Source organism: Pseudomonas sp. CP4, from assembly GCF_047758505.1.
GTDB classification, from domain to species: Bacteria; Pseudomonadota; Gammaproteobacteria; order Pseudomonadales; family Pseudomonadaceae; genus Aquipseudomonas; species Aquipseudomonas fluorescens_AO.
Genome location: NZ_CP180489.1, coordinates 3,286,726 through 3,344,396 on the forward strand (window position 1 = coordinate 3,286,726; position 57,671 = coordinate 3,344,396).

The window sequence follows — 57,671 nt, forward strand, 5'->3', positions numbered from 1 at the left end:
TGGTGCAGCCTGAGCTTTTTCATCGCGCCGTTTCTGTCATTCAAGGCGCGCTATCGTTTCATCAATGTCTACTGGTGCCGTTGCGCCCTGTGGCTGACCAAGGTGTTCCTTGGTATCCGCTACGAAATCAAAGGCGCGGAAAACGTGCCAGACCGGCCCTGCGTGATTCAGTCGAACCACCAGAGCACTTGGGAGACGTTCTTTCTCTCCGCTTATTTCTCGCCATTGAGCCAGGTGCTCAAGCGCGAATTGCTGTACGTGCCGTTCTTCGGCTGGGCCATGGCCATGCTGCGCCCGATCGCCATCGACCGCGACAACCCGAAAGCCGCGCTCAAACAAGTCGCAGCCAAAGGCGACGAACTGCTCAAGGACAACGTCTGGGTGCTGATCTTTCCCGAAGGCACACGAGTCCCCTACGGCACTGTCGGAAAATTCTCCCGCAGTGGCAGCGCGTTGGCTGTGAATGCGGCGCTTCCGGTGCTGCCGATTGCACACAATGCCGGCAAATTCTGGCCAAAAATCGGCTGGGGCAAACAGTCCGGAGTGATCACCGTGGTCATCGGCGAACCGATGTATGCCGAAGGCAGCGGGCCGCGCGCTATCGCTGATCTGAATGACCGTGTGCAGGCGTGGAACGAGAAAACCCAGCGCGAAATGGGTTCGCTACCGCAGGCGCCACAGGCACCGGCAGCCAGTGATCAACTGGCTGTCTGAATTTTGTGGATAACCTGTGTACGCTTTCGTTTAAAAAGTCCGCAACCGTTATCTAACGTATTGTTTTTAAAGTATATTTCTTTATCGACAAATTGAACGAAATCCGTGCATAAGTTTTATTCCGATGTAAAAAAACCGGTCCTTATAGCCGGTTTTTTTGTGCTTGTTCATTCGGCAATCAGCGGCAACTCGATGCGGAATGTGGTTCCCGCATCGACCACGCTGTGACACTCGATCGTACCGCCATGATGATCAATCACAGCTTTGACCATCGACAGACCCAGGCCCACGCCGTCGATGCCTTGGGCTGAGGAGAAACGCCGATACTGGCTGAACAGGTCAGGCAATTCATCAGCAGCAATCCCTTTGCCCTGATCGGTCAATTCGCAGCGCAGCCATGACCCACAACAGCTGACCTTCAGTTGCACGGTGCTGTTTGCCGGACTGTACTTGATGGCGTTTTCCAGCAGATTGAACAGGGCGCGCGTCAGCAATCCCTGATCGGCGAGAATCAGCCGCTCCTGGCATTCCTCATCAACTTCGTTGAGTAGCTCGATGCGTTTCTGCTGTGCGATGGGCAGCGCCTGATCAAGGACGTCCAATACCAGCATCGCGAACAACGTCGGGCGGAACTGGTAGGTCTCGGACTCAGCTCGCGCCAACAAGACGAAACCATCGGTCAGATCCAGCGCGCGGCGCACCTGACGCTCAATTTGCTCGAACAACGGCGCATCAGCGCCCGCTTGATGGCGATTCACATCGAGCAGGGCGAGGATCGCCGAATGCGGCGCGCGCAGGTCGTGGGAAAGAAAGCGCAGCAGGACGCCGCGTTGCTCCTCGGCGGCGCGCTCGGCGCTCAAATCCGTCAGGCTGAGCAGCCAACCGATCGGTGTATCGCCATCGACCGGTAGCAACGCCGCTCTTTCCAGGCGCAGGCTGCGTTCCTTGTGATCGCGGAACTCCAGTAGCGCCAGCGTGGCCAGCGCCGGTCGCGGCGCTGTGGATAAATCCGGATAGCCGAGCCGAGCCAGTTGCTCGAGTACGTCGTCCCCTACCAATGGATCTTCGAACAGCTCACGCGCTTTGCGATTGCCCAGCAGAATCTTGCCCTGCGGATCACTGATCAGCGTCGCCACTGGCAGGTATTCCAGGCCATCGGCAATGAAACGTCGGGTATCGCGGGTGCGGCTCATGGCTTGTTCGAGCGCCATGATCTGGCCTTGCAGTTGATCAGTTCCGGTAAAACGAGTCCGGCGTCGTTCCGGGAAGACTTTCGGTTCACTGTCCAGACGCGCCAGCTCCCAGCCGAAATAGGTCAGCACCACACTCAGGCGCCGCCAGTTCCAGATCAGGTAACCGAACAACATGCCCAGCGCCGCAGATGTCGGCGACCACCAGTGGCGGATCTCGGCGAGCAGGGCACTGCTGATCAGCGCACCGGCCATGCCGATCAAGGTTACCCACAGCGCCCAACGCGGTCGCCACAGCAACAATCCCAGCACACACGCGACCATCGTCACCGACAGCAGCGCGCCAAGCGCCGGCGACGGATTGTGCAGATTGACCTGAGCGCGATAAGACAACAGGCCAGTCAGCGGTAACAGCACTAGACTTATCCACAACCACTCGCGCACCAACCGCCGGAACAGACGCTGGACCTGGCTCGGCTCCCGACTTTCAAGTCGGCGTTGAGGTTTATTCATGGCGCAAACGGCAAAGCGATGTGGGATGTGCTCATAGGTCTCAGGTCTGAGGCGTAGACCCGAAGAATCATAGCGGACGTCGACTACCGACGGGCTGCTTCTTTCATCGCGGCCGGGGAGTCGCTATTGTCGACATCCCAGCCCCAGCGACAAGGAACACCGCCGATGCGCGTTGCCATTCTGGACGACGAACCCGCCGAACTGCGCCGGGTCGAGCAAACCCTGGAGCAAATGGCCGAAGTTGGGGAACAGCCGTGGTCACTGCACAGCTTCGAGCGTGGCGAAGACTTGTTGCGCCAGTTACGCCGGGAAACGTTCGACCTGCTGATCCTCGACTGGCAACTTCCCGACCTCACGGGTCTGGCACTGCTGCGCTGGACCCGTGAACACATGGACGCGCCACCGGCCGCGATCATGCTGACCAGTCGCGACGGCGAAAGCGATATCGTTCAAGCCCTGAATGCCGGGGCCGATGATTATGTCAGCAAGCCGTTTCGCCCCAACGAGTTGAAGGCGAGGGTAGCGGCGGTATTGCGCCGGCATAGCCAACCGCGCAGTGCGGCAGGTGAAGTACAAACGTTTCACGACCTGACTTTCGACGACGCCGAATTGACCGTAACCCGCGAAGGCAAACCGATCCTCATGACTGAGCGCGAATACCGACTGGCGCGGTGTCTGTTCAGCAACCTGGGGCGACCATTGTCGCGGGATTATCTGTACGAGCGCTTCTGGCCGAACGAGGAAACAACTTCCTCGCGGCCGCTGGATACGCATATCTACCGATTGCGCAACAAGCTCGGGCTGACGGCAGATCGGGGTTGGCAGTTACTGACGATCTATGGGTATGGCTATCGTCTCGAAAGTGTCGCAACTGCGGTCGAGTAGCCCATCCCAAGCAAAATGCCCGGACTGGCTTGGAAGGACAGACCCCGAAATAAAAAAGGCCAACGCGATGCGTTGGCCTTTTTCGTTGACGACAACCTGGATCAGAAATCCAGGTTCGAAACCGCCAGCGCGTTACTCTCGATGAAGTCCCGGCGAGGTTCGACCGCATCACCCATCAGGGTGTTGAAGATCTGGTCTGCGCCGATGGCGTCTTCGATGGTGACCTTCAGCATGCGTCGCACGCTTGGGTCCATGGTGGTTTCCCACAGCTGATCAGGGTTCATTTCGCCCAGACCTTTGTAGCGCTGGATGGTGTGGCGCTTGGTGCTTTCGGCCATCAGCCAGTCGAGGGCTTCCTTGAACTCGGTGACGGCTTTCTTGCGCTCGCCACGCTGGATGTACGCGCCTTCGTCGAGCAGGGTGCTCAGTTGCGCGCCCAGGGTGACCACGGTTTTGTAGTCGTTACTGCCGAAGAAGTCGCGGTTGAAGGTGACGTAGTTCGACAGGCCGTGGGAGATCAGTTCGACCTCCGGCAGCCAGACGCCACGTTCACGGTCTTCGCGCAGGCTGGCCTTGTAGACCAGGCCGGACTTCTCGTTGGTGCGCAGGCGAACTTCATACTGGGCCAGCCACTCTTGCATCGCTGCGTGGTCGCCCAGAGTTTCGAGGCTGACGGCCGGCAGATAGATGAAGTGCTCGGTCAGCTCCTGTGGGTACAGGCGCGACAGGCGCTTGAGCGTCTTCATGACCATGCGGAAGTCGTTGACCAGACGTTCCAGCGCTTCACCGGAAATGCCCGGGGCTTCTTCGTTCAGGTGCAGGCTTGCATCTTCCAGGGCCGACTGCGTCATGTACTCTTCCATGGCGTCGTCGTCTTTGATGTATTGCTCTTGCTTGCCTTTCTTGACCTTGTACAGCGGTGGCTGGGCGATGTAGATATAGCCACGCTCGATCAGCTCCGGCAGCTGACGGAAGAAGAAGGTCAGCAGCAGGGTGCGGATGTGCGAACCGTCGACGTCAGCATCGGTCATGATGATGATGTTGTGATAGCGCAACTTGTCGATGTTGTACTCTTCGCGACCGATGCCGCAGCCCAGCGCGGTGATCAGCGTGCCCACTTCCTGGGACGAGATCATCTTGTCGAAACGGGCTTTCTCGACGTTGAGGATCTTGCCCTTCAACGGCAGGATCGCCTGGGTCTTGCGGTTACGTCCCTGCTTGGCAGAGCCGCCCGCGGAGTCACCCTCCACCAGGTACAGTTCGGACAGCGCCGGGTCTTTTTCCTGGCAGTCAGCGAGTTTGCCCGGCAGGCCGGCGATGTCCAGCGCGCCTTTGCGGCGGGTCATCTCACGGGCCTTGCGCGCAGCTTCACGGGCACGGGCGGCGTCGATCATCTTGCCGACCACCAGCTTGGCTTCGTTCGGGTTCTCCAGCAGGAAGTCGGAGAAGTACTTGCCCATCTCCTGTTCGACCGCGGTTTTCACTTCGGAAGACACCAGCTTGTCTTTGGTCTGCGAGCTGAACTTCGGATCCGGCACCTTCACCGAGATGATGGCGGTCAGGCCTTCACGGGCATCGTCACCGGTGGTGGCGACTTTGTGCTTCTTCGCCAGACCTTCCTGCTCGATGTAGTTGTTCAGGTTGCGCGTCAGTGCCGAACGGAAGCCCACCAGGTGGGTGCCGCCGTCGCGCTGCGGAATGTTGTTGGTGAAGCACAACAGGTTCTCGTTGAAGCTGTCGTTCCACTGCAGGGCGATTTCCACGCCGATGCCGTCTTCGCGCTGGATGTTGAAGTGGAACACCTGGTTGACCGCAGTCTTGTTGGTGTTCAGGTATTCAACGAACGCACGCAGGCCGCCTTCATACTTGAACAGTTCTTCCTTGCCGCTGCGCTCGTCCTTGAGGACGATGCCGACACCGGAGTTGAGGAAGGACAGTTCACGAATGCGCTTGGCGAGGATGTCCCAGCTGAAGTGAATGTTCTTGAAGGTTTCGCTGGAAGCCTTGAAGTGGATCTGGGTGCCGGTGGTCTCGCTGTCGCCAACGATGGCCATCGGTGCCTGAGGCACGCCATGGACGTAGGTCTGTTCCCAGATCTTGCCACTGCGGCGGACGGTCAGGACCAGTTCTTCGGATAGTGCGTTCACTACCGAAACACCTACACCGTGCAGACCGCCGGAAACCTTGTAGGAGTTGTCGTCGAACTTACCGCCAGCGTGGAGGACGGTCATGATGACCTCAGCGGCAGAAACGCCTTCCTCTTTATGCACGTCTACCGGGATGCCACGACCGTTGTCTTTGACGGTAATGGATTCGTCCGGGTGAATAATGATGCTGATGTCGTCGCAATGGCCGGCAAGGGCTTCGTCGATCGAGTTGTCGACCACCTCGAACACCATGTGGTGCAGACCGCTGCCATCGTCGGTGTCACCAATGTACATACCGGGACGTTTGCGTACGGCATCCAGGCCTTTCAGCACTTTAATGCTCGTTGAGTCGTACGTATTTTCTTCGCTCAATGCCTTCACTCCCGATGGTCGTGGGTCTGGGTGATACGGCCCTGTTCCACGTGGAACAAAGCGACTGGCGTTTCCGTCTGCCAGCCTTCCCTCAGTAATTCGTGATCTACACAGGTGATGAACACCTGGCAGCGTAAGTCTTCCAGCAAGCGGCACAGCGCGCGACGGTGGCTCTCGTCCAGCTCGGACGGCAAGTCATCCACCAGATAAATACACTGTCCGCGACGGGCCTGGCTGACCAGATGCCCTTGGGCAATCCGTAGCGCACAGACCACCAATTTCTGCTGACCCCGGGACAGGATGTCTGCGGCATTGTGTGCGCCCAATCTGAGACGCAAATCAGCGCGTTGCGGTCCGGCCTGGGTGTGCCCCATCTGCTGGTCCCGTTGCACGGAACCGGCGAGTACGGCGCTCAATTCGCGGTCCTTGTCCCAGCCTCGGTAATAGCTGAGCGTCAAACCCTCAAGCTCAACCAGTTCGCTCAAGGTCTGTTCGAAGACCGGTTTCAAGGCTGTGATGTAAGCGCGGCGGTATTCATCGATTTCGGCGCTGGCCTGGCACAGTTCCCTGTCCCATACCGCTTGCGAAACGGCGTCAAGTGTACCATGCCGCAGCCAGGAGTTTCTCTGGCGCAGCGCCTTCTGCAAACGCTGCCAGGTGGCCATGAAACGCGGTTCAACGTGGAACACACCCCAGTCGAGAAACTGCCGGCGAATCTTCGGCGCGCCTTCCAGCAGACGGAAGCTGTCCGGGTTGATCAACTGCAACGGCAGGATCTCCGCCAGCTGCGCAGCGCTACGGGCGTTCTGGCCATCGATGCGAATCTGGAACTCGCCCTGACGGTCGCGAGAAATCCCCAGCGCACTGTGTCCGCCTTCAGCCAGCTCAACCTGACCAAATACAGTACAGGCGAGCTGTTCGTACTGAATGACGGGCAACAGCCGCGTGCTGCGAAACGAACGGGCAAGCCCCAGCAGATGAATGGCTTCCAGAACGCTGGTTTTGCCGCTGCCGTTGGCGCCGTAAAGAATGTTGATGCGGGGGGAGGGGGAGAAGGTCACCGGGTGCAGATTACGCACCGCGGTGACCGAAACACGACTTAACGACATTCAGGATCAGCTGATTACAGACGCATCGGCATGACAACGTAAGCCGAGTCGTCATTGTCGGACTCTTGCACCAGCGCACTGCTGTTGGAGTCGGACAGGATCAGGCGAACCTGCTCGGTGGTCATCACGCCCAGCACGTCGAGCAGATAGCTGACGTTGAAACCGATCTCCAGCGAGCCGCCGTTGTATTCCACGCCCACTTCTTCTTCCGCTTCTTCCTGCTCCGGGTTGTTGGCCTGGATCTTCAACTGACCGCTGGCCAGTTGCAGACGGATACCGCGGTATTTCTCGTTGGACAGAATCGCGGTACGACTGAACGCTTCACGCAACGCCTGACGATCGCCGAGTACCAGCTTGTCACCACCTTTGGGCAGTACGCGTTCGTAATCCGGGAATTTACCGTCAACCAGTTTCGAGGTGAAGGTGAACTCGCCCGTGGTGGCGCGGATGTGATGCTGACCGAGGACGATGCTGACATTGCCATCCGGCTCAGTGAGCAGACGCGCCAGTTCGAGGATACCTTTGCGCGGCACGATCACCTGATGGCGATCCGGCTGACCGATATCGGCCTGCATCGAGCACATCGCCAGACGGTGACCGTCGGTGGCCACGGCGCGGATCACACCAGCGGAAACTTCCAGCAGCATGCCGTTGAGGTAGTAACGCACGTCCTGCTGGGCCATGGCGAAGCTGGTGCGTTCGATCAGACGACGCAGTTTGCTCTGCTCCAGGCTGCAGGTCAGCGAGCCCGGGCCTTCTTCGACGGTCGGGAAATCGTTGGCCGGCAGGGTCGACAGGGTGAAGCGGCTACGACCGGCCTTCACTACCAGCTTCTGCTCGTCGACCTTGATGTCGATCAGCGCATCGTTGGGCAGGCTCTTGCAGATGTCCATCAGCTTGCGCGCCGGCACGGTGATGGAACCTGTTTCAGCCGGCTCCTCAAGTTGCACGCGACCGACCAGCTCGACCTCAAGGTCGGTACCGGTCAACGACAGTTGCTGGCCTTCGACGACCAACAGCACGTTGGACAGTACCGGCAAGGTCTGTCGGCGCTCGACGACGCCTGCGACCAGTTGCAGGGGTTTCAACAGGGCTTCGCGTTGAATGGTGAAATGCATGGTCTAGTCCCTTGCCTTAATAAGCTGCGCTGGTGTTCATCAAGTGGTCAGTGTACGCAGCAGGTTCTTGTAGTCCTCGCGGATGTCCGCGTCGGATTCCTTAAGTTCATTGATCTTGCGGCAAGCGTGCAGCACCGTAGTGTGGTCGCGGCCGCCAAACACATCGCCGATTTCCGGCAGGCTGTGGTTGGTAAGTTCCTTGGACAACGCCATGGCCACCTGACGCGGACGTGCTACCGAGCGCGAACGGCGCTTGGACAGCAGATCGGAGATCTTGATCTTGTAGTATTCGGCGACAGTTCGCTGAATGTTATCCACAGAGACCAGTTTGTCCTGCAACGCCAACAAGTCTTTCAGGGATTCGCGAATCAGCTCGATGGTGATGTCGCGGCCCATGAAGTGCGAGTGGGCGATCACGCGTTTCAGCGCGCCTTCCAGTTCGCGGACGTTCGAGCGGATGCGCTGGGCAATGAAGAACGCGGCGTCATGGGGCAGCTCGACTTTGGCCTGATCGGCCTTCTTCATCAGAATCGCCACACGGGTTTCCAGCTCAGGCGGCTCGACGGCAACGGTCAAGCCCCAGCCAAAGCGCGATTTGAGACGTTCTTCAAGGCCTTCGATTTCTTTCGGGTAGCGGTCACTGGTGAGAATGACCTGCTGGCCACCTTCAAGCAGAGCGTTGAAGGTGTGGAAAAACTCTTCCTGGGAGCGCTCCTTGCGGGCGAAGAACTGAATATCGTCGATCAGCAAGGCGTCCACCGAACGGTAGAAACGCTTGAATTCATTGATCGCGTTCAGTTGCAGCGCCTTGACCATGTCGGCCACGAAACGCTCGGAATGCAGGTACACGACCTTGGCATTCGGATTCTTCTTTAATAGATGGTTGCCCACTGCGTGCATCAAGTGGGTTTTACCCAAGCCGACGCCACCATAAAGGAAGAGCGGGTTGTAACCGTGCTTGGGATTGTCCGCCACCTGCCAGGCCGCCGCACGGGCGAGCTGGTTGGATTTACCTTCAACAAAATTCTCGAAGGTGAACGTGCGGTTGAGATAGCTGGTGTGCTTGAGCGCACCTTCTACCTGCACGGTGCGCTGTTCGGCGCGAACCGGCGCCTGCTGCGAGGCGGCACCGGCCATCGGGTCGAAGCTGTCGCGGGAAGGCTCTTCACTGACTTCAGCGGTTTTCTGCGTGGAACGCTTGGCCGGAGCAGGCGCGGGCGCTGGTGCCGGGTTGCTCGACGGCGCGTTGTTGGCCTGCGCCTGAGCAACCTGCGCGGCCGCCAGTGGTGCATTGGGTGCGGCACGAGGTGCCGAGCTGCGTTTGCTGCCTATTAACAAGGACAGCGACGGCGTCGAGCCATTGCCATGTTCATCGAGCAATTCGAGGACGCGGCCCAGGTACTTTTCGTTGACCCAGTCCAGCACGAAACGATTGGGTGCGTAGACGCGCAACTCGTCGCCTTCGGCTTCGACCTGTAGTGGACGGATCCAGGTGTTGAATTGTTGGGCAGGCAGCTCTTCGCGCAAAAGCTCTACGCACTGCTGCCAAAGTTCCACTGACACGGATATCCCCTAAGTTGAAAGCCGGTGAGGCAAAAACAAGCGGCCATTGTAGCGGCGAGCGGTTCACTTATCCACATGCAGGTAGGTCCCTCACCATCATTTATCAATGCGTTAAAGCATTAAAAGGCGACCAACGGCATGTGAATAAGCCCTGTGGATAAACACCTCTGAGGGCACTGGACAAGTAGGGGCCAAACTCGGTGGATAACCAGCCTGTGGATAACAGCCCATTCCACGCACAGCTTATCCGACAGCGCAGCACAGGCTGAACACGGTTTTCCACTGTAGTTGTCATTCTCTGTACACCGCACAGAATAAGGCCTGATAGCAGTTATCCACAGAAGATTGCGTGTCCAGCTTTTACAAGCTTTACAGAAAAGCTTTAAATAATTCCCTTCTTTATTTTTATATCTGGCTGACAGGCCTTCGAGCGCAAACCCTGCCTCGATCTATTTATAAGGAAACGCTGGTTGGAAATTGACCTGAGGGCTTGCTTTCTCTAGAATCCCCGGTCTCTTAAAACGGGGGCCATTCCGGCCCGTTGTGGACGAACCAGGTAACACGACATGAAACGTACTTTCCAACCAAGCACTATCAAACGCGCTCGTACCCACGGTTTCCGTGCTCGCATGGCTACCAAGAACGGCCGCGCAGTCCTGTCGCGTCGTCGCGCCAAAGGTCGTGCGCGTCTGGCAGTTTGATAATCCGGTACTGGAGGTGAGTCAGGACTTCAGTCGGGAAAAGCGTCTGCTTACCCCCCGGCATTTCAAGGCAGTCTTTGACTCCCCTACCGGCAAGGTTCCGGGGAAAAACCTCCTGCTCCTTGCACGCGACAACGATCTTGATCACCCCCGTCTAGGGCTGGTTATCGGGAAAAAGAGTGTAAAGCTCTCCGTTGAACGCAATCGCCTCAAACGTCTGATGCGCGAATCGTTCCGTCTGCACCAGGATTCACTGGTCGGCTGGGACATCGTTATCGTCGCGCGCAAAGGTTTGGGTGATGTAGAAAACCCCGAATTGATTCAGCATTTCGGCAAGCTCTGGAAGCGTCTGGCACGCAACAAGCCCGTTCCGGCAGTCAAAACCGAAACTGTAGGGGTAGACAGTACCGATGCGTAAACTGGCCCTCGTTCCGATCCAGTTTTATCGCTATGCCATTAGTCCTCTAATGGCCAGCCACTGTCGCTTCTACCCCAGTTGTTCCTGCTACGCGTATGAAGCCATTGAAAATCATGGCCTTCTGCGCGGTGGCTGGCTGACCTTTCGTCGTTTAGGTCGCTGTCATCCGTGGAATCCCGGTGGTTATGACCCGGTTCCACCTGTCCCTACCTCCCGTTCTTCTTCGATGGCCGAGTAATCATGGATATCAAACGCACGATCCTGATCGTCGCCCTGGCAATCGTGTCCTACGTCATGGTTCTTAAATGGAACCAGGATTATGGCCAGGCTGCCCTGCCGACTCAGAATGTTGCTTCCAGTACGACTACATCCGGTTTGCCGGACACCGCCACTGGCACAAATACTGCCGCCAGTGACGATATTCCGCGCGCCGCCAGCGATACCAGTGCACCAGCGGAAACGCCGGTTGCTGCCAGCAAGGACCTGATTCAGGTCAAGACCGATGTGCTCGATCTGGCGATCGATCCACAAGGTGGCGACGTTGCGCAACTGACTCTGCCTCTGTATCCACGCCGTCAGGACCGTCCTGACGTTCCGTTCCAGCTGTTCGATAACGGCGGCGAACGTGTGTATCTGGCGCAAAGCGGTCTGATCGGTACCAACGGTCCGGACGCAAACCCGGCCGGTCGTCCGGTTTATTCCTCGGAGAAGAAGGTTTACCAACTGGCTGACGGTCAGGATCAACTCGTCGTTGACCTGAAATTCAGCAAGGACGGCGTGAATTACATCAAGCGTTTCACCGTGAAACGTGGCCTGTATGACGTTGCCGTCTCCTACATTGTGGATAACCAGAGCGCTCAGCCCTGGAACGGCGCAATGTTTGCCCAGTTGAAGCGAGACGCCAGTGCTGATCCGTCGTCGACCACGGCTACTGGCACCGCGACTTACCTGGGCGCTGCCCTGTGGACAAGTTCCGAGCCGTACAAGAAAGTGTCGATGAAGGACATGGACAAGGCGCAGCTCAAGGAAACTGTCACCGGTGGCTGGGTAGCCTGGCTGCAGCACTACTTCGTGACCGCGTGGATCCCGGCCAAGGGCGAAAACAACATCGTCCAGACCCGTAAGGACAGCAAAGGCAACTACATCATCGGTTACACCGGTCCTACTCTGACCGCTGCTCCAGGTGGAAAAGTTGAAACCAGCGCTGTGCTGTACGCCGGTCCGAAAAGCCAGGCTGTACTGAAAGAGTTGTCCCCAGGTCTGGAACTGACCGTCGACTACGGCATTCTGTGGTTCATTGCCCAGCCGATCTTCTGGCTGCTGCAACATATCCACGCCATCGTCGGTAACTGGGGCTGGTCGATCATCTTCCTGACCATGCTGATCAAAGGGATCTTCTTCCCGCTGTCGGCAGCCAGCTACAAATCGATGGCGCGCATGCGTGCCGTGGCACCGAAACTGGCTGCGCTGAAAGAGCAACATGGCGATGACCGGCAGAAAATGTCGCAGGCCATGATGGAGCTGTACAAGAAAGAGAAGATCAATCCACTGGGCGGCTGCTTGCCGATCCTCGTGCAGATGCCGGTCTTCCTGTCGCTGTACTGGGTTCTGCTGGAAAGCGTGGAAATGCGTCAGGCGCCGTTCATGCTGTGGATCACTGACCTGTCGATCAAGGATCCGTTCTTCATTCTGCCGATCATCATGGGCGCAACCATGTTCATCCAGCAGCAGCTGAACCCGACGCCTCCGGATCCGATGCAGGCGAAGGTCATGAAAATGATGCCAATCATTTTCACGTTCTTCTTCCTGTGGTTCCCGGCGGGTCTGGTGCTGTACTGGGTTGTGAACAACTGCCTGTCGATTGCACAACAGTGGTACATCACGCGTAAGATCGAAGCGGCAACGAAAAAAGCCGAGGCGTAACTTGCACTGTGGATAACACCACTCAAAACGCCCCCTAGTGGGGCGTTTTGCTATCTGCCACTTTTGTCTGGATGCCGCTTTATGAGCACACCCCGTGAAACCATCGCCGCCGTCGCCACCGCCCAAGGGCGCGGCGGTGTGGGCATCGTCCGTATTTCGGGGCCGTTGGCCAGCGTGGCGGCAAAAGCCATCAGCGGCCGAGAACTGAAACCGCGTTACGCCCATTACGGGCCGTTTTTCAGTGACGACCGGCAGGTGCTGGATGAAGGTCTGGCTCTGTATTTTCCGGGGCCGAACTCTTTCACAGGCGAAGACGTGCTGGAACTCCAAGGCCACGGCGGCCCAATCGTGCTGGACATGTTGCTCAAACGCTGTCTGGAACTGGGCTGCCGTCTTGCCCGTCCGGGTGAATTCAGCGAGCGCGCCTTCCTCAATGACAAACTCGATCTGGCCCAGGCCGAGGCAATCGCCGACTTGATCGAAGCCAGTTCTGCCCAGGCTGCGCGCAATGCGCTGCGTTCATTGCAGGGTGCGTTTTCCCAGCGTGTGCATAACCTGACCGAGCAACTGATCGGCTTGCGTATCTACGTCGAAGCCGCCATCGACTTCCCGGAAGAGGAAATCGATTTTCTCGCCGACGGCCACGTATTAAGCATGCTCGACAAAGTACGCGATGAGTTATCCACAGTGCTCCGCGAAGCGGGACAGGGTGCGTTATTGCGTGATGGCATGACCGTCGTCATCGCTGGTCGGCCGAATGCCGGAAAATCCAGCCTGTTGAATGCTTTGGCCGGTCGTGAGGCCGCCATCGTTACCGAGATTGCTGGCACCACGCGGGATATCCTACGCGAACATATCCACATCGACGGCATGCCGTTGCACGTCGTCGATACTGCGGGACTGCGTGACACCGATGATCATGTGGAAAAGATCGGTGTGGAACGGGCCTTGAAAGCCATCGGTGAAGCGGATCGGGTTCTATTGGTAGTCGATGCGACCGCACCAGAGGCACTCGATCCTTTTGCCTTGTGGCCGGAATTCCTCGAGTCTCGGCCGGATCCGACGAAAGTCACCCTGATCCGCAACAAAGCCGATCTGTCCGGCGAAACGATTGCTCTGGAAACCAGTGACGACGGCCACGTGACCATCAGTCTCAGCGCCAAGTCTGCCGAAGGCCTCGACCTGCTGCGTGATCACCTCAAGGCGTGCATGGGTTACGAGCAGACGTCGGAGAGCAGTTTCAGCGCACGTCGCCGGCACCTGGAAGCACTGCGCCACGCCAGCGCGGCACTGGAACATGGCCGCGCGCAACTCACCCTGGCCGGGGCTGGCGAGTTGCTCGCCGAGGATTTGCGCCAGGCTCAGCATTCCCTGGGTGAAATTACCGGGGCGTTCAGCTCTGATGATTTGCTCGGAAGGATTTTCTCCAGCTTCTGCATCGGCAAATAAAAAAGGGCTGTGGATAATTCATCCACAGCCTTTTTTTTATTCACCAGTTATAGGACACCGTACCGAGCAAAGTACGATCCTCGCCCCAATAGCAGCGGCCTGCGTCGTTGCAGCCCGACACATATTCCTTGTCGAACAGGTTCTTCGCATTCAGATCGACACTCCAGTGTGTATCGATCTGATATCCAACAGCCGCGTCGATCAATGTGACGTCGCCAGCATCCAGCTTTCCGTACAGAGAAGGCGAGGTGTAGGCAAACGCACTGTCGAAATAGCGTATGCCACCGGCCACATACAAGCCTTTCAGATCACTGTCGAGGAAGCGATATTTCGCCCAGACCGAGGCCTGATTACGCGGCACGCCGGTCATTTGATGGCCTTTAACCAGCGATGTCGCTGCATCCTTGGTGATCTTCGCGTCGGTGTAGGTATAGGCCGCCGTGACATTGAGGTTCTGCGTCAGATTGCTGTTGAGTTCCAACTCCACGCCCTTGGCGCGGCTTTCACCCACTTGGCGATAGGTCGACGTGGTTGCGTCGAAATAGGTGTCGTCCTTCTTGCGCAGGTCATACACCGAAGCGGTGAACGCGGTGTCCCAGCCGATCGGTTCGTACTTCAAGCCCACTTCGTACTGGCTGCTGGTGATCGGATCAAGCGGTGCGCCGGCATTGGAAATCTGCTGCACCGGCACGAACGCAGTGGAGTAGCTGACATATGGCGTCATGCCGTTGTCGAACTGATACATCACGCCGCCCTGATAGGTGAACTTCCTGTCCTCGGAGCTGATGTTGCTGCCTCGCGCCACTTTGTCGCGGAAGTCGCTGTCGACCCAATCTTGACGTCCGCCGACCAGGAACAGCCAATGGTCGTATTTGCTCTGGATCTGTGCATAAACGCCTTTCATCTGCTGCTCAAGCAACGTGTTCTGCACAGCAATTGGCGTCGTCGGATCACGCAGGTAGACCGGGTTGTAGATGTCGATCGGCCCGACAATGCCGGCATTCCAGTCCTGGTTGAACGAGGTGCGATCGTAGCTGGCGCCAAACAGCACGGTGTTCTCCAGATCGCCAGCCTGGAATTTGCCTTCGAGCTGGTTATCCAGCGAATACACCATGGATTTGTTGAAGCGATCATAGGCGGTCATGTTCAACCGCGTGCCGAAGCCGGCGTTGTTCAGATTGCCCGGCCAGGTTTCGTGGCGGGTGATGCGCGACTGCATGTAGCGCGAGTTCTGGCGGAACTGCCAGTCATCGTTGAACGAGTGGCTGAACTCGTAACCGGTGCTCCAGGTTTCCCGTTCGAAAGTATTCCAGTCCGGGTCGCCGAGCATGGTGCCTTTGGACAATTTCCCGTTGGGATTGCTCAGCAACGTGCCGGCGGCCGGCAGACCGAGCTCCATGTTGGTGTGGTCTTTCTGGTAGTTGGCCAGCAGTGTCAGCGTATTGAAGTCGTCGAAATTCAGGGACAGCGAAGGGGCGATATAAATGCGGTCGTCAGGCACGTGATCGGTCTGGGTATCGGATTTGCGCCCCAGCATCACCACGCGTCCGAGAACGTTGCCGCTGTCATTGAGCGGGCCGGAGACGTCGACGCCGATTTGCCGGCGATTGTTCGAGCCATAGCCCAGCTGCACTTCGCCCTGAGGCGCGGCAGTCGGACGCTTACTGACCAGATTGACCAGACCGCCCGGCGCATTTTCACCATACAGCAGCGAAGAAGGGCCACGGAATACCTCGACCCGTTCAAGTCCGTACGGCTCGGTGCTGGTGTCATAGCGATTGCCCTGCACGCGCAGTCCATCTCGGAGCAGACCGTAGCCGTAATCGGTGGCGTTGAAGCCGCGGATATAGAACAAGTCCCCCGCCAGACTGTCGCCGGCGGCGAACGGTGGGGCGAAGATCCCCGGTACATAGCCGAGGACGTCGGTGAGTGTCTGGGATTTCTGATCCTTGATGCGTTGTCCGGTTACCACTGACACCGAACGCGGTGTTTCCGACAGCGGGGTACTGGTTTTCGTACCGATCCGGCTGTTTTGCGCCTTGTAACCGACGTCGGCGGCGTAATCCAGATCCATTGGATTGGCCAACTGCGCGGTGATGTTGGTCGGCGCCAGTTCGAGGGAATCTCCGTTGGGCAAGGCCTGCAGAATGTAACTGCCGGGGGCTTGCGGCACGGCCTGTAATCCGGAGCCTTGCAACAATTGAGCGAAACCCTGTTCGACGCTGAAGTCGCCGTTCAACCCGGCACTGCGCAAGCGGCTGGTCTGCTGCGGCGAGAACGACAGAATCACATTGGCGGCAGCGGCGAACTGGCTCAAGGCACTATCCAGCGGGCCGGCGGCGATGGCGAAGCGCTGGAAGGTCGACGCCGCGAAGGCGCTGTTGCTGATCACCAGACAAGACGCAGCGCTGGCCATCAATAAGCTGTATGCAATGCAGTGTGGAGAAAAGCGCTGACGGAACGTGGGAAGACGCATGTGTGGGTTAGCCCTGAAGGTGGCGAAGAGCCGCGTTGATCGCGATTACCTGTAGGGCCGGGTCAGGGCGAAAAAAGATAACCCTCTGTGCGATTATTTTTCCCCAGGCTTTTTTTGATCAAACGCTGTGGCTGATCGACACCCAGTAACGACTGAAATAGCGGACATTGATCGGCAACGAAGCCTTAAGGTTGGCCAGCACTGCGTCGGTCGAATCGAGCCGGAAAGTCCCGGAGACCCGCAGATCCCGAGCGCGGCGATCACAGTGCAATACACCGCTGCGATAGCGACCCAATTCTGCGATGACATCGCCCAAGCGCGCATTCAGGACGATCAATTGGCCGTTGATCCAGGCCACTTCTGATGACTGGAAGGGACGACTGAGGCCGATATGCTGATTGTCGAAATCCGCGCCTTCGCCTGCTTTCAGGATTTGCACAGCGGTGGATGAGTGCGCAGGTTGGACACTGACTCGATCCTCCAGCACGCCGACCCGGGTTGAGTTCGGCATCTGATGCACCGAGAACCGGGTGCCCAATGCTTGTATCCGCCCGTCACGGGTTTGCACATAGAACGGCCGCTGATCGCCAAGCTTGCCGGTTTGGACGAGGATTTCACCGGCACGCAGTTGGATCAGGCGTTGTGCTGCGTCGAAAGAGACATCAATGGCCGAGTTGGTGTTGAGCTGGATCTCACTGCCATCGGCCAGGCTGATGGTGCGACGCTGGCCCACACCGGTTTTATAGTCGGCCCAGACGTTGCCGAGGGATGTGTGTCGTTGAACGTTCCAGCCAACGAAACCTGTTCCCACTGCAAGCAGTAGCAGTTTGAGTACCTGGCGTCGTTGTTGGCCGCTATTGAGCGCACGTCGTTTCAGATCCTGCGGCAGCGTACCGAGGTGGCGCTGCAATTGTTCCATCTGGTTCCACGCCGCCAGATGCGCCGGATCGCTGTCTATCCACAGCTGCCAGGCCTTTTGTTCGGCAACGCTCGGTGGCTGGGATTGAAACTGCACGTACCAACTGGCGGCAGTCTCGAATACCTGACGGTCTGCAGCGGCGGCCATCATGGTTGCGCCATGATCAGGGCGCATTCAGTCAGGGCGCGGATCATGTGTTTTTTCACAGTGGTCAGCGAGACCCTCAATTGCATGGCGATCTGTTGATAAGTCAGTCCGTCGACTTGCGAAAGCATGAAGATCTGCCGTGTCCGCGTGCCCAGCCCGGTCAACGCTTTATCCACAGCAACCAGGGTTTCAATGATCAGCGCTCTGTCTTCTTCGCTGACGATTGTCGCTTGCGGCCGAGCTGCGAGGGCCTGCAGATAAGCGCTTTCAATCGCCCTCCGCCTATAACGATCGATGACCAAGCCGCGCGCAATGGTCGTCAGGTAATCCCTTGGCTCACGAATATGAGCTGCATTGCGCGCCGCCAGAACTCGCAAAAACGTGTCATGCGCCACATCGGCTGCATCGCAGGCGTTGTGCAGTTTGCCCTTGAGCCAGCCATATAGCCACGAATGATGTTGCTCGTAGATTTGCTCGATCGCAGCTATGTGGGCGGGTAGGGGCATGGGAGAAACTGGCGAGTTAATGATAATGGCTATTATTAGCCTCTGTAACGTCCTCTCACAATAGCCTTTTCATTTTCTGCCCTTGGCTTGCCAACCGTCACCGATCCCTTCGCTGGCGCTTTTCTTGTGTCCGGGAAAACCATGTAGGCGATTTTCTGTGGGTTAAGCCCTGTGAATAACTGCCAATGAGGTCAGTTGATAAACGGGCTTGAAAACTGGATATAAACCCCTCTGTGGATAACCTACCCTTTCATCCACAGGCTTACAGCGGTTATCCAAGGACCTCATTGCCACATGAGCACAGAGTTTTAAACCTCTGTACAGCTTGTGAAATAAGGCTTGTGGCGATCTATCCACAGAAACGGTGCTCACTAAGAATAAACATAAAAACAAAGGTTTTATAAATTTCTCTCTTTTTTATTCTTTTAACCTCGAGTTCTCCACAGCTGGTTAAATTTTGTGCAAAGGGTTCTTTAGAAAGGGCGAAGTCCCTATACTTGCCGACCAGGTCCAGAAACCTGAGCTCAACTATTTCCTGAATGACCTACTTAAGCAGGCACGAGGTGCGTGGTGGATTTCCCTTCCCGTTTTGAAGTGATCGTCATCGGCGGCGGTCATGCCGGTACCGAGGCAGCACTGGCGTCAGCACGCATGGGGGCAAAAACCCTGTTGCTGACGCATAACGTGGAAACCCTCGGCGCCATGAGTTGCAACCCAGCCATCGGTGGCATCGGCAAAAGCCATCTGGTCAAGGAAATCGACGCCCTCGGCGGCGCGATGGCCATGGCCACCGATAAGGGCGGCATCCAGTTTCGCGTGTTGAACAGCCGCAAAGGCCCGGCCGTACGGGCCACCCGTGCACAAGCCGACCGGATTCTCTACAAGGCAGCTGTCCGCGAAATTCTTGAAAACCAGCCGAACCTGTGGATCTTTCAACAGGCTGCTGACGACCTGATCGTCGAGCAGGAGCAAGTCCGTGGTGTGATTACACAGATGGGTCTGCGTTTCTTCGCCGATTCCGTGGTGTTGACCACCGGTACCTTCCTCGGCGGACTTATCCACATCGGTTTGCAGAATTTTTCCGGCGGTCGCGCCGGTGATCCACCGTCGATTGCTCTGGCCCACCGTCTGCGTGAGTTGCCATTGCGTGTCGGGCGTTTGAAAACCGGTACACCGCCGCGCATTGATGGCAAATCTGTGGATTTCTCGGTAATGACCGAGCAACCGGGCGATACGCCGATTCCGGTGATGTCGTTCATGGGCAACAAAGAACAGCATCCGCGTCAGGTCAGCTGCTGGATCACCCATACCAATGCCCGCACCCACGAAATCATCGCGGCGAACCTCGATCGTTCGCCGATGTATTCCGCTGCCGGTGAAATCGAAGGCATCGGCCCGCGTTATTGCCCATCGATCGAAGACAAGATCCACCGCTTTGCCGACAAGGAAAGCCATCAGGTGTTCATCGAACCGGAAGGTCTGACCACCCATGAGCTGTACCCGAACGGGATATCCACAAGCCTGCCGTTCGACGTGCAATTGCAGATCGTGCAATCGATCCGCGGCATGGAAAACGCACACATCGTGCGTCCGGGTTATGCGATCGAGTACGACTACTTCGATCCGCGCGACCTGAAGTACAGCCTGGAAACCAAAGTGATTGGCGGTCTGTTTTTCGCCGGTCAGATCAACGGCACCACCGGCTACGAAGAAGCGGGTGCGCAAGGTCTGCTCGCCGGGGCCAACGCCGCACTGCGCGCGAAGGGCAAAGAAGCCTGGTGTCCGCGCCGCGATGAAGCGTACATCGGCGTTCTGGTCGACGACCTGATCACCCTCGGTACCCAAGAGCCGTACCGCATGTTCACGTCGCGGGCCGAGTACCGCCTGATTCTGCGCGAGGACAACGCCGACCTGCGTCTGACCGAAAAAGGTCGCGAGCTTGGTCTGGTCGATGACGCGCGCTGGGCGGCCTTCTGCAAGAAACGCGAAAGCATTGAACTCGAAGAACAGCGCCTGAAAAGCACCTGGGTTCGCCCCAATACCCAGCAGGGCGATGCGATTGCCGAGAAATTCGGCACGCCGCTGACCCACGAATACAATTTGCTCAACCTGTTGAGCCGTCCGGAAATCGATTACGCCGGTCTGGTCGAAGTAACCGGGCAGGGCGCCGAAGATCCACAGGTCGCCGAGCAGGTTGAGATCAAGACCAAGTACGCCGGTTACATCGACCGTCAACAGGACGAAATCGCCCGTCTGCGCGCCAGCGAAGACACGAAACTGCCTGTGGATATCGATTACACCAACATTTCCGGTCTGTCCAAGGAGATCCAGAGCAAGCTCGGCGCCACACGTCCCGAGACCCTGGGCCAAGCCTCGCGCATTCCGGGCGTTACCCCGGCAGCGATTTCGCTGTTGATGATTCATTTGAAAAAACGCGGCGCGGGCCGTCAGTTGGAGCAAAGCGCTTGAGTGCCAAGGTCACTTCGCAACACGCCGAAGAGTTATCCACAGGAGCCCGCGAGCTCGGTGTCAATCTCACAGAAACTCAGCACGAATTGCTGCTGGGTTATCTGGCCCTGTTGATCAAATGGAATCAGGCTTACAACCTGACCGCCGTGCGCGATCCGGACGAAATGGTTTCGCGGCACTTGCTCGATAGTCTCAGCGTGATGTCGTTCATCGAAAACGGTCGCTGGCTCGACGTTGGCAGTGGTGGTGGCATGCCTGGTATCCCGCTGGCGATCCTGTACCCGGACTCGCAAGTGACCTGTCTGGACAGCAACGGCAAGAAAACCCGCTTCCTGACCCAGGTCAAGCTCGAACTGAAGCTGGATAACTTGCAGGTTATCCACAGTCGCGTCGAAGCGTTCCAGCCTGCGCAGCCATTCAACGGGATCATTTCCCGGGCCTTCAGCAGCATGGAAAACTTCACCAACTGGACTCGCCACTTGGGCGATGCCGATACACGCTGGCTGGCAATGAAGGGCGTTCATCCGGCCGATGAGCTGGTAGCATTGCCGGCAGATTTCAAACTCGATAGCGAACACGCCCTGGCCGTCCCCGGTTGCCAAGGCCAACGCCATCTGCTGATACTGCGCCGCACGGCATGATTGGGAACACAAGCAAGAATGGCTAAGGTATTCGCGATAGCGAACCAGAAGGGTGGTGTGGGCAAGACCACCACCTGCATCAACCTCGCAGCATCCCTGGTCGCGACCAAGCGCCGGGTGCTGTTGATCGATCTCGATCCACAGGGCAACGCCACCATGGGTAGCGGTGTGGATAAACATGGTCTGGAAAACTCGGTCTACGATCTGCTGATCGGTGAATGCGACCTGGGCCAGGCCATGCATTTCTCCGAGCACGGCGGTTATCAGCTGCTGCCGGCCAACCGCGATCTCACCGCAGCTGAAGTCGTGCTGCTGGAAATGCAGATGAAGGAAAGCCGTCTGCGCAGCGCGCTGGCGCCGATCCGTGACAACTACGATTACATTCTGATCGACTGCCCGCCGTCGCTGTCGATGCTTACGCTCAACGCATTGGTCGCCGCTGACGGGGTGATTATCCCCATGCAATGCGAATACTTCGCTCTGGAAGGTTTGAGCGACCTTGTGGATAACATCAAGCGCATCGCCGAGCTGCTCAATCCGAACCTGAAAGTCGAAGGCTTGCTGCGCACCATGTACGACCCGCGCCTGAGCCTGATGAACGATGTTTCGGCGCAGCTCAAGGAACACTTCGGCGATCAGTTGTACGACACGGTGATCCCGCGCAACATTCGCCTGGCCGAAGCACCGAGCTACGGCATGCCGGCGCTTGCTTACGACAAGCAATCGCGTGGTGCCCTGGCCTATCTGGCTCTGGCGGGCGAGATGGTTCGTCGTCAACGCAAAAATTCACGCATTGCTGCCGCTCAGCCAACTTAAGGAATCCCCATGGCCGTCAAGAAACGAGGTCTCGGACGTGGACTGGATGCACTGCTGAGTGGTCCGACGGTCAGCGCGCTGGAAGAACAAGCCGCGCAGGCTGACACACGCGAATTGCAGCACCTGCCGCTGGATCTGCTGCAGCGTGGCAAATATCAGCCGCGCCGCGACATGGACCCGCAGGCCCTGGAAGAGCTGGCGCAGTCGATCAAGGCTCAGGGCGTGATGCAGCCGATCGTGGTACGCCCGATTGGCGGCGGTCGCTTTGAGATCATTGCCGGTGAGCGCCGCTGGCGCGCCAGTCAGCAGGCCGGGCAGGAAACCATTCCGGCGATGGTCCGCGATGTGCCGGATGAAACCGCCATTGCGATTGCGCTGATCGAGAATATCCAGCGTGAAGACCTCAATCCGATCGAAGAAGCAGTGGCTTTGCAGCGCTTGCAGCAGGAATTCCAGCTGACCCAGCAGCAGGTTGCCGAGGCTGTGGGTAAGTCGCGTGTGACTGTGGCTAACCTGTTGCGACTTATTGCGCTTCCGGAAGTGATCAAGACCATGCTGTCGCACGGTGACCTGGAAATGGGTCACGCACGTGCCTTGCTCGGCCTGCCGGACAATCAGCAGGTCGAAGGGGCGCGACATGTTGTCGCACGAGGACTGACCGTGCGCCAAACCGAGGCACTGGTTCGTCAGTGGTTGAGTGGCAAACCGGAGCCGGTTGAAGCCGCAAAACCCGATCCGGACATCGCTCGCCTCGAGCAGCGTTTGGCCGAGCGCCTAGGCTCTGCGGTGCAGATTCGCCATGGCAAGAAGGGCAAAGGCCAATTGGTGATTGGGTATAACTCGCTCGATGAGCTTCAAGGTGTGCTCGCACACATCCGCTGAAACATTTCCTCATGTAGCGCGCAGTCGGAAATCACTACCTGACAGTTGAATAGGGGCAGAACCGCCCCTATACTCTGCGCGCATTTTGTCGGCACAAATTATGCCAAGTTATTGAATTTCGGCAGCCGACCATTGGAGAGCAACTGTGATGGAAACCCGCACGCCAAACCGCTTGCCTTTCCATCGCCTGGCGGTTTTTCCGGTGTTGATGGCTCAATTTGTCGTTTTGCTCATTGCCGCTTTGGCGCTCTGGCAATGGCATGGAGTCGTTGCCGGATACTCGGGACTTTGCGGAGGCCTGATAGCCTTGCTGCCCAATGTTTATTTCGCTCACAGGGCATTTCGGTTTTCCGGCGCCCGAGCAGCCCAGTCCATCGTCCGGTCTTTTTATGCCGGCGAGGCAGGCAAACTTATTTTGACGGCAGTGCTGTTTGCACTGGTGTTTGCAGGTGTGAAGCCACTGGCGCCGATCGCAGTATTCGGCGTGTTCGTGCTGACGCAGTCGGTCAGCTGGTTCGCTCCCCTGCTGATGAGAACAAGACTTTCGAGACCTTAGGGCGTTTGAGGCAACCATGGCAGAGACAACCGCTTCGGGCTATATCCAGCACCACTTGCAGAACCTGACTTTCGGTCAGCTACCCAACGGCGGCTGGGGCTTTGCCCACACCGCAGCAGAAGCCAAGGAAATGGGCTTCTGGGCTTTCCACGTCGATACCCTCGGCTGGTCGGTCGCACTGGGTCTGATCTTCGTTCTTCTTTTCCGCATGGCGGCAAAGAAAGCGACTTCGGGTCAGCCGGGTGCCTTGCAGAACTTCGTTGAAGTATTGGTCGAATTCGTCGATGGCAGCGTGAAAGACAGCTTCCATGGCCGTAGCCCGGTGATCGCACCGCTGGCACTGACCATCTTCGTCTGGGTGTTCCTGATGAACGCCGTCGACCTGGTACCGGTCGACTGGATTCCCCAGCTGGCCATCCTGATCTCTGGCGATGCACACATCCCGTTCCGCGCCGTGTCGACCACCGACCCGAACGCGACCCTGGGCATGGCGTTCTCGGTGTTCGCACTGATCATTTTCTACAGCATCAAGGTCAAGGGCATCGGCGGCTTCATCGGCGAACTGACCCTGCACCCGTTCGGCAGCAAGAACATCTTCGTTCAGGCCCTGCTGATCCCGGTGAACTTCCTGCTGGAATTCGTCACCCTCATCGCCAAGCCGATCTCTCTGGCTCTGCGTCTGTTCGGCAACATGTATGCCGGCGAGCTGGTGTTCATTCTGATCGCTGTGATGTTCGGCAGCGGCCTGCTCTGGCTCAGCGGCCTGGGCGTTGTTCTGCAGTGGGCGTGGGCAGTGTTCCACATCCTGATCATCACCCTGCAGGCGTTCATCTTCATGATGCTGACCATCGTCTACCTGTCGATGGCGCACGAAGAAAACCATTAAGACCAGTCTCGACTAGTCTGATGTCCTTCCCGGTAAAACGGGAAGGGGCTCCTTGCGGGGCATCTGAAACGATTTGTTTTACCGCTTTAATCTAAAAAACCTAAACCATACGACGTAAAAGTCGGGAGGAAAGATGGAAACTGTAGTTGGTCTAACCGCTATCGCTGTTGCACTGTTGATCGGCCTGGGCGCACTGGGTACCGCAATTGGTTTCGGCCTGCTGGGCGGCAAGTTCCTGGAAGGCGCAGCGCGTCAGCCAGAAATGGTTCCAATGCTGCAAGTAAAAATGTTCATCGTTGCCGGTCTGCTCGACGCCGTAACCATGATCGGTGTTGGTATCGCTCTGTTCTTCACCTTTGCGAACCCGTTCGTTGGTCAGATCGCTGGCTGATTACTCGGATCTTCCGGGTAATTTGGTGTGATGGACAACGTAACTGCGAGGTGTTGGCGTGAACATTAATGCGACCCTGATTGGCCAGTCCGTTGCGTTCCTGATTTTTGTACTGTTCTGCATGAAGTATGTATGGCCTCCGGTCATCGCTGCTCTGCACGAACGTCAAAAGAAGATCGCTGATGGTCTGGACGCTGCCAGCCGTGCAGCTCGCGACCTGGAGTTGGCCCAAGAGAAAGCGGGTCAGCAACTGCGCGAAGCGAAAGCTCAGGCAGCTGAAATCATCGAGCAAGCCAAGAAACGCGGTAACCAGATCGTCGAAGAGGCTGTTGAAAAAGCCCGTATCGACGCTGACCGTGTGAAGGTTCAGGCTCAAGCCGAGATCGAACAGGAACTGAACAGCGTCAAAGACAAGCTGCGTGCCCAAGTGGGCTTGCTGGCTGTTGGCGGCGCCGAGAAGATCCTGGGTGCCACAATCGATCAAAACGCGCACGCAGAGCTGGTTAACCAACTGGCTGCTGAAATCTAAGCGAGGGCGATCATGGCAGAACTGACCACGTTGGCCCGACCTTACGCTAAGGCGGCCTTCGAGCACGCTCAGGCCCACCAGCAACTGGCCAATTGGTCAGCCATGCTCGGCCTGGCAGCAGCGGTGTCGCAAGACGACACCCTGCAGCGCGTGCTCAAGGCCCCGCGACTGACGAGCGCAGAAAAGGCCGCCACGTTCATTGACGTGTGCGGCGACAAGTTTGATGAAAAGGCACGCAATTTCATCAACGTCGTTGCCGAGAACGACCGTCTCCTGCTTCTGCCGGAGATCGCCGCTCTGTTCGACCTGTACAAGGCCGAACAAGAGAAATCGGTAGACGTTGAAGTAACCAGTGCATTTGCATTGAACCAAGAACAGCAAGACAAACTCGCCAAGGTTCTCAGTGCACGACTCAACCGGGAAGTGCGCCTGCAAGTTGCGGAGGACGCTGCCTTGATTGGTGGTGTCGTGATCCGCGCCGGCGACCTGGTTATCGATGGCTCGATTCGCGGCAAAATCGCGAAACTTGCCGAAGCATTGAAATCTTGAGTTTGAAGGGGCAGCAGAGCAATGCAGCAACTCAATCCTTCCGAAATAAGTGAAATTATCAAGGGCCGCATCGACAAGCTCGATGTGACCTCCCAAGCCCGTAACGAAGGCACTGTCGTCAGCGTATCTGACGGCATCGTGCGGATTCACGGTCTGGCCGACGTCATGTACGGCGAGATGATCGAGTTTCCGGGCGGCGTCTACGGTATGGCCCTCAACCTGGAGCAGGACTCCGTAGGTGCCGTGGTATTGGGCTCCTACCAGTCGCTGGCTGAAGGCATGAGCGCCAAGTGCACCGGCCGCATCCTCGAAGTTCCTGTTGGTAAGGAATTGCTGGGCCGCGTAGTCGATGCTCTGGGTAACCCTGTTGACGGCAAAGGTCCACTGGGCAACACCGAGACCGACGCGGTCGAGAAAGTTGCTCCAGGCGTGATCTGGCGTAAGTCGGTAGACCAGCCTGTACAGACTGGCTACAAGGCTGTCGATGCCATGATCCCTGTCGGCCGTGGCCAGCGTGAGCTGATCATCGGTGACCGTCAGATCGGTAAAACCGCTCTGGCGATCGACGCGATCATCAACCAGAAAGACAGCGGCATTTTCTGCGTCTACGTTGCTATCGGTCAGAAGCAATCGACCATCGCCAACGTGGTTCGCAAGCTGGAAGAAAACGGCGCCCTGGCCAACACGATCATCGTGGCTGCCAGTGCTTCGGAATCTCCTGCGCTGCAATTCCTGGCACCGTACTCCGGTTGCACCATGGGTGAATTCTTCCGCGACCGCGGTGAAGACGCGCTGATCGTTTATGACGATCTGTCCAAGCAGGCAGTGGCTTACCGCCAGATTTCCCTGCTGCTGCGCCGTCCACCAGGCCGTGAAGCTTACCCAGGCGACGTGTTCTATCTCCACTCCCGTCTGCTGGAGCGCGCATCCCGCGTTTCGGAAGAATACGTAGAGAAGTTCACCAATGGCGCAGTGACCGGCAAAACCGGTTCCCTGACCGCACTGCCGATCATCGAAACCCAGGCTGGCGACGTTTCCGCGTTCGTTCCGACCAACGTGATTTCCATCACCGACGGTCAGATCTTCCTGGAATCGGCCATGTTCAACTCGGGCATCCGTCCTGCAGTGAACGCCGGTGTTTCGGTATCCCGTGTGGGTGGTGCCGCTCAGACCAAGATCATCAAGAAGCTCTCCGGTGGTATCCGTACCGCTCTGGCTCAGTACCGTGAACTGGCGGCATTCGCCCAGTTCGCTTCTGATCTGGACGAAGCGACCCGCAAGCAACTTGAGCATGGTCAGCGCGTTACCGAGCTGATGAAGCAGAAGCAATACGCACCAATGTCGATCGCTGACATGGCGCTGTCGCTGTATGCCGCTGAGCGTGGGTTCCTGACTGACATTGAAATCGCCAAGGTCGGCAGCTTCGAACAAGCGCTGATTGCTTTCTTCAACCGCGATCACGCCGATTTGATGGCCAAGATCAACGTTAAAGGTGACTTCAATGACGAAATCGACGCTGGCATGAAAGCCGGTATCGAGAAGTTCAAGGCCACCCAAACCTGGTAAGCCGCAGCGGGAGCCGCGAGGCTCCCGCTTGCTAACCTGATAGGTGTTACATGGCAGGCGCAAAAGAGATTCGCAGTAAGATTGCGAGCATCAAAAGCACGCAAAAGATTACCAGCGCCATGGAAAAAGTGGCGGTCAGCAAAATGCGCAAGGCACAAATGCGCATGGCTGCTAGCCGTCCTTATGCGGAGCGTATCCGCCAGGTAATTGGGCATCTGGCCAACGCCAACCCGGAATACCGCCACCCGTTCATGATCGACCGCGAAATCAAGCGCGTTGGTTATGTTGTGGTGAGCAGTGACCGTGGTCTGTGCGGCGGCTTGAACACCAACCTGTTCAAGGCCCTGGTCAAGGACATGGCGGTAAACCGCGAAAACGGCGTCGAGATTGATCTGTGTGTAGTCGGTAGCAAGGGTGCGGCCTTTTTCCGCAACTTCGGCGGTAACGTCGTTGCAGCTATCAGCCACCTGGGTGAAGAGCCGTCGATCAATGATCTGATCGGCAGCGTCAAGGTGATGCTGGATGCCTACCTGGACGGCCGTATCGACCGCCTGTCCGTGGTGTCCAACAAGTTCATCAACACCATGACGCAACAGCCTACCGTGGAGCAGTTGATTCCACTGGTGGCCACCCCGGATCAGGATCTCAAGCACCACTGGGACTATCTCTACGAACCGGACGCCAAAGAGCTGCTTGACGGCTTGATGGTCCGTTACGTCGAGTCGCAGGTCTACCAGGCGGTGGTCGAGAACAACGCGGCTGAACAGGCTGCGCGGATGATCGCGATGAAGAACGCTACCGACAACGCCGGTGATTTGATCAGCGATTTGCAGCTGATCTACAACAAGGCGCGTCAGGCTGCGATCACCCAAGAGATCTCGGAAATCGTCGGCGGCGCTGCCGCGGTTTAACGGTTCAAATATTCAGAGGATCCAGCTATGAGTAGCGGACGTATCGTTCAAATCATCGGCGCCGTTATCGACGTGGAATTTCCACGCGACAGCGTACCGAGCATCTACAACGCGCTGACTGTACAAAGCGCGGCCGCAACCACCCTGGAAGTTCAGCAGCAGCTGGGCGACGGCGTGGTGCGTACCATTGCGATGGGTTCCACCGAGGGCTTGAAGCGCGGTCTGGAAGTCAGCGACTCTGGCGCAGCCATCTCCGTACCGGTCGGTAAAGCGACCCTGGGCCGGATCATGGACGTCCTCGGTAACCCGATCGACGAAGCTGGCCCGATCGACACCGAAGAGCGCTGGGGCATTCACCGCGCAGCACCTTCGTTCGCCGAGCAAGCAGGCGGCAACGACCTGCTGGAAACCGGCATCAAGGTTATCGACCTGGTTTGCCCGTTCGCCAAGGGCGGTAAAGTCGGTCTGTTCGGTGGTGCCGGTGTAGGCAAAACCGTAAACATGATGGAACTGATCCGTAACATCGCCATCGAGCACAGCGGTTATTCCGTGTTCGCCGGTGTGGGTGAGCGTACTCGTGAGGGTAACGACTTCTACCACGAGATGAAGGATTCCAACGTTCTGGACAAAGTGGCACTGGTTTACGGTCAGATGAACGAGCCGCCGGGAAACCGTCTGCGCGTAGCTCTGACCGGCCTGACCATGGCCGAGAAGTTCCGTGACGAAGGTAACGACGTTCTGCTGTTCGTCGACAACATCTATCGTTACACCCTGGCCGGTACCGAAGTATCCGCACTGCTGGGCCGTATGCCTTCGGCAGTAGGTTACCAGCCGACCCTGGCTGAAGAGATGGGCGTTCTGCAGGAACGTATTACTTCGACCAAGGAAGGTTCGATCACCTCGATCCAGGCGGTATACGTACCGGCGGACGACTTGACCGACCCGTCGCCAGCGACCACCTTCGCCCACTTGGACGCTACCGTCGTTCTGTCCCGTGACATCGCTTCCCTGGGTATCTACCCGGCGGTAGATCCACTGGATTCGACTTCGCGCCAGCTGGACCCGAACGTGATCGGCCAGGACCACTATGACACCGCTCGCGGCGTTCAGTACGTTCTGCAGCGTTACAAAGAGCTGAAAGACATCATCGCGATCCTGGGTATGGACGAGCTGTCGGAAGCCGACAAACAGTTGGTTAACCGTGCTCGTAAGATCCAGCGCTTCTTGTCGCAGCCGTTCTTCGTGGCTGAAGTCTTCACCGGTGCTTCGGGTAAATACGTTTCCCTGAAAGACACCATTGCTGGCTTCAAAGGCATCCTCAACGGTGACTACGACCACCTGCCAGAACAAGCGTTCTACATGGTTGGCGGCATCGAAGAAGCGATCGAGAAAGCCAAGAAACTGTAATCCCGGCGCCCGGCAACGGGCGCTAATTTAGGTTGAGGCATCAGATGGCTATGACAGTCCATTGCGATATTGTCAGCGCGGAAGGGGAAATCTTTTCCGGCCTGGTCGAGATGGTGATTGCGCACGGTGCACTGGGTGATCTTGGTATCGCTCTGGGTCACGCGCCGCTGATCACTAATCTCAAGCCGGGTCCGATCCGCCTGATCAAGCAAGGCGGGGAAGCCGAGGTGTTCTACATCTCCGGTGGTTTCCTCGAGGTTCAGCCGAACATGGTCAAGGTACTTGCCGATACCGTGCAACGTGCCGCCGATCTGGATGAAGCTCAGGCTCAGGCAGCTCTCAAGGCTGCCGAGAATGCCCTGAACGAAAAAGGCGCGGACTTCGATTACGGCGCCGCTGCCACTCGTCTGGCCGAGGCTGCAGCCCAGCTGCGCACCGTCCAGCAGATCCGCAAGAAGTTTGGCGGTTAATCCGTCAGCCGCTTGTTGTGCGATTGATAAAAAAGGGTAGCCTCGGCTACCCTTTTTTCTTTTCCGAATTCCCACAAACCGGTCGCAGTCGCTGACCACCCAGGATTGGTAGCCAGTCATGTCTCTCGAAATCGTTATCCTCGCGGCCGGTCAAGGCACTCGCATGCGCTCGGCGCTGCCCAAGGTGCTGCACCCGATTGCCGGCAACTCCATGCTCGGTCATGTTATCCACAGCGCCCGACAACTTGATCCACAACGCATCCACGTGGTGATCGGGCACGGTGCCGATGCGGTGCGGGAGCGTCTGGCAGCTGATGACCTGAATTTCGTGTTGCAGGACAAGCAACTGGGCACCGGCCATGCCACCGCTCAAGCGGTGCCGTTCATCGAAGCGGGCACCGTGCTAATCCTCTACGGCGATGTGCCGCTGATTGAAGTGGAAACCCTGCGACGTCTGCTCAAGCATGTCGTGCCGGGGCAGATGGGTTTGCTCACTGTTGAGCTGGATGACCCGACCGGTTACGGCCGCATCGTGCGTGATGCTGACGGCAAGGTCGCGGCAATCGTCGAGCACAAAGATGCCAGCGAAGCGCAACGTGCGATCACCGAAGGCAACACCGGCATCCTCGCTGTGCCGGCCGATCGCCTGGCTGACTGGATGAGTCGCCTCTCGAACAACAACGCGCAGGGCGAGTACTACCTCACCGACGTGATCGAAATGGCGGTCCGCGATGGTTTGGTCGTGGCTACCGAACAACCGCACGACCCGATGGAAGTACAGGGCGCCAATGATCGCAAGCAGCTCTCTGAACTGGAACGTCATTACCAGTTGCGCGCCGGCCGTCGCCTGATGGCTCAAGGCGTCACCCTGCGCGACCCGGCGCGTTTCGATGTGCGTGGCGAAGTCAGCGTAGGCCGCGATGTACTGATCGATATCAACGTGATCCTTGAAGGCAAGGTGATCATTGAAGACGACGTACAGATCGGCCCGAACTGCGTGATCAAGGACAGTACCCTGCGCAAAGGCGTGATCATCAAGGCCAACAGTCATATCGAAGGTGCCATTCTCGGTGAAGGCAGCGACGCCGGTCCCTTCGCGCGTTTGCGCCCGGGCACTGTGCTCGAAGCGCGCGCCCATGTGGGTAACTTCGTTGAGCTCAAAAATGCGCACATGGGCGAGGGTGCCAAGGCTGGGCACTTGACCTACCTGGGCGATGCCGAAATCGGCGCGCGCACCAACATCGGCGCTGGCACCATCACCTGCAACTACGATGGCGCCAACAAGTGGAAAACTGTTTTGGGCGCGGATGTGTTCATCGGTTCCAACAACTCGTTGGTTGCCCCTGTGGATATCTCCAACGGTGCGACGACTGCGGCCGGCTCGACCATCACGCAAAATGTGGATAACGCTCAGTTGGCGGTAGGCCGAGCCCGTCAGAAGAACATCGACGGCTGGAAGCGCCCGGAAAAAATCAAAAAATCCTGATTTATCCACAATCCCCCTGTGGGAGCGTGCCTGCTCGCGAAGGCGTCGTTTCAGCCAACCTCAATGTTGAATGAACAACCGCTTTCGCGAGCAAGCCCGCTCCCACACTCATTTCAATCTTTCTGAATTTTTCTCCCCGCGTCTTGACGGCAACCTTTCGATAGCGTTTCATTGCTTGCGTTATCTTTCGAAACGAAACTTAGGTCGCCATGTCCAAGCGCAACACTCCCCAGCGTCGTCATAACATCCTCGCCTTGCTCAATGAGCAGCGCGAAGTCAGTGTCGATGAGCTGGCCAAGCGTTTCGAAACTTCCGAAGTTACGATTCGCAAGGATCTCGCGGCGCTGGAAACCCATGGTCTGTTGCTGCGTCGTTACGGCGGTGCGATCACCATGCCGCAAGAACTGGTCGCAGAAGCGGCGCAGAGTATTTCCAAGTACAAGCAGGCGATCGCCCGCGCGGCGGTAAAACGCATCCGCGAACACGCGCGCATCATCATCGACAGCGGCAGCACCACTGCGGCGATGATTCCCGAACTGGGCCAGCAACCGGGCCTGGTGGTGATGACCAACTCGCTGCATGTCGCCAATGCCTTGAGCGAACTGGAACACGAGCCGGTATTGCTGATGACCGGCGGCACTTGGGATCCACACTCAGAATCCTTTCAGGGCCAGGTCGCCGAGCAGGTACTACGCTCCTACGACTTCGATCAACTGTTCATCGGCGCCGACGGCATCGATCTGGTTCGCGGCACTACCACATTCAATGAACTGCTCGGCCTCAGCCGGGTGATGGCCGACGTTGCGCGAGAAGTCATCGTCATGGTCGAGGCCGATAAGATCGGCCGCAAGATTCCCAACCTGGAGCTGCCCTGGAGCAGCATCCATACCCTCATTACCGATGATCGCCTGACCGTCGAGGCACGCGATCAGCTTCAGGCCCGCGGGATCACGTTGATCCGTGCGGCTGTCAGTCAGGAGAAATAACCATGTGTGGCATTGTCGGTGCAGTAGCTGAACGTAATATCACCGCCATCCTTCTTGAAGGCCTGAAGCGCCTCGAATACCGCGGCTATGACAGCGCCGGTGTGGCGGTCTATACCAACGACCAGACCCTGGAACGCATGCGTCGTCCGGGCAAGGTCAGCGAACTGGAAACCGCACTGGCCGAACAGCCGCTGGCCGGCCGCCTCGGTATCGCCCACACCCGTTGGGCGACCCATGGCGCGCCGTGCGAGCGCAATGCTCACCCGCATTTTTCCGGCGACATTGCCGTTGTGCACAACGGCATCATCGAGAACCATGAAGCCCTGCGTGAGCAACTCAAAGCGTTGGGTTATGCGTTCAGCTCGGACACCGACACCGAAGTCATCGCCCACCTGCTGACCCATAAGCTCAAGGAACAACCAGACCTGACGGCCGCGCTCAAAGCGACCGTCAAAGAGCTGCACGGGGCTTACGGTCTGGCGGTGATCAATGCCCGACAACCGGATCGTCTGGTCGCCGCGCGCAGTGGCAGCCCTCTGGTGATTGGCCAGGGTCTGGGCGAAAACTTCCTCGCTTCCGACCAACTCGCTCTGCGTCAGGTCACTGACCGTTTCATGTACCTGGAAGAAGGCGATATCGCTGAAATCCGTCGCGACAACGTGCAGATCTGGGACATAAACGGCAATGCCGTCGAGCGCCAGACCGTGCAATACACCGACGGTGCCGAAGCCGCCGACAAGGGCGAGTTCCGCCACTACATGCTCAAGGAAATCCACGAGCAGCCGGCCGTGGTCCAGCGCACTCTCGAAGGTCGTCTGGGCAATAATCAGGTGCTGGTTGAGGCCTTCGGTCCGCAAGCCGCCGAGCTGTTCGCCAAAGTGCGCAATGTGCAGATCGTCGCCTGCGGCACCAGTTTTCACGCCGGCATGGTCGCGCGCTACTGGCTCGAGGAACTGGCCGGCATCCCGTGCCAGGTCGAAGTCGCCAGCGAATTCCGTTATCGCAAAGTGGTGGTGCAGCCGGACACGCTGTTCGTGACCATTTCTCAGTCTGGCGAAACCGCTGACACCCTCGCGGCGCTGCGCAATGCCAAGGAGCTGGGCTTCCTCGCCAGCCTGGCGATCTGCAACGTCGGCATCAGCTCGCTGGTGCGTGAATCCGACCTGACCCTGTTGACCCAGGCCGGTCGCGAAATCGGCGTGGCCTCGACCAAAGCCTTCACTACGCAACTGGTCGGCCTGTTGCTGCTGACTTTGTCGCTGGGTCAGGTGCGCGGCACTCTGGCCAACGGCGTCGAAGCCACACTCGTCGAAGAACTGCGTCGCCTGCCGACCCGTCTAGGCGAAGCGCTGGCGATGGACAGCACCGTGGAAAAAATCGCCGAGCTGTTCGCCGAGAAAAACCACACTCTGTTTCTCGGCCGTGGCGCGCAATTCCCGGTGGCAATGGAAGGTGCCTTGAAGCTCAAGGAAATCTCCTACATCCACGCCGAGGCCTACCCGGCCGGCGAGCTCAAACACGGCCCGCTGGCACTTGTGGATAACGACATGCCGGTGGTCACCGTCGCGCCGAACAACGAACTGTTGGAGAAGCTCAAGTCCAATTTGCAGGAAGTCCGCGCCCGTGGCGGTGAGCTGATTGTGTTTGCCGACGTTAAGGCGGCGATGACCAATGGCGAAGGCACTCACGTGGTGCAGATGCCGCACATCCACGACATTCTCTCGCCGATCCTTTATACGATTCCGCTGCAACTGCTGTCCTACTACGTGGCCGTGCTCAAGGGCACCGACGTTGACCAGCCGCGCAACCTGGCGAAATCGGTCACTGTGGAATAAGTTATCCACCGTTGATCTACGCTCCTGGTTTTGAACAATATAGGTTGACACGAATCAATATAGTTTGACACGCGGAAACATAGATTGACACAACGCTGAAACCCCCGTATCTACGGGGGTTTCTTCTTTCCAGGCTTTCCTTTGGTCTGGATTCATCGCTTCAGTTTTCAGCGGGTGTAGTCTAGAAATGCTCGAAATATGGTCGCTACGGTGGTCATGTTCTTCTACGACTTTTTCTCGGCAAGAGGTGAAGCGGTCCACATCGACTGAGGAGGCGTGGGTTGCGAGGTCGTAAGTTTGCATCACAGCAGGACATTGAACGGCACATTGCAAATGGATTTGGCGGAGGCGCCGGGGCTAGCTACGTGCCTTGGCTGCGGGTACAGGACGTTCCTTCGATCGGTCGTTCGCACAAGATCCCAGGCGTCAAGATCGACAGGATTCACCACTTGCTGTCAGATCTCGAGCGTTCTTACTTCCTTGTGTGTGAATTTTCGGAAGACGTCGTGGATATTCGTGAGCAATACCCATTGCTCCCCTCAGAGCGTGCGCAAGCAATAGCAACGTCTTTAGATGTACGCTTTCCCCGGTACCCTAGAACAACCCTGCCTTATGTGATGACGACCGACTTTCTACTAACTGTTAAGGACCTGAACGGAGATTTCAAGTCTGTAGCTAGAACTGTGAAGTATCGTTCTGATTTAGAAGGTAAAGGAAGCAAACGCACGCTTGAAAAACTTGAGATTGAAAAGCGCTTTTGGCAGAGCCAAGGTGTCGATTGGAGAGTCGTCACAGATGAGTTTTTCACACGAGATCTGATTAAAAATCTTGGGCTAATCAGAAAATACTCAAAACTCCATCGTAATTTAATGAAAGTATCGCTGCATTCGAATTTTATCGATTGCCTAGCAAACAGCCGGGAATATCCGTGGACTTTGGCCACCTGTTTAAGAAAAATTGCGTCCCTTCTGTCTATTTCCTATATCGACGCCCAAGCAATATTCTTCCATCTGGTTTGGAATAAGGTGCTGAAAATCGACTTGGTTAGCTCTCCGCTACATCTTACTGGGCTAGTTCCTGACTTCGAAGTTATCCAGAACTCTGTCGATATATCGTTGAAGGAGAAAATGTCATGAGTTTTTTCGTAAATGACGTTTTTGAGCCTGTTGCCGATTCGTCAGTTATTGGTACGATCGTTAGGCTCATTTACCTTGAGGAAACTTATGACCTGGCTGTTGTGATTGACCTAGCTGATCCTCCCAGGCAGCCATACGCTATTAGTCTTGAAGAGCTGCATCGATCGGTATCGAGTGGTCATACGAAACCAGTGACCATCGCCACACCGGAGTTCATGCTTGTGCTTGAGGATCAGTTGGACGAGGCAGCCAAGCTGGGCCGAGACGAGAAATGGGCCATCATTGCCCCTCTGCTAGATCCTGACTACCCAGGGCGAATATTCACACGGGGGGAATTGGGCCGGTTGGTTAGCACGAGAGCATCAGAATTGGGGATTCAGCGGAAAAAGATTTATCGGCTTCTTTACCGTTATTGGATCTATGGTCAAATCCGAAACTCATTGCTTAATAATTACTCAGCTGTAGGTGTTGCCGATAGAAAATATGATCCGAGTAAGCCTCCAGGGCGAAAACCTAAATTTCAAGGCGTTCTTACACCGTCTTCCAAGATGCTTAGCGCTGTTGATAAAAAGTGTATTCGTGTTGGGTATGCGCTTTATGTGAAAGATAAGAAATCCTCTATTTCGAGCGCTTATGACGAAATGTTGAGAAGATTCTACTCGGTTCGAGACATCTCGAAAAACAGCGAAGAACAGCTTCATTTGCTTCCGAGTTCAGAAATACCCAGCTTGAGGCAGTTTAGATATTGGGGCCAAATCTTTTTCGACGAAATAGAAACTCAGCGTGGCCGTAAGGGTTTGAGGAGGTGGCTCAAAGACTGTCGCCCGCTTTCAGGTACTGTTCGCGATTGGCTGCGCGGACCATGTCACCAGTTCGAAATCGACGCAACTATTGCCGATATTTATTTGGTCAACAGCTACTCTAGACGGATGCTCATAGGCCGGCCCGTGGTTTACATCGTCGTAGATAGTTTTTCGGGAATGATTGTTGGTCTCTATGTAGGATTGGAAGGCCCTAGTTGGAATGGGGCGAGGCAGGCTCTATTCAACGCGTTTACTTCAAAGGTGGCGTTTTGCGCGCAGAACGGCGTTGAAATCAACGCAGATGACTGGGATTGTCACCATTTGCCCCACCAGATTTATGCCGACAGGGGCGAGATGCTGTCACTGGCAGCAGAAGGGCTTTCGTCAGGCCTGGGAATTGAGATGGGCACTGCCCCGCCATATCGGCCAGATTGGAAGCCTATGGTAGAGAGTCGGTTTGGCATTTTGAATGATCTGACGGGCATTAGATGGCTACCTGGCGGGGTAGCTGCGCGTGATAAGGAGCGAGGTGAGCGAGACTACCGGCTTGATGCCACGCTCAACCTTAAAGAGTTCACACAAATCCTCATCAACTGCGTGCTCCACTATAACCGGCATCATCGACAGCCTGACCGGCTGACGCAGGCAATGATGAATGACGGCGTTGAACCTACGCCCAACGGAATATGGAGTTGGGCTTGCAAGAACGATCTGGTCGAATCTAACAAACGCCCCGAGGAGATGGTTTACCTCCACCTCCTGCCCCGAGAGCGCGCGACCGTTCAAAAGGGTGGAGTAATGTTTCGCGGAATGCACTACGTGTGTGATATGGCCGTTGAGAAAAATTGGTTTGCCAAAGCTCGCAAAGGGGGAGTCTGGTCAATAGAGTGTTGGTTCGATCCGAACTCTGCTGCGCACATTTGGATTCAGGGTGATGCCAAGCAGTTTATCCGTTGTGATCTTCGACAATCGGATGCCAGTTACGCGAACTACCGCTCGGACGAAATTTTTGACTTGCTCGAAGCCTATCGCCAGAAACCAACAGCTCACCGACGAGCTGAGCTGGAAAGCCGTGTGCAGCTTAGCGATCAAGTCCATCAGATCATCACCAATGCACTCTCTGAAAGAGAGCTGGAGCCTGCTCCGCCCACCAAGGCCGAGGCCACAGGAAACATCCGTGAAAACCGCGCCGAAGAACGTCTCCGTGAGCGTGAAAATGCGGTTGTTCCAGAAGGCGTCAGGGCTGAGCCAGCTTCACGACAATCTGAATCGACACCGACAGCGCGTGACTCATATGCCGGCGAGCGCACCGCGCAGATTATCGATTTGCTCAAAAGAATTCGGCCAGGACAGGCACAATGAAAGGTGCACAGACGTTTGCCAATTACGTCAAACAGGATATTCGTGAGTATGCCGGAAATCCGCTAATTGAAGCTTTGCCTCCAATACTCTCGGAGGCGACGGCTATAGAGCTGATCTCGAATTTTCCTCAGCCGGTGGATCCGAAAGAGCTGAGCCTCGAAGGAGCCACTCGAATTCACTGTATCGACCGTTTGAGAACAGTGGTACAGCCATTTCTGTTGCACTTGGAACTGGAGGCTCTGTTCTCGCTGCTCATCCGTCGAGGGTATGTCGGGCGTAACCCGATGTCTCCCGCTACCGTCCGGCATTTGCATTCTTTATCCGGTGCTCAGCGTTACCACGATGCGTTCAAATCCACCGCAGAGACATTTACCGTCGTCGGCCTGAGTGGCATCGGGAAGTCGACGGCACTTCACGCCGTTTTGAGCCTTTATCCACAGACAATCCGTCATGAGCGCTATGAGGGGAGGCAGTTTGTTCATACCCAAATCACTTGGCTGAAGCTTGACTGCCCTCGGGATGGATCACTGGCTGGGTTTTGCCAGCAGTTTTTTTATGCGGTTGGGGATGCTCTAGGGGACAAGGACTACCACAAGCGCTACAGGCACCGAAACATCAATGATGCGCTGCAACAGATGGAGCAGGTGGCGAGTACATTTTTCATCGGCGCCTTGTTGATCGACGAGCTGCAAAACCTCCACCTGGCGAAAACTGGTGGTAAGGAGAGCATGCTGAATTTTTTTCTGCACTTGGTTAACAACATCGGTATTCCGGTCGTTTTCAGTGGCACGAACTCGATGATTAGCCTGTTCTCAGAAGTGATGCGTACGGCCCGCCGAGTCTGTGGAGCCGGTACGCTCGAATTCAAACGCTTCGAGAAGGATGATGAGGAGTGGCGGTTGCTGGTCGAAAATCTTTGGAGCTATCAGTGGTGCAAGCAGACCGCTGAGCTGACCGAAGAAATTTTGGACACACTCTATGAGCACACCCAAGGCGTCACAGATTTCTTGGTCAAGCTGCTGGTATTGAGTCAGCGATACGCGGTTCAGAGTGGCTCGGAGTGTTTGACTGCCGAGACTTTGGTGAAGGTCAGCAACTCAAAAATGCAGATTCTCAAGCCAGCCCTTTCGGCTCTGCGTAGCCGAGATCCGAAGCGCATGCGGCAGTTCGACGATTTGCTGCCGATTGAGGAGCAACTGAACGAAATGATGGTTTTTGACGGGTTGGCACGAGCGGACCGCCTTTCCTTACTTCGAAGCCTTGTTTCCCCTGAAAAGCCGGCAGATGCCTCTCCTACCAACGAGCGCCAACCGCCGGTTGCTGTTGCAGTGGAAAGCTCAGAGGCTAAAGCTTTAAGTGAACACGACACTCCTCTCGATGCACTGCGATCTGCGGGCTGGCTCAACGAGGATCTATTTGAGTTCTCTCCGATGTATCAAAAAGAGTGAGTCAGGGGTGATGAAATGCACCTTAAACTCCATTTCTTCCCCACAGCGTTTCCAGACGAGACGCTGCACAGCCTGATTTCTCGCTATGCCCGTCTCTGCGGTGTTCGTAGTATCCGAGCCGCGTTCTCCGGCCTGAAATCGGCGGCGGCATTTTCGCAGAATGTCGCCTTCCCAAGTCATCTTAGGGATTTTGTCGAAGTGCTACCCAGCGGTACCGAGCTATCAGTAGCCGAGATTCTTATGCGCCACACGTTATTATCCTACTACGCGCCATTTTTGAGTATGCGCCAGGTAGAACATGCTCGTGCGTTGATGACCGTTGATGGCAAAGGCCTGATGTTGAAGCTGGGTGTCAACGCGAGCCGTATTGAATTCGCCTCTAGAGTGCGGTTATGCGAAGAGTGTATTGCCCAAGATCAGGTAGAACGGGGGGTCGCATATTGGCATAGGGTTCACATGCTTCCGGGCGTGCTGGTCTGTCCGCATCACGGCACTTCACTCAGAATCCTTGATCATCGCTGGTCCAGCCGCAACTCTCGACAACTCACACTGCCGAGTGACGAGCATGTCCAAGCACACACAATACCTCTTGATATCCCGTCGGTGTGCAAGCCGCCGCTCCACGATATAGCGTTGCGCTCGCTTCAGGTCCTTGAATCTGAAGTCAGCGCGTTGTCGGCAGATACGGTGCGATACACGTTTATGCAAAAGGCAACACAGCTTAATCTTGCCTCTGGAAACCACCGTTTATATCTGCAAATGCTGGCACAGCACATGGCCAATTTTTTTGCAGCACTGCCTCGAGATTGGGAATTTGCTGTACTCGGGGACGTCGGCGGGGATACACCCGCCACATGGGTCACGAAGCTGCTTCGTAAGCCAATCACCTCTCATCATCCGCTCAAATACATTCTATTGGCCGGTGCACTGGACGTTGACATGGCGAGGTTGCTGCATGAACAACGCCCGCTGGAGCGGGAAGTGGCGTCTGGTCCGAAAACACACATGCGGCTACCCAAGCGCGATCTACCGGAGATGTCGAGTGAAGGACTGGACTGTTCATTGGCCGCAGTATGGGAACATGCCCTTGAGGGAGCTGATGCCAAAAAGATTGCTGCCGTTTTAGGCGTCTCATTGGCGTACGTCTATCGCAGCATCCGCAGCGTACCTGGCGGTCAAGATGCTTGGAGGAAGGCTCGATTTCAAATTGAGCTATGTGCAAGACGCAGGGTCTTCGAGGCCGATTACCGTTTGCAAAAAGCACATGCGTGCAAGGGGTACGCTTGGTTATATCGACATGACAAGAAGTGGCTGTCGAGATCAACTGCAAACCCAAGTATTCATCGCGCGCCCCGAATCAATAGCTCAGAGATGTTCGCTGCTCTCGATGACAGACTAGCCGGGGAAGTACGGGAGTGTGCTGATGTACTCTATGGTTTTAAAGGTAAGCCGGTCCGCGTATCACGTACCAGAATTGGGCGAGAACTTCATGTTCTGTCTCGCTTCGAAAAGCAGCTCAGCAAGCTTCCTCTCTGTGCAGCAGCGCTCGACAGGGTATGTGAATCAGTTCAAAGCTTTCACGAACGGCGTTTACGGTGGGCTAGGCGCAAATTGCTCTCGGAGGGCAAGCCCGTGACGCGTTCTTCGCTCTACAGGCTCGCGAGCATACGGCTTACGGTGTAATCCAGCCTGTAATAAATCACCATTTGACACCCCGCACTCAACTCTTTGTGCCAAGGTCATCCCACAAAAACCTGTTTACTTCTCAAAAATAGCTGGGAGTACGCTACGCAGGTTGCGATATGAGAAGTATGTTTCATCTATCGTGCTGAATAATCCTAAATGTGTGTTCCTCTTGCGCAGAACTTGCGGGAGCTGGATTAATGATACGTGTTTTGGACTCAAGGAATACTGCTACGATTGGGGCAAGGTAACCATCACAATTCGGAGCAGTGTGGCACCCTATGGAGTGGTCATTTTTTGAGGGGCCTAACCCCGGTACAGAATTTAATGTGTAATCTATATACTCCATCTCGGATCCGCGTTTTTCTTTAACCCCAATTTGTTAATCGGTAAATGATGTCTGATCTACTATTTTTCCCTGTGTCGATGCCGGATGAAATGCTGCACTCTCGCGTCACCCGCTATCACTACCTGTCAGGCAATAGAACAGCGGCGGAAACCTACCGTGATTTATTCGCATCTAAACCATTTAGCATCGGTGGCATCGTACCTCAGCAGATTGAGAGGCTTGCCGACAGGCTACCAGGGCAGCTGGAAAGCAATCTCGCAGAACTGATCAGTAACAACACGACGTTTCCTGCGTACAGACCTTTTCTAGGTGTGAGGCAAGGACCGGAGGACCATTCTGGATCGCGCGGTTTTGATGGAGTGGTACGAATTCCTCGCCGCGAAGAGTCCATCCATGGGAAAGCTAAGCTTTGCCCTACCTGCGTTCAGGAGGATTTGATCGATTGCGGTTCTGCCTACTGGCATCGATCACACCATATGCCCGGTGTTTCAGTCTGTTGGCGCCACGGGGACTGGCTGATCCATGCTTGCCCCAAGTGCTCCCACCCTTTCTATCGAAAATTGAAGCTGCTTCCAAATCTGACTGAGCCATGCGCATGCGGGTGGAATCCGCTCAACGCTAAGACTACGCATAAGGGCTCGGATCTGGAGAAGAAGGTCGCGCTGTTCGCGCACGATATCTTGCAACGAAAGATCCCGCCCATAGGTAGCGCGGTATTGAGTTCTTGCTATGTGCGGCAATGTAAGAAACGTGGATTTGTATTTGGAAACAATGCGGGCATTGCGAAACTTTTTGATAGTATTCAAAGTGCTTATGGCGATGAGTATTTAGCGCAAATTGATCCGGCCTACAATAATGGAAAGCATGAGCAATGGATTAGGCTGAAGTCAGACAAGGGTCAGCTTAATATGCCACTAGCGCGACATTTGATTATCGCGCTTCATTTATTTTCCAGTGCTGATGATTTCGAGGGAGCGTTGAAGAAGGAGTCTATCCTGCTAAGTGCTTCGAGTTCGCCACGACCTTCTAAAAATGAAGATGCGCATTCCGGTAAAATGATTAAGTACCGTCAAAAAATCGAGATGCTTTTGGCGCTGCGCTCCGAGGCTGATGTGGAATACCTCTGGAAAAAAGCCTATAAACCAACTCATTGGCTAATGGAAAATGATAATGCATGGCTGATCGCAAAACTTCGCATGCCTAAGAAGGTTGCCGTTAAGGTTGAGAAGACTATCGACTCAAGAGACGCTGGTTATGCAGCCCTTATTGAAGCGGGCGTGGATGAGTTATATAGCGTTGCGAAAGATCCTAAAAGGGTGAACATTAGAAGTTTGCAGACGCTGCTCCCAAACTCGTTACCTCACGGCCTAGAACTGCGTAAGCAGAGGTTCCCTCTTACTTATCACCAGATCAAGCGTCACCAAGAGTCAGTGTGGTATTTCCGATTAAGGACATTGGTGTGGAGCATCTCTGAAATCATAAGAATGAAGCTGCCGGTGAACTATTCAACTGTAAGATTGACCTCGGCGGTAGCAAGCAAAGTTTTCTTGGTTTTTTCCAGCTTCTTCGAGTGGGATCTGGAAAGCTTGGCGAGAACAGGCGTGGATGCAGAGGCCTTGCTTAAGTCTACCGGCGTATCGAGAGACTGGGAGGGACCGCCGATTGCGATTAGCTTCTGAGGGCATCTGCGCTCCATCCGCCCCGAAAACGTCATCAGGGGCTGGAGCGATAGCTTTAAGAACCGATTATGGCGCATCGGGTTCTTTAGCTGGTTCTCGGGGGGGGGCGCCCGGAGATTGACGTCGTTTGGTTTTTGAGCGAGATATGTATCGAAATTAGCGAGTTTATGTCTTCTGCATAAACTCGCTAATTTCGATAAATACGCTTCTGGTCAGCGCCATAACCCATCAGCATTTGCCAGAAATCGAAAGCTACCATCACTCCGTTTCGATGAGTCAAAAAAAGCGTCTTGGTCAAGCTGACTCGGCATTAATCACCCTAAGATCTCTCTTGAAATCGCGGCAAATGACCTTAATATGATCTTATCTTGCCATCATCGTTTTCAATCATGGATGTTTCTCGGGGGTAGGTCGAAATGGCAGAACCAGAAGACGCTAAGCCCGCGAGTGGGCGCTTTAACACGAATGATGAGACGAAGCGGATCGTATGGACACAGACCGCTGGTCATTGCGAACTGTGCGGCACAGATCTAACGTTCGACTATCGTGCCGGCAAGCCAATGAAATGGGGCGAAGTGGCGCATATCCTACCCGCCAGTCCCAAGGGGCCTCGGGGACGCGCGGATCATGATGCTGAGGCGCACACGAACGATACTGCTAACCTGATGCTCCTGTGCCCAGGCTGTCATGACAAAATTGATCGTGACGCAGACGGTTATCCTGAAAATGATTTGAGTGGTTTACACCAAGCATACCTAGAGCGCATCCGAATCGCCGCAACGACCCCTGATGGTGGCAGAGCGATTCCTCTCATTGTCCAGAGTCAGCATTTCCAGACAATCAACGATATTCCCGTTCGCGATCTGTTGACTGCGATGTCTGCGGAGGGATTAACCGCCTTCGATCAAGGCATCAAAATTGCCTTCCCTGCGCCCGGACCGCGCGGCAGGGACGCTGCCTATTGGCAGAACGTCAAAGACAGCATCCAGTATGAGCTGGAGCAGCAACTCAAGCGTCGCGGCGGCACCTATGGCGACTCGCCCGCGCTAGCAGTAGTAGGCTTGGCCGATATCCCAGCTTTGATGATGTTGGGCCAGAGTATCGGCGATCGTTCCAAACGCTTAATCTTCTCTTTTCACCGCGAGCATCTTTTGCGCTGGCCCGATCAGTCTGCTGAGCCGCCCAGTTTTCTGTTTACGCCTCCACCCAACGGCGATGGTCCACTGGCGTTGGTGCTCTCCATTTCTGCGCAAGTTCCAGTTCGCGACGCGACCGACGCTCTACCCGGTGCACGTATTGCAGAGCTGTCGATTCCTGAACCAAGCTACGCGATGGTACAGAACCGTCGGGTGATTCATGCCTTTCGCGACGCACTCCAAATACGACTGAGCCAGCTTGAGGTTCTGACTCCTGATCCTATCCACGTCTTCGCCGCCATTCCTGCGGCACTGGCTATCGAGTTTGGCGCGTTGCTCACAACGCAGCATCAACATACGTACCTGATCTTCGATCGGGACAAGGAAAACCAAGATCGGTTTACGCAAACACTGCAATTGGGCTCGGTGGCCCAGGAGGCTATGTAAATGCTTTTGAGCAACGAACAGACCAAGCGCAGCAGTTGGGAATATTTTCTGCTTCGCGCCGCGCGGGAAATCTCGCTGTCGGAAGCGCAGTACGAACAAATCAACGACCGCTACTCCCAACTGGAAAAAATCCTCTCGGCTTCTGACAATCCCTTGCTCGCTGAGGCCCATATCTTCGTTCAGGGCTCAATGCGGCTGAAAACCACCATCAAGCCAATTCCCGGCGCGCCTGCGGATCTGGACACCATTGATGCGGACGCGATTATCTGGCTCCCTCACGCTCAAGGCGCTGGTGCGAAGGAAGTTCTAGAGGCGATTGAACAGCGTTTTAGAGAAGGCTCCCGCGTTCAGGAAGAAGTTAAGCAACTACGTCGTGGTATTCGGATCGTTTATGCCGATGAAAATCCAGGTTTTCACATCGATGTCACACCTGCCCGCGCGATCAACGGAAATAGCGAAGCAAATGGCGAGGGAAAGCTGGAGGTTCCGGATCGGGTCACAGGGTGGAAAGCAAGCAGCCCTATTCCTTACTCGAATTGGTTGCAGGTCGCTTCCGCCCAGGAAATCTCCTTGGAAACCTTGGTGATTGCCAAAAGCCAGCGAATGCTTGATGCGGCGACACAAGATCCTTTGCCGCATTATCAGGACTACATCGATCAAGATCCCCTGCGTGCGACCATAAAGCTGCTTAAGCGGCATCGCGATGAATGGGCCATCAAAACAAGGAGCGCTGATACTCGGCCCATATCTGCAGTTATCACTACTCTGGCCACTCACGCCTACCTGGATGTCGTGAAGGAGTCCCAGTCGCAGCCTCTGGCACCCCTCGATGCAATTCTGGAAATCGTTCGCAGAATGCCGCAGCACATCGCGCAAAGAGGTAGCGATTGCTTTGTCTGCAACCCTGCTGATAACGGCGAAAACTTTGCAGAGAAGTGGAATAGACCCGGCGAGGGGCAAGGCTATCGTCAAGCATTTACCAAGTGGCATGCGGATGCCAGTGCATCTGTGTCATTAGGTTTGGAAAGTTTTGAATCCAATGATTCTTTTGCCGAGGCAGTGAAAAAGAACTTCGGTATTACGCCGGCGTTCATCACAGCAGTGAACAATGAAATCCCTGCGAATTGGACGATGCCTGGTCGACCGGATGGCACTACCCGAAACTCTGCTTCGATGGGTTCGCTCTTCGGAGGAGCCAGCGGGGGCGGAACCTCTCAGTCGAGCGTAAAGCCGGTGGGACGCCTTGGCTGATCCTATTAAGACGCCATTGCAGCGCGGAATCGCCGCATTGCGAAATACCCTAGGTCATGATGCAGCCGATTCATTGCTCCAGTCCGCACCCATGCGGGCTGACGAAGCGGCGTGCTTTCATTTCCCCTTGCCCATCGATTACACGGGGCAGGAGCGGCGACTGCGTATTGGTTTCCCCTCCAACTTTCCCCGTGGGCTTTTGCGGCTGAACGTCGAACCCTCTCCATGGCTTGTTTGGCCGCATGCCACTAAGTCGGGACTTTGCCTTCATGGCTTTCAGGAACGCCCAATTATGGGCTCCCCGGAGGTCGTGGTAGAGGACAGCCTTTCCCGCTTGGCCCAGATCGTTTCGTTGTCCAAGATGGGATCGAGTCAGGCAACGCGCGATATCGAATTTCAGAATGAGATCACTACCTACTGGTCTTTTCAGCACGGACAGTCGTACCAGAACCTTTTACTTTTGGATCGACCTCAGGCTGCTTCGAAATTGTTTGCCCTCAGCGATCCGCGCCGGGCGGTGCCATCCGGTCAGGAAACGGTTTGGCTAGCATCGAACGTAGCAGCGCTTAAAGGGCATTACCGTCGGGTTGTCGGGCGCTCCGCTGTCATTCGCGCGGCCGAAACTCCCGGTTTTTACGTCAAGCTTCAGACTTATCCGGATATCCGCATCCCGGATCCAGAAGATTTATTGCTGTGGCTTACGCCACACCTTCAACCAGACGATGCCGAGCAATTGCTGGCATGGTTTGAGCTGCATGGAACGTTGGCGAGTCGATGGATTGTCCTGGAGCTCCCTGGGAGGACCGGTGCTCCAACTTATTGCCTCAATGTGCGCTCGCTTGGCGTACAGCAAGAGCGGGGGGCAAAGTTTGGCTTGCGCACAGCGCGCCGTCGGCCAGCCATCGCAAATGCACATCCTCCGGCACTCGTCCGTGCAACTGCTTTGGACGTGCTTGATCGTGCGTCCATTCTGTCCCGCGATATAAGCGGCACTTCAAAGCACCTTGAAAATGCTCGGGTGGTTTGTGTTGGCGTTGGCTCGTTAGGGAGTGCGGTGGCAATACAATTGGCACGCTCCGGTGTAGGCCACCTCACCCTCATCGATCCTGACACTTTGGTGTCAGCCAATCTGGGTAGGCACGTTCTGGGAGCGGATAGCCTAGGGAGGCTGAAAGCCTCAGCTTTGAGAGACAAGATTCTGTTAGATCTGCCGACTACAGAATGCGCCGCTTATTCGACTTTTGCCGAAGTAGTGATGAGCAGCAAACCAGAAGTGTTCGATAACGCGGATCTGGTGGTGATCACAACAGCAGACTGGCAGTCGGAGGTCACTATATGGCGGGCAAAATCCAGCGGCGTTACTTGGGGACTGTTACAAGCCTGGAGCGAACCGTACACCCAAGTAGGCCATGCGCTATTCGCACCAGCCGGTACCTTTGATGGCCGTAATTTGTTTACAGACATTGGCGATTTCTTGCATAAATTCACGGACTGGCCGAGTGGAGGTGTTGTTCCACTCCCCGCGTGTGGGGAGAGCTTCATTCCAGGCGGATCACTGGGAATGACCAATATCGCTTCAATGGTGTCGCACACGGCTTTACGCGCATTGACCGGCAACATCGACAGTGCGGCTTGGGTCAGCAGTATTTACAGACCTGAAGATGTGCAGAGCTTAGGAGGCCAATACCATGGGCCCAAACTGCCAGAGGGGGCGCAGCAAATTCTACTGGAGCGCGGATGGCCGGAGCATAAGGATGAAACGGTATGACGGATATCGCTTGGCGCTGGAGTTGGCCGGAAGTGAATTCCGAGCTATTGGTGTCGCAAGCCGTTGCGGACGTCTTAAATAGTCATCGGCAGGGCCTTTTTGGCGTGGAGCGAGGGGGGCAGTTATTCGTCAACCCGGTTAATCAGAAAGGGTTGCTTCTGGCCTTGGCTACGTTGCCTCATCGCGCCGATCGGTCAGGCTGGTCTTGGCTAGAGTTGGATGCGGAGCGGTGCCGTCAGGAGATCCAGGCTGCCAACGTACAAGGTTTACGTCTGGTGGGCTATTGGCATACGCATCCCCAGTCTGTTCCGGTGATCTCGCCGGCCGACATAGCAAGTTTCTCCAGATTTGCTGCACGTTACACGCAGGATCTGCCGCATCCAATAGCCGTGATCGTTGGCAAGTCCGAAAAGCCAGAAGGCATCAAGGCATGGTCGTTCAGGAGCGGCAGATATGTTGAGGCAACTTGGCTTAGATGAGCTTCAACTCGGTGCCGTTTGAGGCGGGTAAGCGGTTACCTCTACCCGCCAGCATTAGTGCGAAGAGCTCTGCCTGAAAGCGGGCATCATCCAAGGCGTTATGGTTCGGTTCGCTGAGTGGCTTCAGCGCAGCGGTCATCTTGGATGATTTTGTTTCCTGCCAGCTGCATCCTACAGCTCCCATGAAGTAGGCCTTCATGTCGATAGCGGTAAACCCAAAGGGGTTGGTTTCCAAGTATTTGTGGAAGTAGTAATTGACGAATGACCAGTCAAACGGTGCATTGAGCCCTACGAAAGTGACCTTCTGCCTCGTTTGGCAGGAAGCTTTCAGCCATTGACTAAATGTCAGCATAGCCTCTCGCGGAGCGAGGCCGTCGCGCTCCAGCGCTTCCAGACTCAACCCCGATACTGCCAATGCTTCTGGGTCATGTTTTGGACTGTCAGGTCGTAGTTCGAGATAGATGGATGTGGCAGGTTGATCTACAAGACAAGCTCCAATGGAAAGCATACTGTATTCGCCTGGTATAGGCCCAGAAGTCTCGACGTCGACGGAAACATAAAGCTCATCAGGGTTCATGTCATATCCTTTTTCGTGTAGTTGCGAGATCACGCTCAAGCTTAACCATGTGACGGTGGAAAGGCGGCAAAGCCATTGCCCCGTTTTTTGCTGTTTTAATCGCTGTACGTCGTTTGAGCAGTGGCAGTGCATGCCTACCGGAGGATCCTTTGGTCAGCTCTGCGCCCGAGCTTAATGATGTGTGTCATTCTCTGATTGACGGATGAGGGCCGGACGACCATGAGCGAGGGTTGGACAGACAAGTGCCAGAATACAGAGCACGGTACTGCCGACATCATCATTGACGTACCTCCAGAGTTACTTGACCAAATGGGGTTAGGTGTTGGTGACCATTTTAGAGCTAACGGTAGCGAATGGCACATTAGTGCTGACGCCTATGAACAACGCAACATCAGTGCGGCCCGTGCTTGCTGGAGTCCTGCTTGATGATGCCTATCATGCTTACCGCAAGCGGTTGGAGGAGTATCTCCATATCTCCACCGACGCTTCGGATCAAGGCATTCACGGCATGATAGTAGCTCGCTTTTCGGTCAGCCTGATCACATCGCTGTGTGCTGATGGAACCCTAAGTCCGCAAGAGCGGGACACAATCATTCATCCGGAAACGCTCAAAACAAAACTGGCAGGTAATCAGCTTCTAACATTGGATGAGAGCGATCGCCTGTTCCGGTTCGCACATATTACCGCCATGGCCGAGATCATATTCGGAGATGAAGGGAAGGCCAAGCAATGGCTTTCCAAACCCAAAGCCAGTTTTTTTGGAAAATGTCCATCGGCAATGGTCACTACATCTCACGGCACGCATCTAGTCGAGGAAATGCTGATACAGGTGTCTGAAGGCACGTCCGTTTAATTCAGCTGCAGTCGAACTGAACTAGCAGATGCGAGTACGCGATCAGGGTTCAATGATCTGGTGCCAAAAAAATGTGTTAGCGAATTAGTCGATTTGTCATTGCCTAGGTTCTTTTTCTTCGGCCTATTTGGTGATTTGTAGTGATAAGGTAGATGTCTTCATCAATAGATCGTGAATGACTGCGATCGGCCAAAAGTTACCATTCGTGAGCAGCGACTCCACAGCCAAAATGCCACTCACGAAAGCTGCTTTCGACTCGAAGCAGCCTTTCGCGGAAGGGTGGGGTAAAAGCAAACACTCATAATGTCTACTTCACTTCGGCCGATTCGCCTGAAGCGAAATCGAAAAGCTGAGGCCGTCGGATTATGGAATAGGACCTGTAGTGTTCTAATGTAACCGGACACCCATTTAGGCGAGAATGCTCGCCAGATAGAGGTGTCTGATAACCAAACAACATCGTTCTTTTCCCGCTGAATTCAACCGCGAAGCCGCAGGCCTCGTGCTCGATCAAGACTATACCGCGCGCGCCAAAGCATGAGCCGTCGTGGGAACTGCTGGGATAACGCGCCGATGGAGAGTGTGTTTCGCAGTTGAAAAGCTGAATGGATACCGACCGTGGGCTACATGACAGCTCAAGAGGCGCACCGCGAAATCAGTTATTACCTGATGCATAGGTACAACTGGATTAGACCGCGCCAATTCAACAACGGACTGGCCCCAGCTCTGGCGGAGAAAAAACTTAACGTCGTGTCCGGGATTAGTTGACCACTACACAATGCCTACGCCAGCCAAAAATAATAAATAGCTGACGAGGCTTACCAAGCGTTCCTGACCATGATGGCGCAGCGTCTATCTCAGCTCGCCTGCAGCGGCTTGTGATGCTTCCTAATAGCAAAAAAAATCTTGGAGGAAGTCGACCTGGCGACTACTATAACAACAGGCGATTTTAAGACTTTCAACTGCCAATACTGAGTAGATCAGACTAAAAGGCCTAATGCACCAATCAAGGGCGCTCAGAATGAGATCGATAGAGCAAATCGAAATATCTAATAATGAATCTAAGAACGAGCACAGCAATTAAAGCTAATCGATAGAATTACAAAAAAACACATACGAAATATAAAAACCTAAGAAATCTCGATCAACTCATGCGATTCATTTATGCCACACCCAAAGCTCACACTGACTAAAAATCCATTATTTACGCCTATATAGATAATTCATCACCATACTAGAGTGCGCAAAAAAAACAATAAGTCGATTGTTTCGCATACTGACAGAGAGATTCAAATGAAAATTTTATGGCGCACTTCTTCGAGTAGAGTCTCACGACCACATCCTAACACGTCTAGAAGTGTTTTCTACACCCTGTTGATATTAGGGATTCTATTTATCAGCTTCAGTGCTAAATCAGAAGAAACCTTCAAACTAGTACCAGAGTCCAACCTACCAAAAATCAACTTGGCTCTTAAAAAAAATGAACTCGCGATTCTAAAATCGCAGACTTTATTGCGCATTGGCGTTACAAGTGGCTACGAGCCACTTTCCCAAGTTCGCGAAAAGACTGTCAAAGGCATCATGATCGACTACTTGGGAATTATAAGCAAGAGTTTAGGCCTAACGCTAGAAGTAAAAACCTATCCTGATTGGCAAGAAGCAATCAAGGCGCTTTACTCTGGCGATATTGATATTCTAGGCCGTGGCTCTTCATACGAAGCAAACCTGCCTAGTTTGATACTATCGAAACCGTACGTTCTCAACCAGCCTGTTTTGGTTGAACGCGACAACAACCAAAATACAACCAGTATATCAAATGAAAAATTAGCGGTAGTGGCTGGTTATGTACCACTTGATGAGCTACAGGCACGATTCACCAACAAAACAATTGAAATTTATCCCACAATAAAAGAAGCACTGCATGCATTGGAGTATAACCGGACAGATTTGTTGATTGGTGATGCTACAACTGTAGCTTACCACATTGCTTTGGGTGAACTGCCTAACTTGCATATGCGTGCCCTCAGCGACTGGTCGCAAGCGGGCTATAGCTTCGTGATGCGTAGCTCCGACAGTCCGATGATATCTATAATCAATCAAGTATTAGAAAAAATACCAGAGCTGACTAAAGCTAACATTCTGACACGCTGGGGCAGCGAAGCACGTTTTGGTATGCGCTCAAGTACCTTGTACAGCGCAGAAGAGGCAAGTTGGCTTGCGACTCGCCCAGAAGTAAATGTTGTTGTTAGCAGTGAGGCCCCGCCTTACAGCTTCTACGATGAAGAGGGTAACTTTAAAGGGTTGGTTGCCGATTTGCTCGATGAAATCGAGCATCGGAGCGGATTAAAATTCAAACTAGTAAATGCTTCTTCATTGAGCGAAGGCCTAAACAGCCTGAAAAGTGGAGAGGCAGAGCTGGCAACAATGCTTAGGCCTACACCAGAACGTAAAAGCTTCCTGCACTTCACTGAGTCTTACGTGAACAGCAGTTTCGCCTTAGTAGGTCGCAAGAAATTGACGGGTGAAACCCTGGCCGATTTGGCCGGCAAGCGAGTAGCAGTTTTGAAGGACTCAACACCTACACTGTATCTAAAAAAACACTATCCTGACATAGAACTCATCTACACTTACAGCTACCTTGATAGTTTGGCGACAGTGGCTAGTGGCAAGGCTGAAGCAGCAGTATTATTTTTGCCAATAGCGCGATATATGATTAGAGAGTACTTTTCTGAAGAACTTCGTATCACCACATCACTACCTCAAATTCAATCACAATCTGGCTTTGCTATAGCTAGGAATCGACCATTACTGATCGGCGTTATAGAAAAAACACTTGAAGATATCGAGCCCCGCCTGATCAGCAATATTGTTGAGCGCTGGCAGAATAGCGAGCCTGCGGAGGGTAGTGTTTGGGCTGAGTATGAGCTACGGCTTCGCCGGCTAGGATTCGTCGGTCTATCCATACTATTGTTACTCCTGACCTGGCAGATCTATAACTATTTTCTACGCTTACGAAAGCGAGAGGAAGAACGACAAATTGCATTTCGCAGCGAGTTGCTCGATGGTATCCCCGAGGCTGTAGTAGCCCGCGACCTACATGGCCGTTTCTTATTATGCAACAACAGTTTCTATACTGTATTCGACCTACAGCCTAGTGATGTTATTGGACGATGCTGGACTGAGATTTCAGGGTTGGACGCAACGCAGGAACCTAGCCAAAGACATATATTTGAATCCCTTCTACATGGACACCGGCATATTGATGTTCAAAATATTCAATTTAAAATTCGCGGTGAATTACTCACGTTCCGCCAATGGATTGTCCCGCACAGAGGGAGCGATGGCTGTATAGCTGGAGTTCTAATGGGCTGGATCGATATTTCGACCACTGAACGACTACTAAACGAATTGAAAATCGTTAGAGACCAGGCAGTAGCCGCAAGCTCTGCCAAAAGTCAGTTCCTAGCCGTAATGAGCCATGAGATACGCACCCCACTTAATGCCATTATCGGCTTACTTGAGCTGACTATGGAGCGGGTAGACAAAGGCGATGAATGGGATCGTTCAGCAATTGAAGTTGCTTACTCATCGTCTAGATCTTTGATGTTAGTGGTTGGCGACATCTTAGACCTTGCCAAGATTGAATCCGGAAAATTAACATTGGACCCACAGCCTACGTGCCCGCAAGATATCTTAAAAACAATGCACCGAATATTTGAAGGCCTAGCTAAACAAAAAGGCTTGTATCTAATAACAGACTTCGACACTGGATCAGCACTAGATGTTCTAATTGATGGCGACCGCCTTAAGCAGATACTTTCAAACTTATTAGGCAATGCAATAAAATTCACTTACCATGGTGGAGTTAAACTCTCCCTAAAGACACTTAAAATCGATAGCTATCTACTGATCACTTACACTATAGAAGATACTGGCGTCGGAATATCGAAAACTGATCAAAAAACGTTATTTGAACCTTTTACCCAGGCAGGCAGCAAAGAAAGCCAACATGGCGGCAGTGGATTAGGATTGGTAATTTGTAAACAATTCACAGAAATGATGCAGGGAACTTTGCAACTTGAAAGCGTGCCAGGACATGGGACCCGGATTGAGGTAAAAGTAAAAGCACCTATTTTAGTTAGGCAAGACGACAAACAAAAACTTACAGTCAATGAAGAGACTCAAGAGCGATTTTTGCGTGTCGCTCTGGTCGACGACCATCCGGCAAATCGTTTGCTACTTGAGCAACAGCTAAAATTTCTAGGTCATGAGGTTGTTGAGTTTGAAGATGGGAGCGAGGCCTTCGCGAGGCTGCAGATAGAGCGATTTGACGTAATTATAACTGACTGCAACATGCCCATCATGAACGGCCACGAATTGACTAGACGCATACGTGGTCTAGAGCAAACGTCCGGACTATACCCAACTTATATTATTGGCTTTACAGCAAATGCTCAGCTGGATGAACGGAAGCGTTGTTTGGAAAGTGGAATGAATGAGTGTCTTTTCAAGCCCGTCAGCCTCAGCCTGCTCAGAGGAAGCTTAGATAAATTAAGCAAGTACCAAAGTGATGAATTGATACCTAAGGTTCCAGAACCTTATGTCGCCCCCATTAAGAAAACCGTATTAGATTTCGAAATGCTTGATTCGTTGACTGGTGGCGATCTGAGATTAACACGAATGTTGCTTGACCGACTGTATAGCAGTAATGAATTAGACATTCAGGTGTTTGACGAGCTACTTACGGCGAGCCGTTGGCGCGATTTGGGGCAGCTCGTACATCGCATCAAGGGTGCGGCGCGAATGGTTGGTGCTCAGTTAGTAAGTGATGCGTCGGCATCTTATGAAGAAGGACTTAGCCAATCCTTAACAGACGAAGAGGCCAAGCAACTTGCGGAAAGAGTGCGAGCCGCTATGCAGGAACTGCAAGAATCAGTGGCTGACTGGCTAGCCGCCCCTTAACTCACAGAAACTTTCAAAGTTTGGGCTCCCCCCGCAGACTTCCTCCTATATTATGAGCATAGGAGTGTAGTGGTCTAACGAATCAGACATCAATGCTAGCCAGATCGAGGTGTCAGATGACCAAACAACGCCGTTCCTTTTCTGTTGAATTCAAACGCGAGGCTGCCGACAACTGCAGCTACATCGAAGCCAGCCGTTCAATCGGGGTAGGCGAGTCGGCCCGGCGCCGCTGGGTTGATCAAGTTCCGCAGGAGCGTCAAGGCGTCACTCTGCAGAGCAAAGCATTGATCTTGGAACACAGAAAATTCAGGAACTGGAAGCCCGGATTGCCCACCTTGAACGGGAAAAATCGATATTAAAAAAAGCTACTGCGCTCTTGGTGTGGGAAGATCACGAGCGTACGCGCTGATCAATCAGTTGAGCGTCCATAAGCCGGTTGATTGGCTGTGCAAGGTATTTGATGTCACCCGTTCGTGCTTCTATGCTTAGCACCTTAGCACCTTAGCACCTTAGCACCTTAGGCCCTGCACGCCAGATGTCGAACGGCTTCTGTTGCGCAGCCGGGAGAGCGAGTTGTTTACGCAAAGTCGTAACGCTGCTGGCAGCCGCAGCATCTTATCACTGATGTTTGAAGACGGTGAGCAGCTCGGTCGGTTCAAAGTGCGCAGCTTGGTGCGTGAGCTTGTTTTAGTCAGTAAACAAACCGGATCACATGCCTACAAACGAGCTGTGATAGAACGACTCAATATTGCGAACATCTGAATCGGGACTTCGATGTTCCGGCACCCAACCAGGTGTGGTCTGGTATGGCGACATCACCTACATCTGGGCCCAAGGGAAACGGCGTTACCTCGCTGTTGTGCTGAATCTCTGCACGCGCCGGGTAGTGGGGCTGGGCGTTGTCGGAAAAGCCGAAAGCCGATCCGGTCATCAAGGCGCTGGATATGGCGTACGAGCAACGAGGAAGACCTCAGGGCCTACTCTTTCACTCGGATCAAGGGCCCAGTATGTGATTCGTTTATCTCGACAGCGGCTGTGGCTTTATCGCATGCGCCTGAGCATGAGTAGCCGGGGAATTGCTGGGACAACCCGCCAATGGAGCGCGTGCTCCGCAGCTTGAAACGGAATGGATACCGACCACGGGCTACAGAACGGCTCAAGAAGCCCTGCGAGATATCACTCACTTCTTGATGCATCGTTACAACTGGGTTAGGTCCTATCAATTCAACGGTGGGCTGGCGCCAGCTCGGGCCGAAGTAAGAACTTAACGTTGTGTCCGGGATTAGTTGAACACTAGAAACATGGCAATTAACAAAACAGAGGGAAAAGAAGACGCCCAGCTATAAGCGTCTTTCAACCCAACGTCAAACCCCTACCGAAGCTAATCAACTCTTCGTCGGTGGACAGCCCAAGCTTAGCCAGCAGGCGCCTGCGCAATAATGTTACAACGCGTCGATTGACTGATAGCGCCGCTGCAACTGTATCCACATCACCACCACGCACGAAGCAACGCAACGCTATCAACTCACGATCAGACAAATTACTGAAAGATATGACTCCTTCGGACGCTTGGCATGGAAACGACATTAACCCTCTGCGCATCTGCCTAAGTATTTCGGGTAGCAAAGCAACTCCCTCTCCTTTGTTCAGAAAGCCTTTCGCCCCCAGACGCGCACAACGCATAGCATAGACTTCAGGGTTGAGCATGCTGATCACGAGTATAGACAACCAAGGATAGTGTTGGCGCAGCTTTCGCATCGCAGTCAACCCCTCCATCCGTGGCATATCCAAGTCCAGAAGAATCAAGGATGGTGAAGTAGTTTCCGCCAGCCGAATCGCCTCTGCACCACTGTTAGCCTCGCCTACGACGACGTGGTTGTCGCGCATTAGCATTTGATTAAGTAGCGTACGCACTCTAGGGTCAGCGTCAACAACCAAGACCCGCTCTATGTGCTTATGAGAAATATGCCCACCGACATATTGCGTCATGCGCGCGTAACCTCCTGGATAATTGTTATATAGATGTGTGGCAAACCCACAGTAATTAGTTGGCGACTGCGTGTTTCGACTGCCCGCAATAGGCACGCTCCGCGGTCTCACGCGCCTTTACGATCGCCTCGTTATCATCAATTGCTACAAGCTCGAACCCATTAGCATCAAAGCCCTTAATGCTGAGCAAGCGGTAGCGTTTTAGCTCGCCATCCACAGCAATGCGAAAGCTCCGCGTCTCTCCTGCAGCAATGGAATCAAAACTCTCTATCACACTCTTCAATGGACGGCATTGGATATCAAGCAAGGTCACCACTGCGTAACCATGCGCCACTGGCTCGTCACCGGTATTGATCAGCGTTCCGCCGACAAAGCCGCTGCCGTTTACCGAGCCTCCCATGTGAAAATTCAGATGCAATTCACCGGCGGCCCAACTCTGGGCTGAGCCACACATTGCCCATATGACAGCCAACAACATTCCATACTTCGTTCGCATTACCCAACTCCACTTAGTAGGTCTCGGGCTGGCAATCACAACGCAGCTGTCCAACTTAAGCAGGTGAACAGCCCGGTCTGTGAAGGGCTCAGTAGCATAACCACTGTCGCTTTGCCCGCCCGATGTAACGTTAATAAACGTTAGTTGCTGGCCTTTACCTTGATTATACGGCGCTGATCATTCTTGGTCGGCCTGTAAGTCGAACTGGTCTCGCCGGAAATATCCACGAAGTTGCCGCTACCAATTGCGTCTTCGATCTGCCATTGGTAGTTGACCGTACCGCAAGTGCTTACGCAGGTCGGCGTTGCGGTCAACGGCGTACCCACAATCGGGTTGCCATTCCCATCTGCGCCGGTAATGACCACAGCGCCTACCGGATCAATGACCGAGCCTGGAGGCGCAATACCGCCGCCCGATGAGCCCGCCGCAGTGGCCGTGTCGATGCTGTCGGTGTTACCCACTACACCAGCGCCGTTTTTCGCCGTTACTTCAAACTCCAGCACCAGCCCCACGTCGCTGGCATCCAACTGGTAGGACGCATCGGTGTCGGCATGACCACCATTTTTCCATTGCATGGTCGAAGCATCAGTGGTGTTGCCGCCGTTGGCATCGAAGCTGTACTCACCAGTCAGGGTTTGGCCAACGTGCAACACTCCCTTGATGTCAGTAACATCAACGATCGGATGCCCTATCGGTTTGATGATCGACGGCGCAGTGGCCGTGTCG

The 57,671-nt window shown here is 54.9% G+C and carries 46 protein-coding genes and 2 pseudogenes (2 of these 48 only partly in view); 36 read left to right on the forward strand and 12 right to left on the reverse strand.

From position 1 onward, the window contains the following. Nucleotides 1-714, forward strand: partial view of a lysophospholipid acyltransferase family protein gene (locus ACMYUN_RS14630; protein ID WP_415760976.1) — the 3' portion only. Its footprint begins 66 nt before the window's first position; only the last 714 of its 780 coding nucleotides appear in the window; its start codon lies beyond the left edge, outside the window; it ends in the stop codon at nucleotides 712-714. A 167-nt stretch (nucleotides 715-881) separates the two neighbouring features. Here the strand turns inward: ACMYUN_RS14630 and ACMYUN_RS14635 are convergent, their stop codons facing one another. Next, a complete protein-coding gene (locus tag ACMYUN_RS14635) occupies nucleotides 882-2,417 on the reverse strand; it encodes an ATP-binding protein (protein WP_415760977.1) in 1,536 nt (511 codons plus the stop codon). 165 nt (nucleotides 2,418-2,582) lie between these two features. Here ACMYUN_RS14635 and ACMYUN_RS14640 point away from each other — a divergent pair, with 165 nt between their 5' ends. Then, on the forward strand, nucleotides 2,583-3,302 hold the full coding sequence (locus ACMYUN_RS14640) for a response regulator transcription factor (RefSeq protein ID WP_415760978.1): 720 nt from the start codon (nucleotides 2,583-2,585) through the stop codon (nucleotides 3,300-3,302). 101 nt (nucleotides 3,303-3,403) lie between these two features. Here the strand turns inward: ACMYUN_RS14640 and gyrB are convergent, their stop codons facing one another. Genes gyrB through dnaA form a run of 4 tightly spaced genes read right to left on the reverse strand, consistent with a single transcriptional unit; the run spans nucleotide 3,404 to nucleotide 9,611 of the window. After that, on the reverse strand, nucleotides 3,404-5,821 hold the full coding sequence (gyrB, locus tag ACMYUN_RS14645; protein ID WP_024014948.1) for a DNA topoisomerase (ATP-hydrolyzing) subunit B: 2,418 nt from the start codon (nucleotides 5,819-5,821) through the stop codon (nucleotides 3,404-3,406). Nucleotides 5,822-5,826: 5 nt separating this feature from the next. Beyond that, nucleotides 5,827-6,930, reverse strand: coding sequence for a DNA replication/repair protein RecF (gene recF, locus ACMYUN_RS14650; RefSeq protein ID WP_016772389.1), 1,104 nt, complete (start codon nucleotides 6,928-6,930; stop codon nucleotides 5,827-5,829). A gap of 14 nt (nucleotides 6,931-6,944) precedes the next feature. Next, nucleotides 6,945-8,048, reverse strand: coding sequence for a DNA polymerase III subunit beta (dnaN, locus tag ACMYUN_RS14655; protein ID WP_016772390.1), 1,104 nt, complete (start codon nucleotides 8,046-8,048; stop codon nucleotides 6,945-6,947). Between the two features lie 39 nt (nucleotides 8,049-8,087). Beyond that, nucleotides 8,088-9,611 carry a chromosomal replication initiator protein DnaA gene (gene dnaA / locus ACMYUN_RS14660; RefSeq protein WP_310402825.1) on the reverse strand — a complete coding sequence of 508 codons (1,524 nt, stop codon included), beginning with the start codon at nucleotides 9,609-9,611 and terminating at the stop codon, nucleotides 8,088-8,090. 566 nt (nucleotides 9,612-10,177) lie between these two features. Between dnaA and rpmH the strand changes: the two genes are divergently transcribed. From rpmH to mnmE, 5 genes are all read left to right on the forward strand, one after another. Beyond that, nucleotides 10,178-10,312, forward strand: a complete 135-nt coding sequence (gene rpmH, locus ACMYUN_RS14665; protein ID WP_003213577.1) for a 50S ribosomal protein L34 — start codon at nucleotides 10,178-10,180, stop codon at nucleotides 10,310-10,312. A 16-nt stretch (nucleotides 10,313-10,328) separates the two neighbouring features. Beyond that, nucleotides 10,329-10,730, forward strand: coding sequence for a ribonuclease P protein component (gene rnpA, locus ACMYUN_RS14670; RefSeq protein WP_039757776.1), 402 nt, complete (start codon nucleotides 10,329-10,331; stop codon nucleotides 10,728-10,730). Next, nucleotides 10,723-10,968, forward strand: a complete 246-nt coding sequence (gene yidD / locus ACMYUN_RS14675) for a membrane protein insertion efficiency factor YidD (RefSeq protein ID WP_027901580.1) — start codon at nucleotides 10,723-10,725, stop codon at nucleotides 10,966-10,968. Before rnpA ends, yidD begins: the two co-directional genes overlap by 8 nt. A 2-nt stretch (nucleotides 10,969-10,970) precedes the next feature. After that, complete coding sequence (gene yidC / locus ACMYUN_RS14680) at nucleotides 10,971-12,653, forward strand: membrane protein insertase YidC (RefSeq protein ID WP_415760980.1); 1,683 nt, start codon at nucleotides 10,971-10,973, stop codon at nucleotides 12,651-12,653. Between the two features lie 81 nt (nucleotides 12,654-12,734). Further along, entirely contained in the window at nucleotides 12,735-14,102 is a 1,368-nt protein-coding gene (mnmE, locus tag ACMYUN_RS14685; protein WP_415760981.1) for a tRNA uridine-5-carboxymethylaminomethyl(34) synthesis GTPase MnmE, read from the forward strand. A 40-nt stretch (nucleotides 14,103-14,142) separates the two neighbouring features. Here the strand turns inward: mnmE and ACMYUN_RS14690 are convergent, their stop codons facing one another. The 3 genes from ACMYUN_RS14690 to ACMYUN_RS14700 all read right to left on the reverse strand — a co-directional run bounded on the left by ACMYUN_RS14690 (nucleotide 14,143) and on the right by ACMYUN_RS14700 (nucleotide 18,150). Beyond that, nucleotides 14,143-16,578 carry a TonB-dependent siderophore receptor gene (locus ACMYUN_RS14690; protein ID WP_415760982.1) on the reverse strand — a complete coding sequence of 812 codons (2,436 nt, stop codon included), beginning with the start codon at nucleotides 16,576-16,578 and terminating at the stop codon, nucleotides 14,143-14,145. Nucleotides 16,579-16,696: 118 nt separating this feature from the next. Further along, nucleotides 16,697-17,644 (reverse strand): FecR domain-containing protein, encoded by a 948-nt coding sequence (locus ACMYUN_RS14695; RefSeq protein ID WP_415760983.1) that lies wholly within the window; start codon nucleotides 17,642-17,644, stop codon nucleotides 16,697-16,699. Next, nucleotides 17,644-18,150 (reverse strand): sigma-70 family RNA polymerase sigma factor, encoded by a 507-nt coding sequence (locus ACMYUN_RS14700; protein WP_415760984.1) that lies wholly within the window; start codon nucleotides 18,148-18,150, stop codon nucleotides 17,644-17,646. Before ACMYUN_RS14700 ends, ACMYUN_RS14695 begins: the two co-directional genes overlap by 1 nt. 570 nt (nucleotides 18,151-18,720) lie before the next feature. Here ACMYUN_RS14700 and mnmG point away from each other — a divergent pair. The 25 genes from mnmG (at nucleotide 18,721) to ACMYUN_RS14825 (ending at nucleotide 48,071) form a co-directional block, all read left to right on the forward strand. Next, a complete protein-coding gene (gene mnmG, locus ACMYUN_RS14705; protein ID WP_039757195.1) occupies nucleotides 18,721-20,619 on the forward strand; it encodes a tRNA uridine-5-carboxymethylaminomethyl(34) synthesis enzyme MnmG in 1,899 nt (632 codons plus the stop codon). Beyond that, nucleotides 20,616-21,260: a 16S rRNA (guanine(527)-N(7))-methyltransferase RsmG gene (gene rsmG / locus ACMYUN_RS14710; protein ID WP_016772399.1), complete on the forward strand. Its 645-nt coding sequence runs from the start codon at nucleotides 20,616-20,618 to the stop codon at nucleotides 21,258-21,260. Before mnmG ends, rsmG begins: the two co-directional genes overlap by 4 nt. An 18-nt stretch (nucleotides 21,261-21,278) precedes the next feature. Continuing rightward, entirely contained in the window at nucleotides 21,279-22,076 is a 798-nt protein-coding gene (locus tag ACMYUN_RS14715; RefSeq protein WP_016772400.1) for a ParA family protein, read from the forward strand. A gap of 9 nt (nucleotides 22,077-22,085) precedes the next feature. Continuing rightward, on the forward strand, nucleotides 22,086-22,958 hold the full coding sequence (locus tag ACMYUN_RS14720; RefSeq protein WP_007960777.1) for a ParB/RepB/Spo0J family partition protein: 873 nt from the start codon (nucleotides 22,086-22,088) through the stop codon (nucleotides 22,956-22,958). Nucleotides 22,959-23,106: 148 nt separating this feature from the next. Beyond that, nucleotides 23,107-23,514 (forward strand): F0F1 ATP synthase subunit I, encoded by a 408-nt coding sequence (locus tag ACMYUN_RS14725; RefSeq protein WP_008064605.1) that lies wholly within the window; start codon nucleotides 23,107-23,109, stop codon nucleotides 23,512-23,514. A 16-nt stretch (nucleotides 23,515-23,530) separates the two neighbouring features. Then, nucleotides 23,531-24,400: a F0F1 ATP synthase subunit A gene (gene atpB / locus ACMYUN_RS14730; protein WP_016772402.1), complete on the forward strand. Its 870-nt coding sequence runs from the start codon at nucleotides 23,531-23,533 to the stop codon at nucleotides 24,398-24,400. A 133-nt stretch (nucleotides 24,401-24,533) separates the two neighbouring features. After that, nucleotides 24,534-24,791 carry a F0F1 ATP synthase subunit C gene (gene atpE / locus ACMYUN_RS14735; protein WP_003097235.1) on the forward strand — a complete coding sequence of 86 codons (258 nt, stop codon included), beginning with the start codon at nucleotides 24,534-24,536 and terminating at the stop codon, nucleotides 24,789-24,791. A 58-nt stretch (nucleotides 24,792-24,849) separates the two neighbouring features. Continuing rightward, nucleotides 24,850-25,320, forward strand: coding sequence for a F0F1 ATP synthase subunit B (locus ACMYUN_RS14740; RefSeq protein ID WP_016772403.1), 471 nt, complete (start codon nucleotides 24,850-24,852; stop codon nucleotides 25,318-25,320). Between the two features lie 12 nt (nucleotides 25,321-25,332). Beyond that, nucleotides 25,333-25,869, forward strand: a complete 537-nt coding sequence (locus tag ACMYUN_RS14745) for a F0F1 ATP synthase subunit delta (RefSeq protein WP_016772404.1) — start codon at nucleotides 25,333-25,335, stop codon at nucleotides 25,867-25,869. Nucleotides 25,870-25,890: 21 nt separating this feature from the next. Then, a complete protein-coding gene (gene atpA / locus ACMYUN_RS14750) occupies nucleotides 25,891-27,435 on the forward strand; it encodes a F0F1 ATP synthase subunit alpha (RefSeq protein WP_016772405.1) in 1,545 nt (514 codons plus the stop codon). A gap of 50 nt (nucleotides 27,436-27,485) precedes the next feature. Beyond that, nucleotides 27,486-28,346, forward strand: coding sequence for a F0F1 ATP synthase subunit gamma (gene atpG / locus ACMYUN_RS14755; RefSeq protein WP_007911960.1), 861 nt, complete (start codon nucleotides 27,486-27,488; stop codon nucleotides 28,344-28,346). 27 nt (nucleotides 28,347-28,373) lie between these two features. Beyond that, complete coding sequence (atpD, locus tag ACMYUN_RS14760; protein WP_039757213.1) at nucleotides 28,374-29,753, forward strand: F0F1 ATP synthase subunit beta; 1,380 nt, start codon at nucleotides 28,374-28,376, stop codon at nucleotides 29,751-29,753. Nucleotides 29,754-29,797: 44 nt separating this feature from the next. After that, on the forward strand, nucleotides 29,798-30,223 hold the full coding sequence (locus ACMYUN_RS14765; protein ID WP_016772407.1) for a F0F1 ATP synthase subunit epsilon: 426 nt from the start codon (nucleotides 29,798-29,800) through the stop codon (nucleotides 30,221-30,223). 118 nt (nucleotides 30,224-30,341) lie between these two features. Beyond that, complete coding sequence (glmU, locus tag ACMYUN_RS14770; RefSeq protein WP_415760986.1) at nucleotides 30,342-31,709, forward strand: bifunctional UDP-N-acetylglucosamine diphosphorylase/glucosamine-1-phosphate N-acetyltransferase GlmU; 1,368 nt, start codon at nucleotides 30,342-30,344, stop codon at nucleotides 31,707-31,709. A 209-nt stretch (nucleotides 31,710-31,918) separates the two neighbouring features. Further along, nucleotides 31,919-32,695, forward strand: a complete 777-nt coding sequence (locus ACMYUN_RS14775; RefSeq protein ID WP_415760987.1) for a DeoR/GlpR family DNA-binding transcription regulator — start codon at nucleotides 31,919-31,921, stop codon at nucleotides 32,693-32,695. 2 nt (nucleotides 32,696-32,697) lie between these two features. Beyond that, nucleotides 32,698-34,530: a glutamine--fructose-6-phosphate transaminase (isomerizing) gene (gene glmS, locus ACMYUN_RS14780; RefSeq protein ID WP_415760988.1), complete on the forward strand. Its 1,833-nt coding sequence runs from the start codon at nucleotides 32,698-32,700 to the stop codon at nucleotides 34,528-34,530. 281 nt (nucleotides 34,531-34,811) lie between these two features. Continuing rightward, nucleotides 34,812-35,666, forward strand: a complete 855-nt coding sequence (locus tag ACMYUN_RS14785) for a TnsA endonuclease N-terminal domain-containing protein (protein ID WP_415760989.1) — start codon at nucleotides 34,812-34,814, stop codon at nucleotides 35,664-35,666. Next, nucleotides 35,663-37,831, forward strand: a complete 2,169-nt coding sequence (locus ACMYUN_RS14790) for a Mu transposase C-terminal domain-containing protein (RefSeq protein WP_415760990.1) — start codon at nucleotides 35,663-35,665, stop codon at nucleotides 37,829-37,831. The genes ACMYUN_RS14785 and ACMYUN_RS14790 overlap by 4 nt, the downstream gene beginning before the upstream one ends. Beyond that, the gene (locus tag ACMYUN_RS14795) at nucleotides 37,828-39,279 is read left to right on the forward strand and encodes an ATP-binding protein (protein WP_415760991.1); all 1,452 of its coding nucleotides are present in this window, start codon (nucleotides 37,828-37,830) and stop codon (nucleotides 39,277-39,279) included. The genes ACMYUN_RS14790 and ACMYUN_RS14795 overlap by 4 nt, the downstream gene beginning before the upstream one ends. 15 nt (nucleotides 39,280-39,294) lie before the next feature. Then, nucleotides 39,295-40,962 (forward strand): TnsD family Tn7-like transposition protein, encoded by a 1,668-nt coding sequence (locus ACMYUN_RS14800; protein WP_415760992.1) that lies wholly within the window; start codon nucleotides 39,295-39,297, stop codon nucleotides 40,960-40,962. Between the two features lie 396 nt (nucleotides 40,963-41,358). Continuing rightward, entirely contained in the window at nucleotides 41,359-42,990 is a 1,632-nt protein-coding gene (locus tag ACMYUN_RS14805) for a TniQ family protein (protein ID WP_415760993.1), read from the forward strand. Nucleotides 42,991-43,406: 416 nt separating this feature from the next. Then, complete coding sequence (locus ACMYUN_RS14810; RefSeq protein ID WP_415760994.1) at nucleotides 43,407-44,573, forward strand: SAVED domain-containing protein; 1,167 nt, start codon at nucleotides 43,407-43,409, stop codon at nucleotides 44,571-44,573. After that, nucleotides 44,574-45,824, forward strand: coding sequence for a nucleotidyltransferase (locus tag ACMYUN_RS14815; protein WP_415760995.1), 1,251 nt, complete (start codon nucleotides 44,574-44,576; stop codon nucleotides 45,822-45,824). A gap of 292 nt (nucleotides 45,825-46,116) precedes the next feature. After that, nucleotides 46,117-47,592, forward strand: coding sequence for a HesA/MoeB/ThiF family protein (locus ACMYUN_RS14820; protein ID WP_415763976.1), 1,476 nt, complete (start codon nucleotides 46,117-46,119; stop codon nucleotides 47,590-47,592). Further along, complete coding sequence (locus tag ACMYUN_RS14825) at nucleotides 47,589-48,071, forward strand: Mov34/MPN/PAD-1 family protein (protein WP_415760996.1); 483 nt, start codon at nucleotides 47,589-47,591, stop codon at nucleotides 48,069-48,071. The genes ACMYUN_RS14820 and ACMYUN_RS14825 overlap by 4 nt, the downstream gene beginning before the upstream one ends. Here the strand turns inward: ACMYUN_RS14825 and ACMYUN_RS14830 are convergent. After that, a complete protein-coding gene (locus ACMYUN_RS14830; RefSeq protein ID WP_415760997.1) occupies nucleotides 48,064-48,648 on the reverse strand; it encodes a 3'-5' exoribonuclease domain-containing protein in 585 nt (194 codons plus the stop codon). The two genes, ACMYUN_RS14825 and ACMYUN_RS14830, sit on opposite strands and share 8 nt — an antisense overlap. A gap of 319 nt (nucleotides 48,649-48,967) precedes the next feature. Between ACMYUN_RS14830 and ACMYUN_RS14835 the strand changes: the two genes are divergently transcribed. The 4 genes and pseudogenes from ACMYUN_RS14835 to ACMYUN_RS14850 all read left to right on the forward strand — a co-directional run bounded on the left by ACMYUN_RS14835 (nucleotide 48,968) and on the right by ACMYUN_RS14850 (nucleotide 55,750). Further along, nucleotides 48,968-49,501 carry an antitoxin Xre/MbcA/ParS toxin-binding domain-containing protein gene (locus tag ACMYUN_RS14835; RefSeq protein WP_415760998.1) on the forward strand — a complete coding sequence of 178 codons (534 nt, stop codon included), beginning with the start codon at nucleotides 48,968-48,970 and terminating at the stop codon, nucleotides 49,499-49,501. A gap of 486 nt (nucleotides 49,502-49,987) precedes the next feature. Continuing rightward, nucleotides 49,988-50,266 (forward strand): annotated as a pseudogene (locus ACMYUN_RS14840) (integrase core domain-containing protein); the annotation flags it as partial. A 525-nt stretch (nucleotides 50,267-50,791) separates the two neighbouring features. Next, entirely contained in the window at nucleotides 50,792-54,460 is a 3,669-nt protein-coding gene (locus tag ACMYUN_RS14845) for a transporter substrate-binding domain-containing protein (protein ID WP_415760999.1), read from the forward strand. Nucleotides 54,461-54,576: 116 nt separating this feature from the next. Beyond that, nucleotides 54,577-55,750, forward strand: a pseudogene (locus tag ACMYUN_RS14850) (IS3 family transposase). 63 nt (nucleotides 55,751-55,813) lie between these two features. Here ACMYUN_RS14850 and ACMYUN_RS14855 read toward each other — a convergent pair. The 3 genes from ACMYUN_RS14855 to ACMYUN_RS14865 all read right to left on the reverse strand — a co-directional run. Next, a complete protein-coding gene (locus tag ACMYUN_RS14855; RefSeq protein ID WP_415761000.1) occupies nucleotides 55,814-56,449 on the reverse strand; it encodes a response regulator transcription factor in 636 nt (211 codons plus the stop codon). A 55-nt stretch (nucleotides 56,450-56,504) separates the two neighbouring features. Beyond that, nucleotides 56,505-56,945, reverse strand: a complete 441-nt coding sequence (locus ACMYUN_RS14860; protein ID WP_415761001.1) for an FxLYD domain-containing protein — start codon at nucleotides 56,943-56,945, stop codon at nucleotides 56,505-56,507. 140 nt (nucleotides 56,946-57,085) lie between these two features. After that, nucleotides 57,086-57,671: the final stretch of a ZirU family protein gene (locus ACMYUN_RS14865; RefSeq protein ID WP_415761002.1), read on the reverse strand. The gene runs 2,681 nt beyond the window's last position; only the last 586 of its 3,267 coding nucleotides appear in the window; its start codon lies off the right edge, out of view; it ends in the stop codon at nucleotides 57,086-57,088.

Coding starts and splice junctions, on each gene's coding strand:
- ACMYUN_RS14700 (WP_415760984.1), bottom strand. CDS start 18,150: ATGCCCCTACCCGCCCACATAGCTGCGATCGAGCAAATCTACGAGCAA.
- atpE (WP_003097235.1), top strand. CDS start 24,534: ATGGAAACTGTAGTTGGTCTAACCGCTATCGCTGTTGCACTGTTGATC.
- ACMYUN_RS14810 (WP_415760994.1), top strand. CDS start 43,407: ATGGCAGAACCAGAAGACGCTAAGCCCGCGAGTGGGCGCTTTAACACG.
- ACMYUN_RS14855 (WP_415761000.1), bottom strand. CDS start 56,449: ATGACGCAATATGTCGGTGGGCATATTTCTCATAAGCACATAGAGCGG.
- ACMYUN_RS14640 (WP_415760978.1), top strand. CDS start 2,583: ATGCGCGTTGCCATTCTGGACGACGAACCCGCCGAACTGCGCCGGGTC.
- dnaN (WP_016772390.1), bottom strand. CDS start 8,048: ATGCATTTCACCATTCAACGCGAAGCCCTGTTGAAACCCCTGCAACTG.
- ACMYUN_RS14765 (WP_016772407.1), top strand. CDS start 29,798: ATGGCTATGACAGTCCATTGCGATATTGTCAGCGCGGAAGGGGAAATC.
- yidC (WP_415760980.1), top strand. CDS start 10,971: ATGGATATCAAACGCACGATCCTGATCGTCGCCCTGGCAATCGTGTCC.
- ACMYUN_RS14745 (WP_016772404.1), top strand. CDS start 25,333: ATGGCAGAACTGACCACGTTGGCCCGACCTTACGCTAAGGCGGCCTTC.
- atpD (WP_039757213.1), top strand. CDS start 28,374: ATGAGTAGCGGACGTATCGTTCAAATCATCGGCGCCGTTATCGACGTG.
- ACMYUN_RS14795 (WP_415760991.1), top strand. CDS start 37,828: ATGAAAGGTGCACAGACGTTTGCCAATTACGTCAAACAGGATATTCGT.
- glmU (WP_415760986.1), top strand. CDS start 30,342: ATGTCTCTCGAAATCGTTATCCTCGCGGCCGGTCAAGGCACTCGCATG.
- yidD (WP_027901580.1), top strand. CDS start 10,723: ATGCGTAAACTGGCCCTCGTTCCGATCCAGTTTTATCGCTATGCCATT.
- rpmH (WP_003213577.1), top strand. CDS start 10,178: ATGAAACGTACTTTCCAACCAAGCACTATCAAACGCGCTCGTACCCAC.
- ACMYUN_RS14715 (WP_016772400.1), top strand. CDS start 21,279: ATGGCTAAGGTATTCGCGATAGCGAACCAGAAGGGTGGTGTGGGCAAG.
- atpG (WP_007911960.1), top strand. CDS start 27,486: ATGGCAGGCGCAAAAGAGATTCGCAGTAAGATTGCGAGCATCAAAAGC.
- ACMYUN_RS14820 (WP_415763976.1), top strand. CDS start 46,117: ATGGGCTCCCCGGAGGTCGTGGTAGAGGACAGCCTTTCCCGCTTGGCC.
- ACMYUN_RS14720 (WP_007960777.1), top strand. CDS start 22,086: ATGGCCGTCAAGAAACGAGGTCTCGGACGTGGACTGGATGCACTGCTG.
- ACMYUN_RS14790 (WP_415760990.1), top strand. CDS start 35,663: ATGAGTTTTTTCGTAAATGACGTTTTTGAGCCTGTTGCCGATTCGTCA.
- atpA (WP_016772405.1), top strand. CDS start 25,891: ATGCAGCAACTCAATCCTTCCGAAATAAGTGAAATTATCAAGGGCCGC.
- ACMYUN_RS14815 (WP_415760995.1), top strand. CDS start 44,574: ATGCTTTTGAGCAACGAACAGACCAAGCGCAGCAGTTGGGAATATTTT.
- ACMYUN_RS14845 (WP_415760999.1), top strand. CDS start 50,792: ATGAAAATTTTATGGCGCACTTCTTCGAGTAGAGTCTCACGACCACAT.
- atpB (WP_016772402.1), top strand. CDS start 23,531: ATGGCAGAGACAACCGCTTCGGGCTATATCCAGCACCACTTGCAGAAC.
- ACMYUN_RS14775 (WP_415760987.1), top strand. CDS start 31,919: ATGTCCAAGCGCAACACTCCCCAGCGTCGTCATAACATCCTCGCCTTG.
- ACMYUN_RS14860 (WP_415761001.1), bottom strand. CDS start 56,945: ATGCGAACGAAGTATGGAATGTTGTTGGCTGTCATATGGGCAATGTGT.
- ACMYUN_RS14725 (WP_008064605.1), top strand. CDS start 23,107: ATGGAAACCCGCACGCCAAACCGCTTGCCTTTCCATCGCCTGGCGGTT.
- ACMYUN_RS14825 (WP_415760996.1), top strand. CDS start 47,589: ATGACGGATATCGCTTGGCGCTGGAGTTGGCCGGAAGTGAATTCCGAG.
- ACMYUN_RS14830 (WP_415760997.1), bottom strand. CDS start 48,648: ATGAACCCTGATGAGCTTTATGTTTCCGTCGACGTCGAGACTTCTGGG.
- ACMYUN_RS14800 (WP_415760992.1), top strand. CDS start 39,295: ATGCACCTTAAACTCCATTTCTTCCCCACAGCGTTTCCAGACGAGACG.
- ACMYUN_RS14805 (WP_415760993.1), top strand. CDS start 41,359: ATGTCTGATCTACTATTTTTCCCTGTGTCGATGCCGGATGAAATGCTG.
- ACMYUN_RS14635 (WP_415760977.1), bottom strand. CDS start 2,417: ATGAATAAACCTCAACGCCGACTTGAAAGTCGGGAGCCGAGCCAGGTC.
- glmS (WP_415760988.1), top strand. CDS start 32,698: ATGTGTGGCATTGTCGGTGCAGTAGCTGAACGTAATATCACCGCCATC.
- ACMYUN_RS14690 (WP_415760982.1), bottom strand. CDS start 16,578: ATGCGTCTTCCCACGTTCCGTCAGCGCTTTTCTCCACACTGCATTGCA.
- ACMYUN_RS14695 (WP_415760983.1), bottom strand. CDS start 17,644: ATGGCCGCCGCTGCAGACCGTCAGGTATTCGAGACTGCCGCCAGTTGG.
- recF (WP_016772389.1), bottom strand. CDS start 6,930: ATGTCGTTAAGTCGTGTTTCGGTCACCGCGGTGCGTAATCTGCACCCG.
- mnmE (WP_415760981.1), top strand. CDS start 12,735: ATGAGCACACCCCGTGAAACCATCGCCGCCGTCGCCACCGCCCAAGGG.